Genomic DNA, 50678 nt, shown 5'->3' with positions numbered 1-50678 from the left:
ATCAGAGGCATCGGTTTTGTTACGTTGCATCATGGCTCTAGCAAAGTTCTTGGAAGCGCGAGGGTTAATAATCATTATCTCGATGTCTTGAGTGTCATCTAATTCCAAGGCTAGATCTAAATGATAGTAACCTGTGGCTTCTATGCCAACCCGGGTAACCTTATGTTTTTTTAGGTAAGTGATAACCGCCATATGACCCGCGTAATCATTGTCAAACTTTCGACAGTCTAACGACTTCCCTTTCTTTCGAACGACAACATCCAATGTTTTGTTACTGACATCAATACCACAACAATTCATAAAATTAGCCCTTTAAGCTCAGATAATTTAGACTAGTAATGGGTTTCCCGACCCTGTACCAACACCTACCGACCTTGTGATTCAGGCTCAAGGGTTTTACTCAAAGGCCTCGGATACTCTACGGAATGGATGAAGAGGGCGGGAGACCTGTCTTTTTACAAGCTCATCATTCAATGGCTTTAGGTGGGGACGGCCTTCCCGATTACTTCTCTTATAATAAAGAACTATTGATAGAATTATCTTATGAAAAAACTCTCAATTGATCTTAAGAGTGAACATACAAGGTGGGGGGTGTCATTTTCAGGATCACCTAGAGCCAAAAAGTCGATCGTAGATTCAAAATGAATCGTCGATGTACACTGCTTGAACTGGGAGTGATCTTAAACTGATTAACTTATTAAATCTTCAATTTATAGACATATTCGTATTATATATTTTATTTTTTTGGCCCATAAAAAAAACCCGCTCAACATGCGTTGAACGGGCTTTTTACCGTACTAGTTTGGTTAAAAACTAATATTTATACGTAGTCTTTGTATTTCTCAAGGTAACGTACTGGCTTGCTCAATGCATCTTTACGGAACGGGTCGCCTAATTCACGAGTTGTGAAGATCTCGATGATAGTCGTCTTGCCTTCGTTCATCTGCATGTCGATTGCTTTTTCTAGTGCCGGTCCAACTTCTTCAAGCTTAGTAACAGTGATTGCTTCTGCGCCCATTGCTTTAGCGATTGCTGAGAAGTCCTGATCTGTTAACTCAGCCGCTGTGAAACGACGACCGTAGAAATCAACCTGGTTCTTCTTTTCTGCACCCCAATGACGGTTATGGAATACAACCGCAGTAACAGGGATGTCATGACGTACACAGGTCATAGTTTCCATCATGCTCATTGCCCATGCGCCGTCACCTGCGTATGAGATAGCAGGACGATGTGGAGCAGCTTTCTTAGCGCCAATGATTGTTGGGAATGCATAACCACAGTTACCCCAGCTCATTGCTGCGAAGAAAGAACGTGGCTTTTCAAAACGTAGGTAGCTGTTAGCTACAGAGTTGATGTTACCGATGTCTGTAGAAACCATTACGTCTTCTGGCATTGCGTTTTCAAGTGCGCGTAATACCTGACGTGGAGATGGGTAACCAAACTCTTTGTTTTCTTCAACCATGTCCTGAGAGAAATCGTCTTTCTCATGAACCCACTCAGTTAACTCTTTTTCCCAAGCTGACTTTTCTGCGTTCATTGTAGCAACACGCTCATCTTTGTTCGCATCAGAAGCTAGGTCGCGACCTTCTAAACGGTCAACAAGTGCTGTTGCTGCTTCACCTGCGTCACCGCAAATACCAACAGAGATATCTTTAACTAAACCTAGCATTTTGTGATCAGCATCGATCTGGATGATCTTGGCTTCAGTTGGCCAGTAATCCATGCCATGTTGTGGTAATGTTCCGAATGGACCTAAACGTGAACCTAAAGCGATTACAACGTCAGCTTGAGCCATTAGCTTCATAGAAGCTTTAGAACCTTGATATCCTAGTGGACCACACCATAGTGGGTGACTTGCCGGGAATGAGTCATTGTGAAGGTAGCTGTTTACAACAGGTGCGTTTAAACGTTCTGCAAGTGCTTTACATTGCTCAATTGCATCACCCATTACAACGCCGCCACCAGAAATGATTACTGGGAATTTAGCTTCTGCAATTAAGTCTGCTGCTTCGTTTAGGCTATGTGTTCCACCTGGACCACGATCTAAACGCATAGGCTTAGGAATCGTAACGTCGATTTCACCGTAAAAGTAATCACGTGGAATGTTTAACTGTGTAGGACCCATTTCAGACATTGCACGATCAAAACAACGTGCTGTGAACTCAGCCATACGAGCTGGGTGACATACGTGACCCTGGTACTTAGTAAATTCTTCAAACATTGGTAGCTGATTAGCTTCCTGGAAACCACCAAGGCCTTGACCCATGGTTCCTGTCTCAGGAGTGATCATTACTAATGGAGTGTGTGCCCAGTATGCTGCTGCAACTGCTGTTACAGAGTTAGAAATACCAGGACCATTTTGTCCGATACTTACACCGTGCTTACCTGTAGCACGTGAATAACCATCAGCCATGTGCGTTGCACCTTGCTCATGTACAACCGGAATTAGACTAATTCCAGCAGGAGCGAAGATATCCATCGCATCCATAAAAGCAGAACCCATAATTCCAAATATGGTGTCTACGTCATTCGCAACCATAGTCTCTACGAATGCTTCACTTGGCGTCATTTTAGCCATTTCGATCTCCTCTGTTAAAGCTGTTACATATTATTGTGTAACAGTCATGTGTTACCGACTTAAGAAAATTGAGATTAATCGTCTCATTAATTTAAGTCAATCATTATTTTTACTAAATGAGATGAATAATCTCAATTATATGTACTTTGATGTTTTAAACGTGTATTTTAGGCCTAAATTATAGAACAAAAGGCCAATATGAGTACTGAGAACGCCACCCAGTCGACATTAATTCGCGGATTTATGTTGTTAGAAACCATAATGAAGGCAGATAAACCGCTGACCAGCGCCTACCTTGCTGAAGATCTGGATTTACCCAAAGCAACGGTGCATAGAATCGCACAACAACTAGAAGAAGAGGGCTTATTGCAACGGGAGCCTAACGGTAAGCGTTTTGTCGGTGGTTTGCGTTTAAGAAAACTCGCGACTGCAGTGCTATCTAATTCTGTCATGACTGCCAGCAGACATCTGATCTTGCAAAGCTTGTCTGAGAGTATTAATGAAACCGTCAACCTGACGGCATTGGACGGTAATGAAATTATTTATCTGGATCGTATCGAAAGTAACTGGCCATATCGCATCCATTTGCCCGTAGGTTCGCATTTACCGCTGCATTGTACAGCCGCAGGTAAGTTGTTTCTGGCAAATATGAATACGGCATGGCAGCAACGTTATTTAAAAGCGGCGAGTCTTTCAAAACACACCGATAAAACTATAACCAGTGTCAAAGAACTCCGCGGTCAATTAAGACAAATTGCTGAAGAAGAAGTCGGTTTTGATCAGGGTGAATATCTGGATGGCATGATTGCCTTAGCCGTTCCTGTCAAAAATGAGCAGGGTGATGTGTGTTACTCAATAGCGGTTCATGCGCCCAGCGCACGCATAAGTCTGGATGATCTTAAAGAATATATACCTAAACTTAATAAAGCCGCGACTAAGATCTCTGAACTTGAGTGTCAGGAACTTAATGAGAGTTAAATAAAAAATGACTATTAAAAACCCCCTAGCTCTGCATAAATTATTCGGCTACGCCTCACCCTAAAGGGTCAGCTAAAGCTTTTGTCTCGCAAGCTCGGCTCTATTTAGGTTTTTACAAAACAAAAACCTAATATCATTCAAAAGTAGGGGGGGGGACTTTCTTTATTTGATTAAGGCTAAATAAAAAAACAATAGTTGTTTTGGAAAAAACAGTCATACACTAAATTATTAAACAGTATAAAGAGGAATGCTATCTTCAACGAATTCCTTTAGGTAAATTTTTAAGTTAAATAATTGAAAGACTTATCTTTGAGAATTCTCTTAAACAGTGCAAAGGAGAATAGCATCCATTAATTGTGATTAAATAGAATATGTAAATTAATATACATAATTTCTTAAACACCAAAATCAGGGTTAATCTATTGTGTTAGAAACGTTAAATCAAATAGGTATTTCATACCTCGATCTAATTGCTCTTTTCTGGTTTGTCATACTCTGGATAAGTTATGTCCGGTTTACCCGTTATAAATTTTATACACATAAAGTAGGTTTGTTAGCGGAGATGAACTCTGTTCGCATGGAATGGGCTCTTGAACTTATCAGACGCGATAATCGTATTATGGACAGTCAGGTACTCAATGGCTTAATCCGTAAAGAAACCTTCTTCGCATCTACAACCATGTTGATATTAGCTAGTTCGCTGGCGCTAATCGGTGTGGGCGATGATGTACTCAAACTATTCCATAATATTCCTTTTGCTCAATCAACATCAAAAGTGTTGTGGGAGTTGAAAGTACTCGTGCTGATTATAATTTTCATGTTCGCCTTCTTCAAGTTCACCTGGTCCATTAGACAACATTCTTATTGTTCAACGTTTCTAGGGTCTATTCCTCCTGCCAAAGAGAGCGAATCCGAAGTATCGAAGGTAAAAGCAAAGCAGCTTGCAGACTTAAGCAGTCTGGCAGCGAATCATTTTAATGACGGTCTACGTGCGTATTATTTTGCACTGGCAGAATTGAGTTGGTTCTTTCATCCTTTGGTATTTATGTTAGCTACCACGTGGGTTGTGATAATTCTGTATCGTCGCGAATATCACTCAAAAGCTTTAGCTATTCTTAAAGGAAATAAATCATTGTAAGTTAAGGAGGGGGAAACTATCTTGCTAATTTAGTTCTAAATAGGATCTACCCAGATCTTAATCAGAGTCCAGCTTTCTATCGCAGTAACTCGATGATAACGCCATGGCGGCACGTCTCAGCGCAGGAATAAAAAGCTTCAGATCATCAAAACTTTGACGTGTTGTGGGGGCATGTATCGCAACGGTAAAACATATTTTATTTTCGCTGTTGAATACCGGTACGGCTATTGCAACCATACCTTTGAGCAACTCTTCATTATCATAAGCTATGCCTTCAGCTTTGATCTTTTTTAGTTCTGTTTCTAATAATTCTGGTGAGACTATGGTGCGATCAGTTTCTCGTGAGAGTGGTGCTGCATTTAATAAACGTCTTCTTTCTCTGGGTTTCATATGAGCAAGAAACAGTTTTCCACTAGAAGTGGCATGCAAAGGCAATCTTGAACCTGGTCGCAGATTGATCTTGATAGGCCAGTTACATTCAACACGATCAAAATAAACAATGTGATTGCCATCGAGCATAGTGCAATTGCAGGTTTCTTCTACTTCTTCTGAAAGTGCTTCTAAAATTGCGTGTCGCGGTGCGCCGATTGAGGCATTAGAGATAACTTGTAATGAGAAATTCTGTAATTCACTGCCAACGATAAAGCGTTTATCTACCGGATCTCTTTGTAGATAACCATTCGCTTCAAGTTGAGTAGCAATTCTATGGACCGTTGGTTTAGCGAGTTTCAATTCAGTCACTAAATCAGAGATTGAAAGCGGGCGGCTAGAAGCGGAAACAGCCTGAAGGATTGAAAGCCCACGAAGCAATGTTGAATTGGTTGGTGTGTTTTTTGAATCTGGTTCGGCCATATTGTCTTTTGTAATATCTAGCATAATCTATGGATAATACCCTAATTTAGTTGATTTTTGTACCAAGCCAAAATTTATAAAAATATTATTAAAGCTTTAATAAAACATAGAAAGGAAAAATTAATACCCTATAAATTTACGCATAAGTTATGCATTTAGATTCAGGTAAGCTATAGCTCAGCTTTTTGCATGCATTGGTTTTAAAAATGGTAAAACTAAAAATAAACCCCTTAAAGTAGGGGGGTGACCATATTTAATTTGTGTTAGCTTAAATGCTTGATTTTCTCTATAATTTTTTCAATACCCGTGGCAATTTTATCTTCTGGCAATGAAGAGAATCCTAAACGAAAATATTCACATTTATCTTTCTTAGGGTAGAAATATACATCGCCGGGTTCAATCAGAACGCCTTCGATTAAAAGCTCTTCAGCGAGCTTGCGAGAATCTAATCCTTTGGGACCCTTTATCCAGAGTGCGGAGCCACCGTGTTGTGACTCTAATGCCTCGCCAGGGAAATTCTCATCTATCTGAGCGCGCATAGCGTTTGAGCGTTTATATAGCGTTAGACTGAGTTTGCGAATCAAGGAGTCGTGATAGCCGCGTTGTAAGAAACGCGCGATGATAAATTGATTATTGCTCGGCGGATGTTTCAACATCAAGCGTCTTAATACGCGGGCTTCTTCGATAAATTCTTTGGGTGCCACCATAAAGCCTAAGCGTATACCAGGCGCCAGTGTTTTTGAAATACTGCCGATGTAAATTACACGACCGTCTGTATCTTGACTTTTAAGGGCGGCGAGTGGTTTTTTATTGTAGGTCAGTTCTGCTTCGTAATCGTCTTCAATGATTATGAAATTGTTTTCCTTGGCATTCTTTAGTAACTCGGTACGACGTTTTATCGGCATGGTTACCGTCGTTGGATATTGATGACTGGGAGTAACATATACGCAATCACAGTCATCTAGTTTTTCATCAATAACTAGACCATCTTCATCAACATCTAGACAAGTGATTTTATCGGTTTGAGTGAGAAAGGTGTTTCTGGCATCAACATAACCCGGGTTTTCAATACCAATGGTTTTATCTTTACTGAGTAGAAGTTGAGCGGTAAGAAAAATTGCATTTTGTGCACCCAGTGTTACCAGGATTTCATCCGGCTCAACAAAGATGCCGCGTCGAGGCAATAGTTTGTTATGAATCTGGTCGATTAGTTCTGAATTGTCCTGATCGATATGATCAGAAGCCCAGTCATAAATGGCAGATATACTTGCGGCATCACGGCAGCATTCGCGCCAGTCTGATATCGGAAAAATTTCTTTATCGTATTGACCGTATAAAAAAGCGTAGGGAAAGTTTTGCCAGTCTTGTTGTTTTCTTGCGGTAACAAATTTACTCGGTTGAATACTGAAAAGCTGTTTCCAGTCTAAGCTGGATTTTCCTTTGGTTTCTGTGTCTTGTGGTTTTGTATTCGCATAACCCGATAGCACATCTTCACAAACGTAATAGCCACTGCGTTGACGCGTTTCAATAAAACCCTCATCCACTAGGTTTTGATAGGCAAGTACTACCGTATTTCGAGAGACTTTTAATTGATCCGCTAATTTTCGTCCCGAAGGCAATGGCATGCCGGGCCTTACATGACGATTGACGATCGCTGACACCATCATTTCCTGGATACGGGATTGCAGCGTGCCGGTTGATGTTTCTGATAGTTGAAATAGATATTCAGTCAAACTCGATTGTCTCTTTTTATATAGATTATTCTGATCCCATATCGGACCCTGCTATAGATCCATCTCTTATATTTATTCTTCTATGAGAGTCAGTATAGTTTAGAAAAAGGAATTTAAAAAAATAAAAATCCACCACCACTAACTCCTTAAGGAGAGTGATGGCAGATTCTTACAACTTAGTTAATGTCTAATTTGTGAGGGAAATCTAAATTAGTTTAACGTTTTGTTGCATCTCTAAGTGTAGCCAAAAAAAATGCCTAAAAGTAGGGGGGTGACCCAAATTTAGGCATTTTCTTATAAATTAAGCGCTTAGCGTTAACTTAATCGAGTAATTGCAGCGTCAATCGCATCCATAATTTCATCGATATCATCTTTCGTCGCAATCAAAGCAGGTGCAAGACATAGCGTATTATTCAATGTTGCAAAGCTACGATTTGTTCTACCGATAATAACGCCATTTTTCATACAATCAGCTGCGATTGCTACTGAAACGCTCTCATCCATAGGCTCTTTGGTTTCGCGATCTTTTACGAGCTCGATACCTAAGAACAAGCCTTTACCACGTACATCGCCGATCATTGCATGCTTTTCTTTCAGCGCAAGCATTCTATCCATCGCGTACTCACCCATCTTGGTTACGTTCTCAAGTAGGTTTTCTTCTTCGATGATCTTCATGTTTTCGATAGCCGCTGCCGGACCAGCAGTACAACCACCAAAGGTAGAGATATCACGGAAGTAGCTCATGTTATCGCTTGGGTCTTCTTTAAACATATTGAAGACTTCTTCAGTCGTAACGGTACAAGAGATTGCTGCGTAACCAGAAGCAACGCCTTTTGCCATTGTCACGATGTCAGGCTTGATGCCGAAATGCTGGTATCCGAACCATGTTCCTGTGCGTCCAAGACCACAAACTACTTCATCAACAATCAACAGTAGGTTGTATTTTTTGCAAAGTTCCTGAATTTTCTCGTAGTATCCTACTGGCGGTGTGATTACGCCACCGCCTGCTGTAATTGGCTCTACAATAACTGCACCGACTGTATCTGGACCTTCAGCCAGGATTACTTTTTCCATTTCCAGTGCTGCTTTTACACCGTAGTCAGTCGTATCTTCAAACTGCGAACGGTATTCACAACAGTGTGGGAATTCAACAAAACCCGGTGTAAATGGACCGTACTGATCTTTACGTTGAAGTTGTCCCGTAGCGCTCAAAGCGGTAATGGTAGTGCCGTGATAATCACGCTCACGGAAAAGAATCTTGTGTTTCTTGCCGTCATATTTGTTATGTGAAATCTGACGAACCATTTTGAAAGCTTTTTCATTCGCTTCAGAACCTGAGTTCGAATAATAAACGCGGTTCATTCCAGGCATTTTATCAATCAGCATTTCTGCGAATTGTGCGCCTGGTGCGCTACCCATAGAACCTGCAAAGAAGTTCATGGTTTTAATTTGCTCGTAAACTGCTTTGGCAATACGCTCGCGGCCATAGCCAACGTTTACAGTCCAGACAGCGCCAGCAACAGCATCTAGATATTCTTTGCCTTTATCGTCGGTTATTCTTAAACCTTCTCCAGAAACCATCATCATGGGCGTGGTTGTTTCAAAACCTTTATGTTGCGTAAGATGATGCCAAACGTGCTTTTGATCTTTAGCTGCTAACTCTTCGATTTCGCTAGCTGGTGTGGTATTAACGTTGGTATTACCCATGATTTTCTCCCTCTGAGATAACTGAGATAGTAAATAGATACAGTTTATCAATACTCTTTATTGATTCTGTACGGTATCTCCTAACTGTAGTCTATACGGCTCATTTTTGTATAGTGCCAGTCTGGATAAAACTATCCCTCCAATTAACCCAAAATGAGCTGACTGGCACCATGATCAAACCGCGATAAAAGATATCTGGTACTAGAGACTGAAATCGCAAAATACTAGTATTCATAGTTTTTTAACTGTCTTCGAATTGACTTCGAAATATATTTCGATTGCTTTCATTATTATATTTTTAGGATGTCATAAATGAAAAATAATAGATCAATCGCCATACTAGGTGCTGGAATCAGTGGTGTATAGAGTGCTTACTATCTATCAAAGCTGGGCGTATTTGATGAGATCATCGTGATTGATAAACTTCAGCCGCTTTCGTTTACTACCAGTTGTTCGGGTGAAAATTTCAGGGAATACTGGCCTCAACCCATGATGAATACATTCATCGGTCACAGTATTGATTTAATGAAAGCCTTTAGTAAGGATTGTGATAACTGCTTCAATATGAAATACAGCGGTTATGACTTTGTCACACATAAAGACAATCATTCGATCTTTCCATTAACCGACAAGGACTCTGGTGAAATAGGAGATATCCAGCGATTGGAAGATCATGCGCTAATCCAGAAAACAAAACCCTATCTGGAAGATTCTGTAAAAGCAGTAGAACACATTAATAAAGCCGGCTCGATAGAAGTGTATGCACTGGGTTCGATGTTATTAAAACTCGCCAGACAGAATGGCGTGAAATTGCTCACAGAAGAGGTTGTTGAACTCGATAGAACGGCATCAAGTCAGTTCAAGCTTTCATTTGAAACGGGTGCTTCACTGGAAACAACAGATTTGTTACTGGCGTCTGGTCCCTTTATTCAACAACACGCCAAATCCCTGGGTTACGACCTTCCTATCTATAATATCAAGCAGCGAAAGTTTGTTTTTAAAGATACCAAACAAATAATACCGCGTGATATGCCGTTTACCATTTATGCGGATAGCCAGTATCTTCAATGGAATCCAGATGAAGAGAAGTTGATGAATGAGTACGAAGAATATCACTGGCTGCTGGAAGAATTCCCCGCTTGATTGCATATCAAACCAGAAGGACAAGACCAGATCAAAATGGGTTGGGCATACAATCAGCAACAAGAACAACCGCAATGGGATATTTTTGCGGATGATGAATTTGTCAGTGTGGTGCTAAAAGGCGCGAGTCGTTTCATTCCCGCTATCAGTGCTTACGCCGATGAGATACCAACATCAGTGACGCATTTCGCGGGTTACTACACCAGAACCGATGACAATTTACCGGTGATGGGTGAACTGGAACAGGGGCTTTATGTGTCAGGCGCATTTGCAGGTTATGGAACCATGGCAGGCTGTGCTTCGGGGGAATTAATGGCTGAGATAATCACCAAACAGCAACCGCCAGAATATCTGAAATATTTTTCACCTGATCGTTTTGAAAATGCAGCGCTACTGGATGAAATCTTGCAATACCCGAGTGGTCAATTATAGATGCGCTATCTTTGACACCCCCGTACTTTTAGGCACTTTTTTGACTTAATTATTGAAATTTAAAGGTTTGGGAAATTCACTATGAGCTAAATTTAAATAAAATTAATACGCAAAAATCCCTTCTGGAAATGAAATTAATTAAGCTAAATTATTTTAAAATGAAAAAATAATAAAATATTTCACGAAAATGTTTGATTTTTAGTGTCGTTTTATGAAAAGTGCACTACTATCTAAACACAATAGAATTAGTAACATTTGAGAAAAGAGGATTAACCGAAATGAAAGTATTAGTCGCTGTAAAACGCGTCGTCGATTATAACGTACGAATCCGCGTTAAATCAGATGGCAGCGGAGTAGACACAGATAACGTGGTAATGTCGATGAACCCATTTGATGAGAATGGACTTGAAGAAGCATTACGTATGAAGCAAGCGGGTATTGCGACTGAGATTGTTGCGGTAACCGTTGGTACAGAACAATCACAAGACACATTGCGCAGTGCATTAGCAATGGGTGCTGATCGTGCGATACTTATCAAAGCGGATGAAGCGCCTGAGCCTTTAGGGATTGCTAAGCTATTAAGCAAAGTGGTAGAGCAAGAAGAGCCAGGATTAGTAATTCTGGGTAAGCAGGCGATTGATGATGACTCTAACCAAACCGGTCAAATGCTTGCAGCATTATTGAACTGGCCTCAAGGTACATTCGCGTCCAAAGCTGAGTTTGAAGGCGATAGCGTAAACCTAACACGCGAAACCGATGCTGGTTTGGAAACAATCAAAATCAACCTTCCTGCGGTTATTACAACTGACTTACGTTTGAATGAGCCTCGTCTGCCAAAACTTCCTGACATTATGAAAGCGAAGAAGAAACCAATCGATATGGTTGAAGCAGCTAGCTTTGGTGTTGACCTTGCACCACGTTTAGAAGTCGTTAGTGTATCTGCTCCTGAAGCTCGTAAGCCAGGTGTTATCGTGGCGAATGCGGCAGAGTTAATCGATAAACTTAAGAACGAAGCGGGAGTACTATAATGTCTATTTTAGTAATTGCTGAGCACGACAACAGTGCTTTAAACGCTAATACCTTAAATACCTTAAACGCCGCAGCAAAAATTGGTGGTGATATTACGCTTTTGGTTGCAGGTAGTGATGCACAAAGTGTGGTTGATGAAGCGGCTGCAATCGCTTCGGTCAGCAAAGTATTATCTGCGAATGATGCGGCACTGGCTGATGGTTTGGCAGAAAACATCGCATGGTTAGTAAATGGCATAGCTGCTAATTACACTCATGTATTAGCACCAGCGTCTAACTTCGGTAAAAACTTTTTACCACGTGTTGCAGCGATGCAAGATGTGATGCAGGTTTCTGATATTGTTGATGTGGTTTCTGCAGATACATTTGTTCGTCCTATCTATGCAGGTAATGCATTAGTTACGGTGAAGAGTAGTGATTCAGTTAAGTTGATTACTGTTCGTAGTACAGCATTTGATGCAGTTGAAGCGACAGGTGGTTCTGCCGCTGTTGAAGAGCTCGCATTTGGCGAAGCATTCGAAGGCGTTTCATTTGTAAGTCGTGATGTAACCGTATCTGAAAGACCTGATCTTGCAACAGCGCCAATCGTTGTTTCTGGTGGTCGTGGTGTTGGTAGTAAAGAAGACTTTGCAATCATCGAAAAACTTGCTGAAAAAATGAATGCTGCAGTTGGTGCATCTCGTGCAGCAGTTGATGCGGGCTATGCACCAAATGATTTCCAGGTAGGTCAAACCGGTAAAGTGGTTGCTCCTGATATCTATTTTGCAATTGGTATTTCTGGTGCGATTCAGCATCAAGCTGGTATGCGTGAGAGTAAAGTTATCGTAGCCATCAATAAAGATGAAGAAGCACCAATCTTCCAGATTGCAACTTACGGTATCGTTGCTGATTTGTTTGATGTTGTTCCTGAACTTACTGAGCAATTAAGCTGATTTTTAAGAAATAAAGTTTAAAAATTAGTAACAATACTGACTAATAAGATTGGTCAGTATTGTTGGTCAGTAAAAAAGACACTATAACGTTATATCTAGCGTTATATCCCTAAATACCCAGAGTATGTGGTTAAGGTTATTAACACGCTCTGGATATTTATCGTACACTCTATTTACTTAGTAAATGTACAAGCTATTCATCAATCTCAAACTATAGGAATTCTTATGCCCGCGTTATTACCAAACGTAGACCCGGATGGTTTACTCGAATATTCCGTTGTTTATACGGATCGTGCTCTTAATCATATGTCACAGTCTTTCCAAGGCGTGATGAGAGATATCTCGTCAACCTTAAAAGAAGTTTACAATGCTAAAGCGGCTATTGTCGTCCCAGGCAGTGGTACTTTCGGCATGGAATCTGTAGCGCGTCAATTTGCGACTAACGAGAAATGTTTGGTGATTCGTAACGGTTGGTTCAGTTACCGTTGGACACAGATATTTGATATGGGAAGTATTCCTTCAGAACATATCGTGATGAAAGCGCAACAAACGGCAGATGAAGCTCAAGCTCCTTTTGCACCAGCAGCTGTTGAAGATGTAATCGCAACAATCAAAGCAGAAAAGCCTGCAGTGGTTTTCGCACCGCATGTTGAGACTTCTTCAGGAATGATTCTTCCTGATGAATACATCAAAGCTGTTGCCGATGCGACTCACGAAGTGGGTGGTTTATTCGTACTGGACTGTATTGCCTCAGGAACAATCTGGGTAGATATGGAAGCAACAAGTGTTGACGTATTAGTTAGCGCACCGCAAAAAGGCTGGAGCGGTCCACCGTGTGCTGGTCTGGTTATGTTAAGTGATGCAGCAATTGCAAAGATGGAAACAACGGAAAGCACAAGCTTTGCGATGAACCTCAAGCAGTGGCACACTATCATGCAAGCATACGAAGGTGGCGCACACGCTTATCACGCAACCATGCCAACTGATGCACTGCGTAGCTTTCGAGACATTATGGTTGAAACCCGCGAATACGGTTTCGACAAAGCTAAACAAAATCAATACGAGCTGGGCCAAAAGGTTAGAGGGCTATTAGCATCTAAAGGTATTAAGAGTGTAGCCGCAGAAGGTTTTGAAGCACCCGGTGTCGTAGTAAGTTACACCCAGGATGAAGGAATTCAAACCGGTAAGAAATTTGGAGCTGTAGGCATGCAGATTGCAGCAGGTGTGCCACTTATGTGTGACGAACGAGAAGATTACCAAACCTTCCGTTTAGGTTTATTTGGTTTGGATAAATTACAAAATATTGATCGTACGGTTGCAAGTCTTGATGATGCTTTAAAAGATGTTTTATAGGTTAAGTACTCGAGTCTAAACCGACTAGCTCTATTAAAAGTCACCTCCCCACTTATAAGCCTTTTTTTATCTATGTTAAAAAAAGTGGCTTGAAGTAGGGGGGTGACTTTTTGTTTATACGGGTATGTAAAAAGCAGTAAATCTGGAATAAAAAGTAAGTTCAAAGTCCTTATAACCGTCTGTCAGAAAAACATGCAAAAATATCACTATGTAATAATATTGTATGCAAGGTAAGCGTTTGCCCCAACCGAGATGCAATTCTGTATTTTGGTTAATACAATGTAAATTTGTTAAAATGTATTTACGTAAAGGAAGTCCGCTTCTAGTCATTTCTCTACTTGTGATGACTCAATTCGTTTCTGCAGGTGAAGATAAAACAAGTATTCAATTAAATGTAGTTAGTCCCGGGTATGTGAAATTCTCAGGGACAGTAGTTGATACATCTCACTATTTTTCAGAAGTCCAAGTTAAACCCTCTAGCTCACAAAAACCCGGTCCTACAATCTCTTTAGGTACATTGGGTTTAAACTCAAATGTGAGTGGTGATTGCACCTTAAACTTTTCAACAGATAATAATTTTGGTTTGCGTCATGTCAGCAGCAATACAAAATTATCTGATTATTTATTAAATTATCGGAATAAAAATATCTCTGGAAAGCAGAACAACAAGATGTCAGTCCCTTGTAATTACAAACCCGAAAAAATTAAATTTAATACAACTGGTCAGTATTTAGCTGAAGTTGAACCGGGTATGTATAGCGATACGGTTAGAGTTGAAGTTGTTACTCAATAGTAGAGTAATCTCACAATAAACAACGACTGTTTATATTCTCGTTTTAATGCTTATTAACTCGAGAATTAAACTCTTTTTCCGGGTTTATTCGCGAGTTATGCGCTTTATTGGGCATTTAACTGGAATCTTTGAATGGGCGTCTGTTAGTCAGCGCCTGTTAGTCAACGAGAATACGGTTTATCGCTGTTTAGGCGTGTTGGTACTCTTGCGTCTCAACAGACGTGAGATGGCGTCTACGCTCATATTAAGTAACGCAGTGATTAGTATCAGCAGTAATGCGCGATCGAAGCGTAGGTCTTGCATGGCGTTATCGATATAGAAGCCCAGCGTGGCAATGCCAAGTAAGCCCATGATCGCCGTTTCTCTCAGGATGATTTCCCAGCGATAAAAAAGGTAAGCCAGAAAGTTGCCATAAATTCGCGGAGTGAGTTCGTACGCATAAAGGTTTAGGCCTTTAGGCGCATCTATTCTTACGTCTAACGTATTCGATTGATTACCCACTAAGTGTCCGATAATCCCTGCGTTATGTAATGCTAAAGCAATCACGGCAGGTAGCATTGACGGCCCAAAAAACTGCAATAGAATAAATGCCAGAATGTATTCGGGTGTGGAGCGCATGATGACTAAGGCGACATGTCCAAAACCTTGACCGATCCTGTTTTGAAAGTGTTTCGATATCAGCGGATAAACCATTAAGGTCAGAATGCCAGTCACTACCAATGCAATTTGTGTCAGTAGTAAGGTATTGATAATTCCCGGTATGGCCTGATCCTGCATAATGTTGCTAAACCAGTGCCACAGATCGTTAAAGCTACCTTCTTTTGCGCCTCGAATAGGTGAAGGGATGATATCCTGAGTAAAAAATCGATACACATTCGACCATTTGAAATCATGTTGATCGGTCAATACGGTATAAGCTGCGATTGCAAAATACACGGGCATCAATAACGGTCGTAACCAATATCGGATGCTGGCAATCAAGAGATAAAACACCAGTAATAACACCACGACGTAGGAATAATCGCCCTGCATGAATGATGATTCAAGGTAGAATCCCAAAGTTGGTAGACCAATAAAACCCAGAATCACGCTGCTGCGCAAGCCGCATTCAAAACGATACGATGTATAGGTTTTTAGCGCCTGCCAAACATCAGGGAGCAAACCGTAGAAAAACTGATTTAAACGTCCAGTGTTGGAAGGTAGGGCTTTGATCACTGAGTGATCAGCTTCTTCAATAATTTCTGCATAGACTTTGGCAAAGGTTGCGGCATAAGGAATAGCAAGCGCCAAAATGCCGGTTAACGGATGTAGACCAAACACTTGTAAAAAGATGAGCGCCCAGAACAATTCGTGAATAGCGCGAAGAAATGCACACAAGCCACGAATCATAGAAAAACGGTATAAATAACTGAGCGGTATTGCACAAACTACCCCAAGAAAAACCCCAATCAATGCGAAGCTGAGCGTTTGTAATAAAGCATTCAACAAGATGCTGATATCACCAATATCGGGGTTGAGTATCGCTGCGCCAAAACGCCTTAATTCCTGCCACGGGTCTACGTTGTATATACTTAAATCTGCAAATGGAATGCACAATAGTGCAATCACAACAAACAGTATTGAAACGTTACGGTAAGACAAGTTAGCAGAAAAGATAGTCAATGGGTTTTGCATAACAGCAAAGATCTACTGATACAAACAGGCCAGATCAGCCATGGTTAATTGACTCGATGGCGAGTCGACCAGAACCTTGCCATCTTTTAAACCGATAATCCGATCGCAATGATTTAGCGCCAGATAACTATCATGTAAGCCTAAAATGATGGTTTGGCTATAGGATTGAAGGCACTTAATGATTTCTTCTGCCTGGTATTCATCCACAGCTGAAACGGGTTCATCTGCCAATAATACGGGTTTTTCCTGATACAGAGCGCGCGCCAGTCCAGTACGTTGTTGCTGTCCGCCCGATAAGGCATTTACTTTGTTGAAACATTCGTCTTTTAAGCGAAGCACGTCTAACAGTTGTTTAATTTCAGTGACATTATTTTCAAAAGGACGAATTAAATTCCACAGATTTCGCCAAGTGGGATACTCGTTTAAACGGCCCATATAGACATTATGGTAAACACTTAAGCTTTGGGACAAAGCCGGTGCTTGTGGCGCCCACGCACATTGATTGGAAGGCTTGTGTGTTTTTTGCGCTGAAGATAATTCGTAAAGATAGCGCAGTAAGGTGGACTTACCCGAACCGCTCTTACCAAGAAGAGCGATTCGTTCACCTGCATGGATGGTTAGGTTAAGATTCGCTAAAACGACTGTTTCGTCATAGCTAATACTTACGTCCTGCAGATCAAATAAAGACAAGCGCGTGTTACTGGTCGATTAGACCAATCTCTTTAGCGACATCCAATACCGGTTGGAAATCCGCATTACTTGCAGGAATAAAACCAGAACGAGGGAAGGCATCCAGAATGCTTTTGTCTTTAATGTCGATTAAAGCCTGAGTTACTTTAGCGGTAAAACCTTCGCCGTATACTTTGTCTGCATCTCCACGAATACTCCACTGGTAATCCGGGTAATCAGGTGTTTCCCAAATAACTGAAACCTTATCAGTATCAATTTTTCCTTCTGATAATTCTCTTTCCCATACCTTGTAGTTAACTGCTCCTACCTGATAAGCACCAGACTGAACCAACGCAATCGTGCGAGAATGATTGCCACTGAAACCTACTTTTTCGAAGATTTTTTCAGGTGCTTTATTAAATTGTTTACGTAGATGATATTCGGGCATCAAACGTCCAGAAGTAGAACCCTTAGAACCAAAGGTGAAGGTTTTATTGAGAATAGACTCAGGCATTTTTTCTGACTTACTGTCATTATCTTTGCTCACAACGCCAGTATGCGCGATGAAGTAACTTTTAAACGTAGGGTCTTCAGCGCCCTGTGCGATCGCCTGAGAACCTTCTGATAATAAACGTGCGCGAACACCAGACAATCCGCCAAACCATGCTAACTGCACGTCATCATTGCGGAAAGCGGTAACACTTGCAGCATACGACTTAACCGGAACAAATTTCACTTCATGATCAAGCGCTCTGCTCAAATAAACAGCGACATTATCAAAACGCTCTTTCAAAGCTGTTTCATCCTGATCAGGAATAGCGGTAAAAACAAAAGGTTTCGCAGTGGCAGCCGTGTTTATCGTAAAAAACAAAATTGCCGCGATGAGGGTTCGTTTGATCATAGTATAAGAATATCTAATAATTTAAAAAGCGGGTAGCGTAGTGTAAATATTCTTTGTGAGCAATCAAATAAAAGTAAAAGGCCGTGATATTTTTATTAAAAAGTCACCCCCGTACTTACAGGCGTTTAATTAATCGTTGCCATTGTCGTTGCCAATTTTGTGAGTCTTTAAAAATACAATCTACAAAAAAAGTGCCTCAAAGTAGGGGGGTGACTAAAATTCTATGGGCTGAGCCAGTTCCAGAACTTTCCTTCTGGTTGCATCATCCATCAATGTTTCTAAAGCATATTCACCAAGGATTTCATTCATCGCTTTTAAAGGCGGAATCAATAACTCTTTATCTTTTGCTTTTATGTTGTAGCTATTGATTGTTCTGAGTATTGATATCGACGCACTATTCAAACTCTGGTTTTTGCGAGGTGTAGGATTATCATGCGGCGTGGCTAAACCAAGTTTCTGAATAACTTCCTGAACTACATCTCCTTCATAGTTGAATACCGAGATTTTGTTTTCACCAAACAGGCTTTGGCAATCTGAGACAAAACCCTGATAGTCTAAATGCTGTGAAAACCACTTAAAGTCTAACATTTCGGATAGAGATAAGTCTTTGCCATAACAGGGGTTATTCTCTATTTGCGGGTTACGTATACATTGTTTGTAATAACTTTCGATAAACGCCAGTGGTTCGCGAAACCATATCCAGATTTCTATGTTGAAGCATTTATTCAATTCTCTTAAAAGGTCTTTGGATGCCTCGGGAAAATCCCACCAGTAATTATAAATTCCTTCAGATGACAGGATTATGGTGTGGGTGTTTTCGTTGACCTGTGACAGGATATTTTTGAAATTTTCCAGAAAGTTTTCGTGATGAGTAGTGATCAGGTTTTTCTCGAACCATTGGTGTTTGGGTGCATGGGTATTTTGCAATTTTTGCAGGTTATGCGGATATAGAATCCCTTTGCCCCTGAGTTTGCGTTGTTTCTTATCCAGATAAGTTTGTAAGCTGGTGGTTCCGGTTTTGGGTGTGCCAGCATGGATTATGAGTTTTAATGCTTTATCCCTGACTGACGTGATCGGTTCTAACAATGCGTTCAGTTGTTTGGAAAAGATGTCGTGTGGTTTTTCCATGGGATATAAAAAAAGCCTCTAAAGTAGGGGGGTGACTTTATGCTAACTAAGTTTTAATGACGAATCCAGATACTAAAATGCCACAACCTTGATGTTCAAAATTGTGGCATTTTAGTATCTGATTAGTTAATCAGCTATTACATATTGCTGTACATCGGTCCGCCACTCTCTGGTGTGGTCCAAACGATATTCTGCGTTGGGTCTTTGATGTCACAGGTTTTACAATGCACGCAGTTTTGAGAGTTGATGAGCAACGCTTTTGAACCATCCTCTTCTTCTACAATCTCGTATACAGCGGCAGGGCAATAACGTGATTCAGGTGAATCATAAAGATCAAGATTGGTATCAATCGCGATTTTTTGATCTTTCAGTTTTAGGTGAATCGGCTGGTTTTCATCGTGGAACGTATTGGATAAATACACCGACGACAAACGATCAAACGTGACTTTTCCGTCAGGCGCTGGGTATTCGATTTTTTCGACGTCTGTTTTCTTCTTCAGTTGCAGATGGTCCGCATGGTGGGTCATCGTCCATGGCTCTTTACCGCGAGTCACATAAGCAGTTAAGCCTGCGTTGGCTAAACCGAGCAATAAACCTTTGCTGAAGCCTGGGCGTATATTGCGTACTTTGTGCAGTTCTTCGTGCATCCATGAATTTTTGAAAGCCGCTTCATAAGAGACAGAGTCAAATGCGTCTTTTTCCAGCGCAGCAAATGTCGCTTCTGCAGCTAGCATGCCACTTTTCATTGCCGTATGAATGCCTTTGATTTTCGCTACATTGAGGAAGCCAGCAGCGTCCCCAATCAGTAATCCACCCGGAAAATCTAATTTTGGTAGAGACTGTAAACCGCCTTCTACGATAGCGCGCGCGCCATAGCTGAGGCGTTGGCCATCTTCAAAAAGTGGTCTAATTGATGGGTGATTTTTAAAGCGCTGAAATTCTTCGAAAGGACTAAGGTATGGGTTGGTATAATCCAGACCGACTACGAACCCTACTGCGACCAGATTCTTTTCCATGTGATAGAGGAAAGAACCGCCGTAGGTATCGCTCTTTAATGGCCAGCCAATGGTATGTAATGTTTTACCCATTGTGTGTTTTTCTGGTTTAACTTCCCAAACTTCTTTGATGCCGAGGCCGTATGTTTGCGGTGAAGAATCTTTCGCCAAGTCATAGTGATCGATTAATACGCGACTCAATGAACCACGGCAGCCTTCCGCAACGATGGTAAGTTTTGCGCGTAACTCCATTCCCGGGTCGTAAGAAGGGGTTTTATTGCCTTCTTTATCCATACCTGTTTCGCCTGTAGCGACACCCACAACCTTGTTGTTTTCATCATAAAGAACTTCTGCCGCAGCAAAACCTGCGTAGATTTCGATGCCCATTGCTTCTGCTTGTTCGCCCAACCATTTGGTTAAACGACTGATGCTGATGACGTAATTTCCTTCGTTATGCATGGAAGGTGGCGTCGGTAATTTCTTCGAGCCTTTTTCTGTCAGGTAGGTGAAATGATCTTCGGTGACTGCGGTGCTGATTGGTGCGCCTTTGTCTTTCCAGTCGGGGATGAGTTCGTCAAGAGCACGCGTTTCCAGGATTGCACCAGCCAGAGAATGAGCGCCAACTTCGGCCCCCTTTTCGAGAACGGTAATAGCCAGTTCTTGTCCTTTTTCTTTAGCCAGTTGAGAGAGTCGAATTGCAGTCGATAAACCGGCAGGTCCGGCACCAACAATGACTACATCAACATCTATAGAATCGCGTTCACTCATAGTTATTTCCACCCATAACAAATCAATATCTGGTCGATTATAGTAGAAAGAACTTGGTGGATATTCTTTTTTTTATCCAATGCTTAACATAAAACCAGTGTTGGTAAATTAGGGGCGCTTATGAGACATTGAGTGTTTCATAAGCTAATTTCTGATTATTATAAACCCAGTTCCATGCCGAGGCTTGCGGTTAAATTCATTAACATATGCATAGCGATTGGAATATAAAGTGATTTAGTCTTGAGTTTGGCAATGGCTAATAGAATACCGATAAGGAAAATGCTGATAATTTCAAACCAGCCATATTGCATGTGAATGATAGCCCAGGTGGCGGATGTCAGTAGTATCGCGCCTAAAGTACCAAAAACACTGTTACGTAGACCTTCAAAAAAGAAACCACGGAAAAGGATTTCCTCAAAAATAGGTGCTGATATACCAACTGCAATCCAGAGTAATGGTAAGTTATTGGTACTCGAATATAAGCGAGTCATGAATTCAGGCGTGGGTCGATCTAGCCAGATATTGATCGCTTCCATCAGCACCATGGCTAGAATCATCAACCCTAAAAACTGTAGTACATGCTTGAGTGTCGGCTTGTGAAAACCTAGGTATTCTTTAATGCCAAAAGTATTAACGCCTGTAGTTTTACGGATAGTGTTAAGACGAATAAATACAAACAAAATAACTAAAGCGATACCTATGATTGCCGAAGGTATTTGTGAAATACTTATGGCATCACCGTTTAAAGCGTAGTTTTTGAGTAAGTTATCTAAGCCTACGGTTGAATCAGATTGAAAAGCATCACCTATCGAAACGCCTTCAATCACTAACACATAGGCTACTAAGAACAATGATTGAAATATAGAAAAGACGATAAAAATGAGGATGGTTAAAGCTAAAGTTGCCCAAAATCCCCAGTAGTAATTTTCGCTTCTCGTATTTTCAGCTGGTAGCTCTGTTAAAGGGTCTTGTATCACTTTATTTATATATTAATCAGAGTCGTTTTGCTCATGATGTCCTGTACTGCCTGACGTGGTTTATTAAAAGGTATTAACAATAGCCCCAGACCAAAAAGTGCAGTGACATAACGAACTAAAGATTCAGACCATGAGATCAGTCCATTATGTTTATTGACGACTTTTATTTTCCAGACGCGCATTCCGGGCGTTTGTCCACGTTTGGTCCAGAAGTAACCAAAATAAAGAAAACTCACAATCAGCCATAAGCTTTTTAAGAACAAGTTAGTAAGACTACCTGTTGGGATGGTGGTAATAGTTTCAGTTTCACTAATTTGTAGTTGCTGCAAGGCCACTAATCCAGAGCTAATGATGACCTGCTGAATGATTAAAGTTGAAATAATGATGGCGAAAAATACGATCAAACTATCGTAAAAAATAGCTAATAGGCGGGATCGTATTTTTGTCGGTGATGATAGGGTAGTTTCAGACATTCTAATTATCTATCAATCACATATTAAGAAAGTTTTGCAACATATCGTGACCATTTTCCGTCAGAATAGATTCTGGATGGAACTGAACGCCTTCAATCGCGAGTTCTTTATGTCGCACACCCATGATTTCATCAAGTTCTCCGTTATCATCCTGGGTCCATGCAATCACTTCTAGCGAATCGGGTAATGTTTCTTTTTCGATAACCAGAGAGTGATAGCGCGTCGCCTTGAATGGATTCGGTAGGCCTTTAAAAATGCCCGTGCCTTTGTGATAAATATCAGAGGTTTTGCCGTGCATGATTTCTTTGGCGCGAATAATGTTGCCGCCAAATTGCTGACCGATTGATTGATGGCCTAGACACACGCCAAAAATTGGTAGCTTGCCTTTAAAATGTTCGATGACAGCCAGAGAAATACCGGCTTCTGTGGGAGTACAAGGACCGGGAGAAATCATTATTCTTTCTGGTGCGAGTGCTTCAATGTCTTCAATGGTGATTTGATCATTACGTTTTACAACGACTTCAGCGCCTAATTCACCCAGGTATTGCACCAGGTTGTAGGTAAAGGAGTCGTAATTATCTATCATTAGAATCATGTCGTTCTCCTTACTTGTGAAGTCTGTCTAAACCAGCAGCTGCCTGGCTGACTGCTTTGAAAATGGCGCGTGCTTTATTCATGGTTTCCATCCATTCCATTTCCGGAACAGAATCATAAACTATGCCGGCACCTGCCTGAATGTGTAAGGTCTCATCTTTAATCACACCAGTACGGATTGCAATCGCAGTATCCATATTACCATTCCATGCCAGGTAACCGATAGCACCCGAATAAATACCACGTTTTACGGGTTCTAATTCATCGATGATTTCCATTGCGCGAATTTTAGGTGCGCCGCTTACTGTACCCGCAGGGAATGTCGCACGAAGCACGTCAATCGCAGACATGTCAGGTAATAATTTACCGACGACATTTGAAACGATATGCATGACGTGAGAATAACGCTCAATTCCCATTTTATTGGTGAGGCGCACAGATCCAGTCTGACTTACTCGGCCCGCATCATTTCGCCCTAAATCAATCAGCATTAAATGTTCGGCGAGTTCTTTAGGATCATTGAGTAATTCTTTTTCCATAGCCAGATCTTTGACTTTATCGTGGCCGCGTTTACGCGTACCAGCAATCGGTCTAACAGTGATTTCACCATTATCAAGGCGTACTAAAATCTCGGGTGATGAACCCACAATCTGAAAAGAATCCAGATTCATAAAGTGCATATAAGGGGATGGATTGAACGATCGTAAGGAACGATATAAATCTATTGGTGGCGCTTCAAAGGGAATACTCAGACGTTGTGAAAGCACCACTTGCATGGCATCGCCGGCTTTGATGTATTCACGTGTTTTCTCAACGGCTTCTTCAAAACCTTCTTTGGTGAAACCAGAGACAAAATCATCTTCGGTAATGGTCTTGGGATTACTTACCGGATTGTATAAAGTCAGTGGTTCTTGCAGTTTATTGCTTAAGTAATCGAGTCGACTTTCTGCCTCTTCGTACTCTCCATCACTGGCATGTACGATTACCGAAAGAATGCCATTCAGGTTATCGAAGATGACTACTTCTTCTGAAAGCATCAGTAGTATATCGGGCGTATCAATCGGATCAGGTTTTGATTCTGCTTCCACACCTGATAGTTTTGGCTCTATATAACGAATCGTTTCATAGCCAAAGTAACCGACTAAGCCACCATTAAAACGCGGCATGCCTTCGATTTCAGGGACTTTGATGCTGTCTTTGTAGTTTTCAATCCATTCTAGAGGATCACTGACAGTTTCAGAGGAAACGGTTTCACCATCGGTGATAACGTCAACATCTCTATCCGTGACTTTAATAATCGTTTTGGCGGGTAGGCCAATAATTGAATAACGACCCCATTTCTCTCCACCTTGGACGGATTCAAATAAATAAGAATACGGGCCATTGGCGAGTTTGAGGTAGGTACTTAAAGGGGTGTCTAGATCAGCGAGTATTTCGCGAACTAGAGGTACGCGATTGTAACCTTCAGAAAGGTAAGCTTCGAATTGTGATTTGTTCATGGTTAAACCTGATATAAATGTATGTGCATTGGTATTAATTTATTACGAATAAATAAGCGTACAACTGTCTTTTTTTCAAAAGACGCTATATCCAAAGCCAGTGACGATTTATAGAGGTATTTAACATGGGGGGTATTTTAACTCGCTTTTTAATCAATCAGCAAGTAGTAAACAGCCAAAGGATTGGCTGAGTGAAAAGATAGTAAACGTAGTGATGAGTTTCAGACCAGAGTAGGCTGGATTACCGAGGTTTTATCATGTCGCGTAACTCCGTCATCGAGTCAATCACCGCATCAGGGTTCGAATCCCGAATATCATCGCCATGGTTATAACCATAAGACATGCAGATAATCTCAAAACCGGCAGCGCGAGCCGCTTTTACGTCTGATGTCGAATCACCTAACATCAAAGAGTTTTCTGGTTTAACCCCAAGCATTTTTGCACCATGTAATAGCGGGAGTGGATCAGGTTTTTTCTTTTCCAGAGTATCGCCACTGATAACAATTTCAAAATCATTCCACAATCCTAAGTCCTTTAAAATAGGGTGAGTGAATTGTTCATCCTTATTAGTGATACAACCGATTTTGATACCGGTAGATTTTAGGTAATCGACACCTTCACGTACTCCAGGATAGAGCTTGCTGCGTTTTGATGTGTTTTCTGCGTAAAGTTCTCTGAAAATGGGCATAGCATCTTTGAAGATAGCTTCATCGTGTGGCGCATCTAAATCATTAGCGATACCGCGTTCGACGATTCGGATAACACCATTACCCACCCATTTACGTGCCGCCGCTTCACCGCGTGGTGGAAGTCCTACTTTTTTTAACGTTTCATCGAGACACCATGAGAGGTCTGGCACTGAATCTACCAATGTACCATCAACATCAATCATGATTAATTCAGGTGAAAATGTTTTACTCATAGTGAAACTCGCTAGTGTTTACAAATATTGGCTAATGATTGCTAATGTTTAATGTAGCCACTTTTAATCTGTTTAGATAAAAAGTGGCTAAAAGTAGGGGGGTGACTTAAAAGACTATCATTGAGGCGTTTAAACCTTAGCTGCAGCTAATTGCTCGCGGAACTTGCCACAGATTGTTTCATAATCATTGGCATCATCCGGATTAGCTGCACCGAAGATCGCAGAACCCGCGACGAACATGTCCGCACCGGCTTCTTTGATTTCTTTGATGTTGTTGTCTTTAACACCACCATCCACTTCAAGACGGATATCGTAACCAGAATCGTCAATTAATTTTCTGCATTGCTTAAGCTTAGTCAGCGTTGAATGAATAAAGCTTTGACCACCAAAGCCCGGGTTTACTGACATCAATAAAATCAGATCGACTTTATCCATCACGTATTCCAGAACATCTAAAGACGTTGCAGGATTGAACACTAAACCTGCTTTACAACCTAATTCACGAATCATTTGCAGGGTACGATCGACGTGCTCTGATGCTTCTGGATGAAAAGAAATATAGCTGGCACCTGCTTCTGCAAAATCAGGAATGATTCTATCCACTGGCTTAACCATAAGATGTACATCAATTTCAGCAGTCACACCGTGTTTACGTAAGGCATCACAAACCAAAGGACCGATGGTGAGATTAGGCACGTAGTGATTATCCATTACATCAAAATGCACAACATCCGCACCTGACTTTATGACGTTATCGACTTCTTCACCCAAACGAGCAAAATCAGCAGAAAGGATTGAAGGTGCAATGAGGTCTGTTTGACGTGCCATAGAATAATTCCTTATGTTTGTGTTGTATACGTAGCGGTGCGAGTATTGTTTATTTGCATGACTCTACATCAAATATTTTAAGCTGTGTATTTGCCTTTAGGGATACAAATAGGAATACAAAAATATTATTCCGATCTAATGCAAAGCTTATCTAATGCTAAGTTTAATAAGCATTAAAAAAGGCAGCAAAAAATGCCGCCTTTCTGTTTTTAACTTGTTATTATCTATTCGTATTAAGAATGGTTATAGTTTTGGAGAAGCGTTTTTAACCATATAATCAACCGCTGCTTTTACATTTTCATCCGAAATATCAGCACGGCCGCCTTTAGCAGGCATCGCTCCTTTACCATTCAGCGATGTTGTATATAGTGCCTCCAAACCTGTAGCAATACGCGGTGCCCAGGCTTCAGCATCTCCAAATTTAGGTGATCCTGCGATACCTGCTTCATGGCAAACCTTACAGGCGTCGTCGTATGTTTTCTTTCCAGCTTCATCATCAGCTATAGTCGCCGCTGAAAATAAAACGCATGTGCTTAAAAGTGAAGCTTTTATTAACGTTGTTCTTTGCATAAAGCAGTCTCCTGTTCCTGAAATATTTCGTATATTGGTTTAAATTATTTTATAACTTACATCTTTGTAAATGTATTTTTTATTATTGTGTATCAAGGATTAAAATACCCTAATTAACCGTTCTGTCAAATTACATAATCTTTATAAGGACTTGGTCATGAAAAATACTTATGATCAATAGGTATATGCAACCACAAAATTTAAATATTGAAAGTGTTGAGATAGCAGCTGCGAAGAAGTCAGGCGTGAAGCTGTTTATGGCACGCGCTGACCGAATACATCCTTTGGCCAGTGGTAATAAATTTTACAAGTTAAAACCACATTTCGAATACGCTATAGCCAATGATATAAAACAGCTAGTTAGCTTCGGAGGTGCTTTTTCTAATCATATTCATGCGCTGGCATTAATGGCGAAAGATTATGGGCTTCAAAGTGTTGGAATTATTCGTGGTGAGCAAGAATATGCAAGCAATCCAACGTTAACTGCGGCGCGTAACGCCGGTATGGCGCTGGAGTTTGTCACCCGAAAAGAATACCAGCTAAGACATGGTGAAAACTATTTAGCCGAACTCCAGAAGCGTTATCCACTCGCTTTAATAATTCCTGAAGGTGGCAGTAGCCAGTTGGCGATAGCGGGCTGTGCAACATTAACCAAAGATATTAATGCACAGCATAGAAGTGATATTTTTACCATAGCCAGTGGAACAGGTGCGAGTTTTGCGGGTTTGGTTTGTGGGCTTGAAGAAACTCAGCAAGCCATTTCTTATGCCGTTTTAAAAGATCAGTCTCTTGAGCAGCGGATTTCATCTTTCATTAATAAGGAAGAGATACAAGCCAATGAGTATTCGATAGAACAGGCAGATTATGGCGGATACGCCAAGTTTGATGAAACACATCTCGAGTTTATTCTAGACTGGTTAGAACAAACAGGAATCTTGCTAGATCCCATTTACACTAGCAAAATGTGCAGGCGGCTAGTCGAACAGCTAACTGATGGTCAATTTGAAAAAGGCACATCCATTACAATGGTGCATAGTGGCGGATTACAAGGTTGGTTAGGGATGAGAGATAAAGTAATTAAGTTGGAAGGTGAATCTAGCTGGGATCTAATTCAGTCCTATTTATTAAGCGAATAAAAAGTGGCTAATGCTAAAAACATATCATCGAGTTTAATGTTAAAAACACCAAACGAAAAACCGGATAAAAGTAGGGGGGTGAACTCACTTTTACTTCTACGTCTGCTTCTTTTGAATTAGAACAGGTCCCTGATTCTGTGGTCGTTTACCTTTTATGCCTTCATAGAACTTAGCGATAATTTCCATATCAGCATCTATGTCGCCACTTGGATACAAAACCTGAGTAAATCCCATGGTGCGCTTACTGTAATCGATATAAGCCATACAAATCGGCACATTGGCTGATTGGGCAATATGATAAAAACCACTTTTCCAGTGATCCGTTCTTGAACGGGTTCCCTCAGGGGAAATAGTGAGCACCATTTCATCGGATTCTTCGAATCTTTTCGTTATCTGATCAATGAAACCCGTTGAGCTTTTTCTATCAACGGGTATGCCGCCTAGCGCAGTAAACAAATAATACAAAGGTCCCCAGAACATCTGTATTTTGGCGACCCAGTGGATTTTTAAATCGAGTGTCCAGAAGGTGAGAAGAGCGAGTGGAAAGTCCCAGTTACTGGTATGCGGAGCACCTATCAGAACGAATTTCTTTTCTTTAGGCAAAACAATATCAAGTTTCCAGCCAATGAGTTTCAACATTGTTTTGGCGAAAGATTTAAGCATTCGGATTCCTTGTTATCTATTTGTTGTTATTTAGTTGTTGAAAAAAAGTGCAGTCATTTTGTGGCGTAATACTTAAAACTCGGATTGATTATAAACACAGTACCCATACCAAGTCTCTTGCTGACTTTTCGATTGTATTTTTACTACTGCTATTCCTTTGTTTTATCGCAATCTAAAAATGATAGGTTCGGAAATGAAACTTGATTGTAAATGTCTTTGTTATGAAGTGACGACTAAACTCGCTAACCCTAATAAACAAACCACAGCAAAAAGAGAGGTGGAAGGAAATCGAAAGGGATTAATTTTTCCTTTAATCGCAACACTTGCACTTAGTATAGAAAATGCACCTGTAAGTAGAGTTAAAAAAACGACTAGTTCAGGTTTGTCAGGGTTTAATGCAACATAGCCGTATCCGCCACCCATCAATAAAGTGAAGATGGTTGTTATATGCCATGTGTAATAATTAAGCCATTTTGATGCTATCGGTAATTCTTTACTTTCAAGTAATGGTTTCGCCACACGAGGGCCACCAACAAAGGTATGAATGATAAAAGTAATGATACTTACCAAGACTGCTGACCATAATAAATAAATTTGCATTGTTATTTCTGTATAGTTTTCTCTATTCAGCAGAAGACGTTGATAACTTAGTTGACATGAATGGCACCCCCGGACTTTTAGGCACTTATTTTAAAGTTAAAGTATTCTAACAATTTTTAATAGTGGAAGTTTGATAGTAAAAACAGCTAGGGGTAGGACTATTTTTATACTATACCGAATCAGTATATTAATAAACCGTTGCCTCCTCTATTAAACAGTCTGAATTATTTAGTCTTTGTATTAATTGTCAGTATCAAAAAAGTGCCTGAAAGTAGGGGGGTGACAATATTTATTTAAAGCAGCAATGATTATAGTTATCTATAAGAGCATGATAAGCAGTTACTCAGATTTAAATTAATTTACTGGGATAGCTGCTTAACTTTATTGTTCAAAATAGGTATACCCGGTCAGACTTTCTTTGAATAATTTCAGCATTGTCTGTCTTTCCTGGATGCTAATTCGGTTTTCGCTAACGGCGAGTTCTGCGGTAGATCGAAAACTTTTATATAAGTCTTGTGGCTCGTATTCAACGTAGCTTAAAACATCAGAAATACTGTCGCCTTCAATCTCATTGACGTATTCAATTATTCCGTTTTCAACAATTCTTACACTGGCCACATTGGTATCACCAAATAGATTATGTAAGTCACCTAATGTTTCTTGATAAGCGCCTACCAGAAAAACGCCTAATATATATTCCTCAGACGGCTCTTTGTGATGCAGGGGTAGTGTCTTTTCATTGCTACCCATGCCACAAAAATTATCTAATTTGCCATCACAATCACAAGTTAAATCGGCAATGACGGCTTGTCTCGTAGGTTTTGTATCTAAGCGATGGATAGGGATGACCGGGAAAATTTGTCCGATAGCCCAGGCATCAGGTAAAGACTGAAATACACTGAAGTTCCCATAGTAAATATCTGCAAGTTTGTAATCTAACGTTTGCAAGTCATCTGATGGGTATTTTAATTGTGGAACTAGCGATAATACTTTTTGTAGGATGGAGAGGTATAGGTTTTCTCCAATAGCGCGTTCTCTCAGTGTGATTAATCCACGACGAAAAGCTTCTTGCGTTTGATCTCTATAGTAGAGCGCATCATTATAGCTTTCCTGTAAATTCTTTAAGTCAATACCTTCAATAGTTTCTAGTAATGATGTAATAGATTCATGGTGATCTTCTGATTCTATTTTGACTTCTTGGGGCTCAAACGTATTTACATCGATGATATTGAATAGCAACACAGACATAGGAGCTACTGTTGCTCTGCCTGATTCGGTAATAACAATAGGGTGAGGGATTTCAAACCGGTCTAGAGACTCTTTTAGTCCTTCAATGATGTCGATACAGTATTCTTCAACACTATAGTTTCTACTAAAATCACCGTTACCAGTACCGTCATAATCAACGGCTAGGCCACCACCAAGGTCTATATATTCAAGTTTTACACCTTCATCAACCATGTTGATGTAGTAACGAGTTGCTTCACGGATACCATCTCTTATGTTTCTAATATTGGGTATTTGAGAACCTAGGTGATAATGCAATAGCTTCAGACAATCTATTTTTCCAACAGCTTTTAAATCGTCAATGACATTAATGATCTGGTTGGTTGTTAAGCCAAATAAACTTCTATCACCACTGTCATTTGTCCATTGGCCATCCACTTTTGTGGATAGTTTAAGCCTCATGCCTAGTAATGGATTTACTCCCCAAAACTCGCTTCTTTCAAGAATTAACTGCAGTTCTTTGGGGGTCTCCATTACAAAAAAGCATTTAAAACCGAGTCTGATCGCTTGTAAGCCCAGATCAATAAATTCAGCGTCTTTATAACCATTGCAAATGATCAGGCTTTTACGATTTTTAAGGGTGGAAATAGCAATTAGTAATTCCGCTTTACTACCCGCTTCAAGCCCGTAATCGTACTTTTCACCATATTTAACAATTTCTTTGATGACCTGACTTTGTTGGTTTACTTTGATAGGGAAAACACCTTGGTATTTTCCCTGATAATCAAGTTCATCGATGGCTTTTTGAAAACCCAGATTCAATTCATCTATACGCTTATCGACTAGATTATCCAATCGAAGCATAATTGGCATATCCAAGCCTCTTTGTTGGAGTCCTTCGCTAATATGCTTTAAAGAGACTTGATGAGATTCGCCATTTTCAAGGTTTGCATTAACAACAACATCCCCATTATCTGCTATATCAAAATAATCTAGACCCCAGCGATTAATGCCATAAAGTTCTACAGAATCTTTACTTGTCCACTGTGTTTGGGATAATAATTGCTTCACATTTTATACCTGTTAACGATTTCTCTGGACGATGCCCATGAATTTATAAAGTAGTTGGGCTGCGGCAAAATCATAGGCATGGAACCCTTCGATTGGGGCAAATTCCATCAAGTCGAAACCAATAATTTCTCGTTGCTTCACTACAGATTCAAAAAGATTAAGAGTTTGATACCAGCTGAGTCCACCTGGGACAGGTGTGCCTGTGGAAGGAAAAATGGATGGGTCGATACCATCAATATCTACCGTGAAAAAGACCTTTTTTGGGAAGTCTTCTGGCAATGTAATTTCCTGGATATTATTTGCGACAATATCATCGGCATCACGATGATGAACATTGTAGTCAATTCGGGTCTGTATTTCTTCTTCGCAGAATGCGCGAATGCCTAATTGATAAAGCGGAATATCCAAGTCGACTATTCTTTTCATGGCGGATGCATGGCTCAAAGGGTCACCTTCGTAGGCATCACGTAGATCTGCGTGAGCATCAATTTGTACCACCCCAAAATCTGTAAATCCGGCATCAAGATAACCTTTAATAACACCGTAAGTGACAGAATGTTCGCCACCAATAACTACAGGCATAGCGTGGACATCTAAGCTTTGTTTCACCTGATTAGCAATATTTTTCATCACCTGATCAGCATCGACACTACAGTCAACAACTTTGGTGCTATGAATACCTAACTCAGTGGGTTTGCTTTTACCTTCCCAGACTTCTAACTGCCAGGAAGCATGCATGATACTGGAAGGCCCAAGCGCGGTATTTCCACCATAGGATACAGAGCGTTCGAACGGAACTGGAATAATATGAAAAAAGGATTCTTCAGGAAGTCCCTGGTCAATTTCTGAACCTAGAAATATCGGGTAATCAGGATCATTCGAAGTGGTGTTTAAGTCATTACTGTTCATTTTCAGGATAATCTGTTTTTAAAGTCGTCGTAAGTAAAGGATTTAACAATTTCCAATTCATCGGTACTGGAATCCCAAAGCGCTAATGAGGGCAAGCCTATGCCATTGAATGTGGATGTTTTGACCATTGTGTAATGTGCCATGTCTTCGAAGATCAGGCGTTGCCCAATTTCTAGAGGGGCGCCAAAACTGTAGTCCCCCATGATATCTCCCGCTAAACAGGTCATGCCACCTAATCGATAGGTGTGTGCTTTCTCATAAGGTTGACCGGCACCTCGTATATCCGCTCTGTAAGGCATCTCCAGTGTGTCAGGCATATGACAGGTAGCAGAAGTATCCAGTATGGCTATTTCGCCATTGTTTTGAATAATGTCCAATACTTCACAAACAAGTCCCCCTGTGTTGATAGCGACAGCTTCACCTGGCTCAATATAAACCTGTACTTGATATTTTTGACTAAAGTTTTTTATGCATTCAATCAAATCAGATATTTGGTAGTCAGGTCTTGTTATGTGGTGTCCACCCCCAAAATTGACCCATTCCATTTGTTTCAATGTATCTGAAAAATTATTTTCGATGCTTTCCAGGGTTCGTTTTAAAGGAAGAAAATCCTGCTCGCACAGCGTATGAAAGTGTAAACCAGTAATCTGTGCTCCAGAAGAACCGATTAACTGATCTGCATGAAATTCACTGATAGTAATTCCCAACCGGGATTGATTTGCGCAAGGGTCATATAAATCAACGCTACCCTCAGAATGTTCAGGGTTTATGCGCAATCCAAATTTTGGTAAATGATGTGCTTTTTTAGCTTCTGAAATTAATGGCTGTAAACGATGCCATTGAGAAAATGAATTAAAAACCACATGATCCGAAATTCTCAGTATTTCTGGAAATTCTTCGTCTTTGAATGCCGCTGAATAAGTGTGAACTTCTCCATCTAAACCCTTGCCCCTGTATTCTTCATAGGCTAGGCGCGCTTCGTGTAAACCACTTGAGCAAGTACCGGATAAATATTCAAGGGTTAAAGGCGCAAGTTTCCAAAAAGAAAATGCTTTAAGTGCCGCGAGCACTTTGGCGCCGCTTTCAGTCTGCACTCTTTTTAAAATGCGTAGGTTATCCTCAATGGCTTGCCGATCGACTACAAAACAGGGGGAGGTAACTCGTGTTGGATCAAAGTGTTGGAAATAATCTTTTATACTCTGATCCTCGCTTGGGCTCACAATATTTTATCTTGTGTTAGCTCAATCACCGTCCATGGCAAGCCGTACTGATTCATATCATCCATAAATGGATCAGGGTCCATTTGTTCAATATTCCATACCCCTGGCTTCATCCATTTATCTTCGAGCATCAATTTTGCGCCGATCATGGCTGGAACGCCGGTGGTGTAAGAAATCGCTTGAGACTGCACTTCGGCGTAGCAAGCCTGATGGTCACAGATATTATAAATGTATTGGGTTACCTCTTTGCCATCTTTAACGCCCTTAACGATACAGCCGATACAGGTTCGACCCACGGTACGTGGCCCAAGACTTGCCGGTTCTGGCAATATTGATTTAAGAAATTGAAGTGGAATAATCTCTTGTCCGTTATGCATTACTGGTTCGATGCTGGTCATGCCGATGCCTTCTAAAACACGTAAATGGTTTAGATAGTTCTCTGAAAAGCTCATCCAGAATTGCGCTTTCTTGATAGTAGGAAAATGCTTTGTCAGTGACTCCAATTCTTCATGGTACATGCGATAAATATTATAAGTGCCCACTGCCTCTGGGCATTCAAACGAGGCTTTCTTAGACATCGCTTCTGTTTCGACAAAATCTCCATTTTCCCAATGTCTGCATTCTGCAGTGACTTCTCTAATGTTTATCTCAGGATTAAAGTTTGTCGCAAACGGATGACCATGGTCACCGCCATTGACGTCGATAATGTCTAGCTGTTGAATTTCATCAAAGTAGTGTTTGGCTAGATAAGCTGTAAATACGTTAGTAGCACCCGGGTCAAAACCAGACCCCAAAAGTGCCATAAGACCTGCTTTTTCAAACTTTTCCTGATAGGCCCATTGCCATTTGTATTCAAACTTTGCAGTATCCTCAGGCTCATAATTTGCTGTATCCATATAATGAACACCAGCAGCCAGACAAGCATCCATAATGGTAAGGTCTTGATAAGGTAAGGCAACATTAATGACTAACTTGGGTCTTTCCTGGATTAGAAACTGAGTCAATTCAGGTACATTGTCAGCGTCAACTTGTGCAGTGCTAATCTTCACTTCGTAGTTTTTTAGCACTTGTTCTGCGATTGCGTCGCATTTACTAAGGGTTCGACTAGCTAATACGATATCTGTAAATACAGTGGGTAATTGAGCGCACTTATGGGTAACAACACCGCCAACACCACCAGCCCCGATAATTACTACTTTAGTCATAATTGATACCTTACAAATCTAAATATTTGTGACCTGAAAAAACGGAAAATATAGAGTTAGATTGCAATAATGGCAACAAAAATAATTCGCTTAATTTAAAATTATATTTGTCGGAATATAGGATAATAATTTACAACTATTTCTTTGTGAATATATATACTCCATGCCCATGAATCACATTGAAAAAGTAAACTTTACTAAGGTAAATAAAAACAGCACGCTTTCCGGGCGTATTCGCAGTACTGCGTCTGATTTTCAGGTAGATGAGATTCAGCAATTTTCACCGTCGGGCATTGGTGAACACGTGTGGTTGCACATCAAAAAAACTGGTGAGAATACTGACTGGGTGGGTGGCTTGTTAGCGAAAGCGGCTGGTGTTCCACGTCGGGATGTGAGTTATGCAGGTTTAAAAGATCGCAATGCGGTAACAACGCAATGGTTTAGCGTGCAAATGCCAGGACGAGAAGCGCCTGATTGGCAGGCGTTACTTCCAGAATCGGTAGAAGTTTTAGCAGAGAAACGTCATGATAAAAAGCTCAAGCGTGGGGCGCTGATTGGTAATAAATTTACTTTGAAGCTAAGCGATTTCAAAGGCGAAGAATCAGAGTTAGCAGCAACCATTGAGCGTATCAAACAACAGGGTGTGCCTAATTATTTTGGTGCACAACGTTTTGGTCATAATAATTACAATATCGAAAGAGCCGAAAAATGGTTTGCCGGTGAATTTAAGATTAAAGACCGCGCTAAACGTAGTATTTATTTATCTTCAGCGCGTTCGTGGATTTTCAATCATATTCTTTCGGCGCGTATTGAGGCTGATAACTGGAACAAAGCTGTTGAAGGCGATGTGTACATGTTGAATGGTTCTAAATCATGCTTTTATGAGGCATTGAGCGATGAGATTATTCAACGGGTAGAAAAGCATGATTTGCATCCAACGGCTGCTTTGTGGGGCAGAGGGCGTTTGGCATCTCAGGATGAAACGCTATTAATGGAAACAGCTATAGCTGATACCTTTAAAAGCTTGTGTGACGGGCTGGAAAGAAATGGTTTAAAACAGGAACGGCGCGCCATGCGACTTAGTGTTGAAAATCTGAGTTACACCTATATAGATAAAGATAACAGCGCTGATGAAACTGGAAGTGCGGTTGAATTATCGTTTACTTTGCCTGCAGGTTGCTATGCAACTTCTGTTTTAGCTGAAATAGGTCGATTTGACTAAAGGGCGAGTAATCGAACTTTTTATGGGGAAAGTACACTATAATATAAGTACTCCCTAATTTACGTTTTAGATTCTGCCTAACCAATAAAGCTACCTAGCCCCCAAATAATGTTTTTAAAATTTTACAAACAATTATCTATTTTCATGTTAGTTAGTTTTAGCATACTTCCGGCTGTGGGTGCTAGTCCTGCAAAACCACCAATTATTGATCAAAACATGAAATTGGCGATGTTGAATTTAACACGTAATAACACCGTTGTGCGTGGAACTGCTGCAGTCAAACCCCAACCCATGCAGAATACGGGTAAAAAAGTTACAGCAAAAGTCCCTCCCAAATTAAACTTTCCCGATAATTGTATAAGCTGGAATGCTCAGCAGGTACATGCCAAAGCTGATCGATACGATACTCACATCACTAAATATTCGAAAAAACATAATGTTGATAGTAATCTCGTCAAATCAGTGATCACTGCTGAATCGTGTTTTAAAAGAAAAGCGTTGTCCTCGGCCGGAGCTCAAGGTTTGATGCAATTGATTCCTGATACTGCTGATCGTTTCGGCGTGACTGATAGCTATGATCCACAGCAGAATATTCGTGCTGGTGTAAAGTATCTGAAATTTTTGCTCGATAGATATAAAGGAGATATCAAAAAGGCAGTTGCAGCCTATAACGCTGGCGAGGGCGCAGTAGACAGATATAAAGGTATTCCACCGTATAAAGAGACCAAGCAATATGTGAAGAATGTGCTTCAGATTTACAGTGTACTTAATCCTGATTACGGTAAAAAGCGCGTTAAAGCGGTTTATCAGCCACCTAAATTAGGCGAAAAACCAGGTAGATATGGTTGGCAATATAACCGTAAATTAGCTCCTCATCTTTTCAAGAAGATGAAATAACTATTAGTAACTAATAAAATAACTAGAGCTAGTTTTGATAACCACTTTTGGTCTTCTATTTCATTTCCTCTGAGTTACTCTTTAAAATTATAAAATGTTCTTCGCTTCGGCCAAAACTATTCCCCAATCATTTTAGTGATGAAATTTGAATCGCTTTTAACTGATTCTATTACTAAATAGTCTACTCTCGGGCTTTCTATCTTAATCTAGCTAGGTGATAATACTCAACCCTCGCATTTAGACGCGATTTATAACCGTTTTCAATCGTAATAAACCATTCGTAGAAAGTAGAAATTAACACATGTTTACAGGCATCATTCAATCAATCGGTACTATTTCAGATCTTCAGCCCAAAGGCGGCGATGTTTCTTTGATTGTGAATACCGGAAAGTTAGACATGAGTGACGTTGAGTTGGGCGATAGCATTGCAGTCAATGGCGTGTGTTTAACTGCGGTTGCGATGACAGAAAATAGCTTTACCGCGGATGTTTCCAGAGAGACGCTCTCTTTGACATCACTTGGTGGTTTATCAAAAGGTTCTCCGGTTAATCTCGAAAAGGCATTAACCCTCAATACTCGTTTGGGTGGCCATTTGGTCAGTGGTCATGTGGATGGTCTGGGTGAAGTTGAATCTCGACGTAATGATGGACGATCAGAGCATTTTCGTATCAAAGCGCCTGATGATCTGGCGCGTTATATTGCTGCCAAGGGTTCAATTACCATTGACGGTGTTAGCCTCACTGTTAATCGTGTTGATGGTGTTTATTTTGAAATCAATATCGTCCCTCATACCTTACAAGAAACCGTTATAAGTGCCTATCAAGCGGGCACAAAAATTAATTTAGAAGTTGATGTTATCGCCCGTTATTTAGAGCGTTTACTGCAAGGTGGTGCGCTAAATGAAGGAAGTGTAAAAGGGTCAACCATTACAGAAGAATATTTAGCCGAAAACGGTTTTGTAGCGCGAAGTTAATTATATGAATTTTAATAGCATAGAAGAAATAATAGAAGACCTTGCCGAAGGCAAAATGGTCATTATCGTTGACGATGAAGATCGTGAGAACGAGGGCGACTTCTTAATGGCTGCTTCTAAAGTTAGAACGGAAGATATCAACTTTTTTGCCACTTATGGGCGTGGTTTAGTCTGTATGCCTATTACCGCAGAGCGTTGTAAGCAATTGGCTCTTCCGTTGATGGTTGCTGAAAATAATGAAGAGTTTAGCACCAATTTTACGGTGTCTATTGAAGCCGCTGAAGGCGTTACTACCGGCATTTCAGCTTACGATCGTGCTTTAACAATTCGTGCGGCGGTGGCGCCTGATGCGACCAGTAAGAGCATTGTGCAACCTGGTCATATCTTTCCATTAATGGCACAACCCGGCGGCGTATTAACGCGTGCGGGTCATACTGAAGCGGGTGTTGATTTGGCGAGATTAGCCGGTCTGGAACCTGCTGCTGCCATTGTTGAGATTTTGAATGAAGATGGCAGCATGGCGCGTCGTGATGATCTATTCAAAATTTCAGAAAAACATAATATAAAAATTGGCACTATCGAAGAACTGATTCGTTACCGTGTTCAGAATGAAAAGACTATCGTACGTAAACACGAAGCTGAGTTAAAAACTGAATTTGGAAAATTCAAAGTTATTGGTTACAAAGACGATGCTAGTCAACGTACGCATCTAGCCTTGGTAAAAGGCGAAGTGAAAGAAAACGAACCGGTATTGGTACGTGTACATGTAGAAGATACCTTATGCGACATGTTATCGCTTCAGGAAGAAGGCTGTTCGTGGCCTTTACGTGATGTGATGCAAATTATGGAGCGTGAAGAGCAGGGCGTTATCGTGGTGCTGCGTGGTGCTAGTTCTGGAAGTTTCCTTGATCGTTTAAGAGAAATCGATGTGAATCACGAGAAGCAGGCTGAATACGACGAATCGTCTCCAACTGCATTAAAAACATTCGGTATCGGTGCGCAAATCTTAAGTGATGTTGGCGTTACCAAAATGCGCGTGATGAGTGCGCCTAAGCATTTCCATGGTTTAGCAGGATTTGGCCTCGAAATAGTTGAATATGTCTCTGAGTAAAGCTATCTGACTAATGCTCATTTACATTTACTGTTAAAATAGTTAACAAAACACACCCCCCTACTTATAGGCACTTTTTTTAAATTATGATTAGTTTGCAAAAAGTAGGGAATGAATAAGATAAAAGTATAGGATTAAAAGATATGAGTTCAATTAAAGAGTTTGCCGGTGACTTTAACCCTGGAAAAGCAAAGTTTGGTATTGCCGTTGCACGCTTTAACTCGTTTATCGTCGAAAGTCTGGTTGAAGGTGCAGTAGACACTTTACAACGCCACGGTGTTGCAGACAAAGATATTGAAATCGTACGTGTGCCTGGTGCTTTTGAATTGCCCGTGATGGTTCAGGCAATGGCGAATAGCGCAAAATACGAATCAGTAATTGCTTTAGGTGCGGTTATTCGTGGCAGCACGCCTCATTTCGATATTGTGGCTGACGCTTCTGCAAAAGGCTTGGCAACAATTGCACTCGATACAGGATTACCCATTATCAATGGTATTTTAACTACTGATTCTATCGAGCAAGCCATAGAGCGTGCGGGTACCAAAGCGGGTAATAAAGGTGCAGAAGCTGCTGTTACTGCAATCGAAATGACTTCATTATTGAAGAAGTTTAAATAAATCTGGCTAGATCCAGTTAAAGCTTATCCAGTAAAAGACTAGTCTCTCTCTAAAGTTTAGAAAGCTTAGTTAATCTAGAAAGCCAAGTTCTGTTGTAATATGTTCTGTTGTAATCAAAGTATTATTTAATTTTACTTTGATATGTTCTTTTAAAATTTAAATGAAGTCGTAATAATGCCTGTTGATAAGAAAAACCAATATATTTCCGAGCGTCGTGTAGCACGGAAATTAGCCCTAATCGCTGTTTATCAATGGCAGATGACTCAGAATTCGTATGAAGATATTTATCTGGGCTTACAGGAAGATAAAGACCTATCAAAAGACATGCGCAAAGCAGATATGGCATATTTTCAATCATTGGTTAAATTCACCATCGAAAACAATGAAAAACTAGATTCAGAGTTTCGTCCTTTTCTCGATAGAGAAGCAGATCACCTCGATCAAATCGAAAGAGCCGCATTACGTATAGCGACCTGTGAATTACTAAATCATCCAGAAGTGCCTTTCAAAGTAGTAGTTAACGAGTCAGTTAACTTAACCAAAAAATTTGGTGCAGATCAGGCACATAAATTTATCAATGGTGTTTTGGATAAGCTGGGAAACAAACTTCGCCAACAGGAAAGTTAATCCTTGGGTGAGTTTGATCTTATAGAAACCTATTTCCGTTGGGATAATGATTCAGATCCTACTGGCGATAAAAACGGTGTTGTAACAGGTATTGGCGATGATGCCGCTGTACTTCAATTAGAACCCAATCAGCAATTAGTAACCTCCATCGATACACTCATATCGGGTGTACATTTTCCTGAAAATACACCTGCTGAAGCGGTTGGGCATAAAGCACTAGCTGTTAATCTGAGCGATTTGGCAGCGATGGGTGCAAAAGCCAAATGGTTTACTCTGGCGCTAACGCTTCCTGGTACAGATCATGCATGGTTAAAAGCTTTCAGTTCTGGCCTTAAAAAACTGGCGAATGAAACCTCAGTGAGTTTGGTCGGTGGTGATACTACCCGTGGTCCACTTGCAATCAGTATTCAGGTCATGGGTACGGTAGAAAATAATCTATCATTACTACGTAGTGGTGCAAAACCAGATGATAAGATATTTGTCACAGGAACGCCTGGAGATGCAGCTGTTGGATTAGCTTCAATTCAAGGTGACTTAGCTAGTGAAGGCGTCGAATTTGCAAGTGAAGATAAAGCCATCTGTGAAGCAAGACTGAATTATCCAACTCCAAGACTTGAAGAAAGCGAAGTGATTAAACAATACGCCACCTCCTGCATTGACGTCTCTGATGGCTTGTTACAAGATTTGGGTCATATCTTAAAAAAATCACAAGTATCTGCTGTTATAAATCCTTCTGAATTTCCTTTATCTGATAGTTTAAAAAAGCTACCGAAAGATAAAGCGATTCAATACGCTTTAAATGGTGGCGATGATTATGAATTGCTTTTCACTGTGCCGAGTTACAAATGCGAAGCCTTTATGCAAGCAGTGTCTGAAAAATTAACTACTCATATAACCATGATTGGTGAAGTCATTTCTCAACCTAAAAGTGAAAAGCAGGAAATAGGTGTTATTCTAGATCCCAATGGTATGAATTTACGTGGAAATGGATACAACCATTTTAATGATGATATCCGTGACGAAAACAGCAGAGATTAAAGCGAAATAATGACTAGTAAGAATCCCAAAATACCTGACCTTAATCGCAAGGTGATGACCAACCCCGTACATTTCTTAGCATTTGGTTTTGGTAGTGGTTTAGCGCCTTTTGCCCCAGGGACTTTTGGTACGCTGATGGCGATACCGCTTTATTTAATAATCCAAACCCAATCACTACCCATCTATTTAGGGATTCTGGCAGTTGTTTGCATTGTCGGTATCTGGATCTGTGATAAGTCTTCAGAATTACTCGGTGTGCATGATCATTCAGGTATTGTGTGGGATGAGTTTGCAGGTTTTTTTGTAACGATGATCGCAGCACCCGCTGGATGGCTATGGGTAATTATCGGTTTTGCTTTATTCCGTCTGTTTGATATCTGGAAACCCTGGCCTATTTCGATCTTAGACAAAAAAGTTGAAGGCGGTTTGGGTATTATGGTCGATGATATTGTCGCTGGGGTTTATGCGTTGGTTTGTCTTCAATTAATACATTACCTGATGGTTATCTCTGGTTAAGCCAGTTAATTGCTTAATCTCCGTCAATTTATCGCTATTTAGATTGCCTTATTTTATTATCCCCCTTTTATAAAACTTATTTTGACTCTAATTCGTTATGTCATTTTTATGTGTCATAGCATCTAACGCCAAAGACGAGCAATTTCTCTATGAGTAAATATTACATTTCCGCCGATGAACTATTACTGGATTCCTATAAATTAGGTGCCAAAATCTACGATAGTGGTTTTAGACCAGACTTTATCGTAGGTGTTTGGCGCGGTGGAACGCCTGTGGGGATTTCTGTTCAGGAGATTCTTGAGTATTTAGGATCACCGTCTGATCATATTGCGATTCGTACTTCTTCTTACTATGGTATCGGCAAACAGCACAAAAAGGTCAAGGTGCACGGATTGGATTATATTATTCAGAACATAAACTATGAAGATCAGCTGCTACTCGTCGATGATGTATTTGATTCTGGTAGTAGTATTCAGGCAATTGTCGATACATTACTGATCAAGTCCAGACGTAATACTCCCAAAGATATTCGTATCGCTACACCTTGGTATAAGCCAAATAATAATAAAACGGAAAGAGTTCCGGATTATTATTTGTATGAGACAGATAAGTGGTTGGTGTTTCCGCACGAGTTACAAGGTTTAACAGAAGAAGAAATCTTTGAAAACAAACCCGGTGTTAAAGAGATTTTAACAAATAGAGCTTAGAAGAAGTTTTTAAAATAAGATGATTGATTTTTAAGCGCTTTCGATAATATACAGACTCTGTAAATGTAAACTTTCAATGTCATTTCTATAGATATTTAGATAAATAAAGTATGAAAAAAACCCTCTAAAAGTAGGGCGGTGTGTTAAATCAATTCTTCCATACCTAATATCATAATTATCACAGGCTTACTGGTAAATACGACCAAACATCCGTATCATTCACGAAAAATTTTATATCGCTATATAAATAGTTGTTTATGTAGCTTTTTGTATCAATAAAACCCATCAGTATAAACAGGAAAACACAGGCAAAATACAGTGTCAGATTCGTTAGTTAGTATCCGAGATGTACATTTTTCATGGAACCCAAGACGTGAAATATATACGGGTGTCAGTCTAGAAATTCCAGAAGGTAAAATTACCGCAATTATGGGACCTAGTGGTACAGGCAAAACAACATTGTTGCGCTTGATTGGTGGACAGTTACGACCTAGTAGCGGCAGCGTACAAGTAGCTGGCGAAGAAATTCCAAAATTGAATAGAGAAAAACTATACAAAGCGCGCAGACGCATGGGTATGTTGTTTCAGTCCGGTGCTTTACTTACGGATTTAAGCGTGTTCGAGAATATCGCGTTTCCGATTCGCGAGCATTATGATTTTACCGAATCAATGATACGCGACATCGTTCTGATGAAACTCGAGTTAGTAGGATTGCGTGGTGCCAGAGATTTAATGCCTTCAGAACTATCTGGTGGTATGAAACGTCGAGTTGCACTGGCTAGAGCTATCGTTTTAGATCCATTACTCATGATGTATGACGAACCTTTTACCGGGCTAGATCCTGTTACCCTCGGAACGATTGTTACTTTGATTAAAGAACTGAACGAGTCGCTGGGGCTTACCAGTGTCATTGTGTCGCATGATATTCGCGAAACTTTTTCAATTGCTGATCATGTGTGTATCTTGTCAGAAGGTATAATCGTTGCAGCGGGTTCTCCTGAAGAATTAATGAATTCAGATTCTGAATTTGTACAACAATTTGTGAATGGTAAACCTGATGGACCAATGCCATTTCATTATCCTGCGGGTGATTACACGCAAGATTTGCTGGATGGTGATATCTGATGCTGAATTTTTTGCAAACAACTGGCGCACATATTATCGATACGCTTTCTAATCTTGGGAAAGCTACGCTATTTTTATTCAATGTTTTGTTGGGTTTAAAAGACGTTCTACTCAGACCTAAAGTGTTTGTGCGTGAGCTCTATTCGGTTGGCGTACTATCGATGCTTATCATTATTTTTTCTGCGATATTCGTAGGAATGGTAATGAGTCTTTTAGGTTATATAACACTGGTAGACTTTGGCGCGGAAGAGTCACTCGGGCTACTAGTATCGTTATCTTTGATTCGAGAATTAGGGCCGGTGTTAAGTGCTTTATTATTCTCAGGTCGTGCCGGCTCAGCGTTAACTGCAGAAATTGGTTTAATGAAAGCCACTGAACAACTCGCCAGTATGGAAATGATGGCAGTTGACCCAGTTCGAAGAATTATTGCTCCACGTTTTTTTGCAGGCTTAATTACGCTACCTATTTTAACTATAATATTTATGGCTATCGGAATCTATTCGGGTTATCTGGTAGGTAGTGTTTGGTTAGGCGTAGATGATGGCTCTTTCTGGTCACAAATGCAGAGTAAGGTTGAATTTAGACACGATATCGTTAACGGAATCATCAAGAGTGTGGTGTTTGCGTTTGTTGTCACCTGGATTGCCGTATTCCAGGGATATAATGCGATGCCAACTTCTGAAGGAGTCAGCAGAGCGACGACTAATTCCGTCGTTTATTCGGCATTGGCAGTATTGGCGCTCGATTTTATTCTTACTGCGTTAATGTTTTCAAACTTTTAAAAAAATAATTATTGATAGGTTTTATTATGGGTTCTTCAAGAACAGCTGAAATTACAGTAGGTGCTTTATTCGTACTAGGTGTGCTGGCACTTTTTGCATTAGCAATGAATGTTAGTAACATATCCAGTTTTAGCGCTGATAAAGGTTTTAACGTTACTGCAAAGTTCGGTAATGTTGGAGGCCTAAAAACTAAAGCAAAGGTTACTTTGTCGGGCGTAACTGTCGGTCGAGTGACTGAGATTTTTTATGATAAAAAATCATTTAGAGCGACGGTAGTCATGGCGATTGATCCTCAATACGATTACTTGCCAGAAGATACACAGGCGAGTATTTACACTGCGGGGTTACTCGGTGAGCAATACGTTTCATTAGAACCTGGCGCTGAAGAAGTATCATTAAAAGAAGGCAGTGTGATCCAGTTGACTCAATCAGCCGTAGTATTGGAAGAAATAATAGGAAAAGTACTGGTTAGCCTTACAACCAAATAATTGTAAGTATATGTAACTTTTTGTAACCAAAAGAATAATTGATGAACTTTAGTCTCTATAAAGAAACTAATAAGTATCTAATTTAAATAGGAAAGATTTAATGATTAATTCAATCGCTAAGCAGCTTATGGCGCATACTAAAAAAATGGCCTTTTTGCTAATGCTTGTAACTTTTACAACGTCAGTTTGGGCGAGTGATGTTGATGTTGCTGAGAAGAAAGTGGTAGATGTTACAAGTAGTGTCGTTAATTTACTTGAGAAAAACGAAGCTCAATATAGCACTGATATCAATGCATTAAATGCCATGGTCAGAAGAGAAATATTGCCACTAATTGATTTTGATGCAATGTCTAAATTGACATTGGGTCAACACTGGAGAACAGCGACACCTCAACAACGTCAACGTTTTATCAATGCATTTCGTGAAATGTTAGTTAAAAGCTACGCAAAGTCGATGCTTAAATATAAGGGAGCGAATATTAAAGGTGTAAATTCTGTACCAAATAGTAAGCCTGGTTACGTACTTGTTCGGACAGTAGTGACTCCAAAAGGTGCGGCACCGATTAAAGCGGATTACAGTGTTCGTAATGTCGGCGGAGTCTGGAAAGCTTATAACGTAGAGATTGCAGGAATTAACCTAATCACCAACTTTCGTACTAACTTTACCCGTGAAGCGAGTACAAGTGGTTTGGAATCATTAATTACAAGAATTGAAAAAAGTGGCAGTTAATAGCTGATATTAGTAGTTAATTTATGACTAACCCTAAGTGAAAACGCTGTGAATAATCTAAATAATGAACCCACCAATAGTAAAGCTTCAGAAATAGTCGTTAGTAGCGATGGGTTTAAAATAACGGGAGCACTTGTTTACTCAAGTGCTTCTTCGTTGCTTGAAAAAAGTATGGCCTTGATGAAAACCCAGTTCAAAACGGCTGATGCAACATTCAATTTTGATTGTTCCGAAGTTACTCGAATCGATAGTGCGGGTATCGCTTTATTGGTCGAATGGAAAAGAGCCTGTGACCAGAATAACAAGCAATTCTCAATCACCAACCTCCCAGATCAGGCCAAGTCTTTGGTCGAAACCTACCGTCTAAAAAACGTACTTCCGTACAATATTTCTTAGCAAAAAGCCTTAACGTTTGTCCGCAATAGTTAAAATTCAAAATACCAACGTTTAATAAAGGTTTTTAACGCATTAATCGTGTATTAAAGGTGCATTTAATCATCATAATTCGTTATTATGCACCCTTTTGCTTTTAGGGCTGATACGTTCATGCAGGTTTTCCAGATTGAAGGTGGTACACCATTAGAAGGTGAAGTTGTAATTTCAGGTGCAAAGAATGCTGTTTTGCCTTTACAGGCAGCTGCATTATTAGCGGATGGGAAGATGACTATTCGTAATGTTCCACGTCTTAAAGATGTTGCTACATTGGCATCCTTGCTAGAAGGCATGGGCGTCACTGTAAATATCGACAAAGACAATAATATCACCACTGATACCTCAACCATCAAAAACCAGGTTGCTCCTTATGAACTCGTTAGAACCATGCGAGCTTCTATTTTGGTACTTGGTCCTCTTGTAGCTAAATACGGTTACGCTGAAGTATCTCTTCCTGGCGGTTGCGCCATCGGAAGTCGTCCGGTCAATATCCATTTAACCGGCTTAGAGGCTATGGGTGTTGAGATCACTGTCGATGAAGGTTTCATTCGTGCTAAAGCAGATAAGCTTATAGGTGCAACCATTGTGATGGAAGCTGTCACCGTTACCGGTACAGAAAACTTATTGATGGCTGCGGTATTCGCAGAAGGCACGACAGTTCTTGAAAACGCCGCGCGTGAACCAGAAGTCGTAGACCTTGCCAATTGCTTAATCGCCATGGGCGCTAAAATAACGGGTGCAGGTACTAATACCATTACTGTTACAGGCGTAAAAAAACTAAAAGGAATCGATTATTCGGTACTGCCAGACAGAATTGAAACAGGCACTTATCTAGCAGCCGCCGCTATTACCGGTGGTAAGGTTAGATGTGTAAATGCTGCACCAGAAACACTAGATGCTGTTTTACAAAAATTCAGGGAATGTGGCGCTAGTGTCGAAGTCGGTAAAGACTGGGTTGAATTAGACATGCGTGGCCGCAAATTAAAAGCTGTAGACATTCGAACTGAACCACATCCAGCATTTCCTACCGATATGCAAGCACAGTTTATGGCAATGAATTGTGTCTCAGAAGGTATTGGGGTGGTGGTCGAAACCATCTTTGAAAACCGAATGATGCATGTTGCGGAGCTTATGCGTATGGGTGCAAATATTCGTCTTGAAGGAAATACGGCAATAGTTGCAGGCATGCCTTCATTAAGAGGCGCTCCGGTAATGGCTACTGACCTTCGTGCCTCTGCCTGTTTAATTCTTGCGGGTTTGGCGGCTAAAGGTATAACCATCGTTGATCGTATTTATCATACTGATCGTGGTTATGAAAAGATTGAAGAAAAGTTGACCAAGATCGGCGCCAAGATCAAGCGAAGCTAGTAACCTTTATTTAAATTTAGATAGATATAATTCATCTTATGAAAGAAACCTTAACAATAGCACTATCCAAAGGCCGTATCTTTAAAGAGACTATGCCTCTTTTAGAAGCCGCTGGTATACAAGCACTGGATGATCCTGAAACTAGTCGGAAGCTAATTTTAGATACCAATCATGATGATGTGAAGTTAGTCATTATCAGAGCGACCGATGTACCTGTTTATGTACAGTACGGTGCCGCTGATTTAGGTGTAACAGGTAAAGACGTGTTAATGGAACACGGTGGTGAAGGATTATATGAAATGCTCGATTTAAAAATCGCGCGTTGTAAATTGATGACTGCGGGTTTCGCTGACAAACCGTTACCTGAAGGACAATTAAAAGTAGCGACTAAATTTGTGAATTGCACACGTAATTATTTTGCTGAACAAGGTCGTCAAATCGAATTGATCAAACTTTATGGTTCTATGGAGCTCGCTCCAATCGTTGGTCTTGCAGATATTATCGTGGATGTGGTTGATACCGGTAATACATTAAAAGCTAACGGTTTAGTGCCGTTGGAGCACATGGCTGATATTAGCTCTCGAATAGTCGTTAATACGGCGTCTATGAAAACCAAACACCAAAGATTAAGCACATTACTTGATCAGCTTAAACAAGCGGTTAATTAAAATTGTTACGAAAATAACCTTTGAATCTTAGACAAGCCAAGCGTTATTGAAAAAATACACAAAGAATACAGAACTACACACATACAAATTACTTAAGCGAAACTATCTCTATGAGTACAGAAACTAAATACCAAACAGACGATTTACGTATTATGGGCGAAACAGAAGTACATTCTCCAGCTACTTTATTAGAGGATTATCCTCTATCAGATAAAGCGGCAGAAACAGTCTTTACCGCGCGTAATATGATTCATGATATCTTGCATGATAAAGATGATCGTGTGCTGGTAGTGGTTGGCCCATGTTCTATTCATGACCCTAAAGCGGCCTTGGAATATGCTGCGCGTCTGGCAAAAATGCGCGAAGAATTAAGCGATGATTTACACATTGTGATGCGCGTTTATTTTGAGAAGCCTCGAACCAGTGTGGGTTGGAAAGGATTGATCAACGATCCTGATTTAACGGGTAAATTTAATATCAATAAAGGTTTACGTGTAGCGCGAAGCTTATTGAAAGACCTGGCAGAGCAGGGAATGCCAACAGCGACAGAATACCTGGATTTAATCTCGCCGCAATATGTCGCAGATTTGATCTCTTGGGGCGCTATTGGTGCACGTACCACGGAATCACAAGGTCATCGTGAATTAGCGTCTGGCATGTCCTGTCCAATCGGTTTTAAAAATGGCACCTACGGTAATTTAGATATTGCTATTAATGCGATTAAATCAGCTTCGCATTCTCATCACTTCATGTCTTTGACTAAAGCTGGTCATTCTGCGATTTTTACCACAAAAGGTAATAATGATTGTCATATCATTTTACGCGGCGGTCGTAGACCGAACTACGACGAAGTAAGTGTGTCTGAAGCATTAGAACAACTCGAGAAAGCAGGTCTGAGTAAAAAACTCATGGTTGATTTTAGTCATGCTAACAGCAATAAAGACTTCAAAAATCAGCCGAAGGTTGCGCATAATATCGCCGGACAAATTGCTCGTGGAGAGCATGGAATCTGCGGTGTCATGATCGAAAGTCATTTGGTTGAAGGAAATCAGAATGGCGAAGGCAAAAACCTCGATGATTTAACCTATGGACAAAGCATCACAGATGCGTGTATTAATTGGGAAACAACTGAGACAGTATTGCGTGAGTTAGCAGAAGCTGTTGCGAAACGTCGTACCTTGAATCAGTAAAAACACATACTGAAACGTATTAAACAGAAGAAATATTATGGATATCCAACGATTAAACACAAACGAAACTGATTTCTGGAAGAAGCTTGATAAGCGCCTAGCGTGGGATAGTGAGTCTGATCATAGTGTTATCGAAACGGTTAACGGAATCTTGGCTGATGTTAAATCCAATGGTGATAAAGCAGTCATTGAATACACCAATAAATTTGATCGCATGCAGGCAACCTCATTTGCAGAGTTAGAGATTCCACAATCTCGCTTACAGGAAGCACTTGAAAATATTACTGCAGAGCAAAGAACGGCTTTAGAAAAAGCAGCAGCGCGCATCAAAAGCTATGCTGAACACCAAACCATGGATTCATGGAGCTACACCGAAGAAGATGGCACGGTGCTAGGGCAGCAAGTTACTGCATTAGACAAAGTGGGTCTCTATGTACCCGGCGGTAAAGCCGCTTATCCTTCATCAGTATTGATGAATGCGATTCCAGCTAAAGTTGCGGGTGTACCTGAGTTAATCATGGTTGTACCAACGCCTGATGATGAGGTAAACGAACTAGTATTCGCTGCTGCTGCGATATCCAATGTCGATCGTGTATTCTCGATTGGTGGTGCTCAGGCAGTTGCTGCATTAGCGTATGGTACTGAAACCGTACCGCAGGTTGATAAGATCGTTGGTCCAGGTAATATTTATGTAGCTACGGCAAAGCGTATGGTATTTGGCACCGTAGGCATCGATATGATCGCAGGTCCATCTGAGATTTTAGTGGTTTGTGATGGTAAGACAGATCCAGACTGGATTGCGATGGATTTATTCTCGCAAGCGGAACACGACGAAGATGCACAATCTATTCTGGTTTCACCGGATGCGGATTTCATCGAAAGCGTTATGCAAAGCATCGACAAGTTGATTGAAGAGATGCCACGAGCCGAGATCATCAAAGCGTCATTACAAGGCCGTGGTGCGGTTATTCAGGCGAAAGATATGGATGATGCGATCGAAATCGCAAACTACATTGCTCCTGAGCATTTAGAGCTTTCTGTTGATGATGCAGAAGAAGTGGCTAAGCGTATCAAGCACGCTGGTGCGATCTTTATGGGTCGTTACACGGCTGAAGCCTTAGGTGATTACTGCGCTGGTCCGAATCACGTACTGCCAACATCAAGAACTGCTCGTTTCTCATCACCTTTAGGGGTGTATGATTTCCAGAAGCGCTCTTCACTGATTGGTTGTTCTGCCGATGGTGCATCCGAGTTGGGTAAGATCGCTTCGACACTGGCTCATGGTGAAGGCTTAACGGCTCATGCTCGTTCTGCTGAGTACCGAATCAAGTAATTAATCAGTTCATTTAGATTTTAGGTCACCCCCCTACTTATAGGCACTTTTTTTAAAAAGTGCCTATAAGTAGGGGGGTGACCCAGGGCAAACGCATTAAAAATTGTTAATTTCAAATAACTTATGAGATATTCCTGATTTTTATATCAGGAGTATGT

General features: G+C 40.5%; 48 protein-coding genes and 1 pseudogene. 26 read left to right on the top strand and 23 right to left on the bottom strand.

Annotated features, from left to right (window positions below):
• Together Q1A31_RS16860 and xsc are read right to left on the bottom strand one after the other, a co-directional pair.
• Positions 1 to 300: transposase (locus Q1A31_RS16860; protein WP_299879480.1), on the bottom strand; the 300-nt coding region annotated here is incomplete at its 3' end.
• Positions 301 to 820: 520 nt separating this feature from the next.
• Positions 821 to 2578, bottom strand: coding sequence for a sulfoacetaldehyde acetyltransferase (gene xsc, locus Q1A31_RS16855; protein WP_299879477.1), 1758 nt, complete (start codon positions 2576 to 2578; stop codon positions 821 to 823).
• Positions 2579 to 2776: 198 nt separating this feature from the next.
• On the opposite strand from xsc, the gene Q1A31_RS16850 reads away from it, so the two are divergent.
• Together Q1A31_RS16850 and Q1A31_RS16845 are read left to right on the top strand one after the other, a co-directional pair.
• Positions 2777 to 3556: an IclR family transcriptional regulator gene (locus Q1A31_RS16850; protein ID WP_299879474.1), complete on the top strand. Its 780-nt coding sequence runs from the start codon at positions 2777 to 2779 to the stop codon at positions 3554 to 3556.
• Between the two features lie 424 nt (positions 3557 to 3980).
• Positions 3981 to 4694: a DUF599 domain-containing protein gene (locus Q1A31_RS16845; RefSeq protein WP_299879471.1), complete on the top strand. Its 714-nt coding sequence runs from the start codon at positions 3981 to 3983 to the stop codon at positions 4692 to 4694.
• Between the two features lie 57 nt (positions 4695 to 4751).
• On the opposite strand, the gene Q1A31_RS16840 is transcribed toward Q1A31_RS16845, so the two are convergent.
• From Q1A31_RS16840 to Q1A31_RS16830, 3 genes are all read right to left on the bottom strand, one after another.
• Positions 4752 to 5570 (bottom strand): IclR family transcriptional regulator, encoded by an 819-nt coding sequence (locus tag Q1A31_RS16840; RefSeq protein WP_299879468.1) that lies wholly within the window; start codon positions 5568 to 5570, stop codon positions 4752 to 4754.
• 239 nt (positions 5571 to 5809) lie between these two features.
• Positions 5810 to 7279, bottom strand: a complete 1470-nt coding sequence (locus Q1A31_RS16835; protein WP_299879464.1) for a PLP-dependent aminotransferase family protein — start codon at positions 7277 to 7279, stop codon at positions 5810 to 5812.
• A 315-nt stretch (positions 7280 to 7594) separates the two neighbouring features.
• Positions 7595 to 8986, bottom strand: a complete 1392-nt coding sequence (locus Q1A31_RS16830; protein ID WP_299879461.1) for an aspartate aminotransferase family protein — start codon at positions 8984 to 8986, stop codon at positions 7595 to 7597.
• A gap of 381 nt (positions 8987 to 9367) precedes the next feature.
• Between Q1A31_RS16830 and Q1A31_RS16825 the strand changes: the two are divergent.
• The 5 genes and pseudogenes from Q1A31_RS16825 to Q1A31_RS16805 form a co-directional block, all read left to right on the top strand.
• A pseudogene (locus Q1A31_RS16825) lies at positions 9368 to 10561 on the top strand (NAD(P)/FAD-dependent oxidoreductase); the annotation flags it as partial.
• A 278-nt stretch (positions 10562 to 10839) separates the two neighbouring features.
• On the top strand, positions 10840 to 11589 hold the full coding sequence (locus Q1A31_RS16820) for an electron transfer flavoprotein subunit beta/FixA family protein (protein ID WP_299879459.1): 750 nt from the start codon (positions 10840 to 10842) through the stop codon (positions 11587 to 11589).
• Positions 11589 to 12521 carry an electron transfer flavoprotein subunit alpha/FixB family protein gene (locus Q1A31_RS16815; RefSeq protein WP_299879456.1) on the top strand — a complete coding sequence of 311 codons (933 nt, stop codon included), beginning with the start codon at positions 11589 to 11591 and terminating at the stop codon, positions 12519 to 12521. The genes Q1A31_RS16820 and Q1A31_RS16815 overlap by 1 nt, the downstream gene beginning before the upstream one ends.
• Positions 12522 to 12746: 225 nt before the next feature.
• The gene (locus Q1A31_RS16810; RefSeq protein WP_299879453.1) at positions 12747 to 13874 is read left to right on the top strand and encodes an aminotransferase class V-fold PLP-dependent enzyme; all 1128 of its coding nucleotides are present in this window, start codon (positions 12747 to 12749) and stop codon (positions 13872 to 13874) included.
• A 295-nt stretch (positions 13875 to 14169) separates the two neighbouring features.
• Positions 14170 to 14667, top strand: coding sequence for a hypothetical protein (locus tag Q1A31_RS16805; protein ID WP_299879450.1), 498 nt, complete (start codon positions 14170 to 14172; stop codon positions 14665 to 14667).
• Positions 14668 to 14844: 177 nt separating this feature from the next.
• Here the strand turns inward: Q1A31_RS16805 and Q1A31_RS16800 are convergent, their stop codons facing one another.
• From Q1A31_RS16800 to Q1A31_RS16745, 12 genes are all read right to left on the bottom strand, one after another.
• The gene (locus Q1A31_RS16800) at positions 14845 to 16329 is read right to left on the bottom strand and encodes an ABC transporter permease (RefSeq protein WP_299879447.1); all 1485 of its coding nucleotides are present in this window, start codon (positions 16327 to 16329) and stop codon (positions 14845 to 14847) included.
• A 24-nt stretch (positions 16330 to 16353) separates the two neighbouring features.
• Positions 16354 to 17031, bottom strand: coding sequence for an ATP-binding cassette domain-containing protein (locus Q1A31_RS16795; protein WP_299879444.1), 678 nt, complete (start codon positions 17029 to 17031; stop codon positions 16354 to 16356).
• A 7-nt stretch (positions 17032 to 17038) separates the two neighbouring features.
• Positions 17039 to 17911, bottom strand: a complete 873-nt coding sequence (locus tag Q1A31_RS16790; RefSeq protein WP_299879441.1) for a putative selenate ABC transporter substrate-binding protein — start codon at positions 17909 to 17911, stop codon at positions 17039 to 17041.
• A gap of 213 nt (positions 17912 to 18124) precedes the next feature.
• Entirely contained in the window at positions 18125 to 19039 is a 915-nt protein-coding gene (locus Q1A31_RS16785) for a hypothetical protein (protein ID WP_299879439.1), read from the bottom strand.
• 137 nt (positions 19040 to 19176) lie between these two features.
• Positions 19177 to 20802, bottom strand: coding sequence for an electron transfer flavoprotein-ubiquinone oxidoreductase (locus Q1A31_RS16780; protein WP_366943042.1), 1626 nt, complete (start codon positions 20800 to 20802; stop codon positions 19177 to 19179).
• A gap of 158 nt (positions 20803 to 20960) precedes the next feature.
• Positions 20961 to 21779, bottom strand: coding sequence for a CPBP family intramembrane glutamic endopeptidase (locus Q1A31_RS16775; protein ID WP_299879436.1), 819 nt, complete (start codon positions 21777 to 21779; stop codon positions 20961 to 20963).
• 5 nt (positions 21780 to 21784) lie between these two features.
• On the bottom strand, positions 21785 to 22252 hold the full coding sequence (locus tag Q1A31_RS16770; protein ID WP_299879433.1) for an RDD family protein: 468 nt from the start codon (positions 22250 to 22252) through the stop codon (positions 21785 to 21787).
• A gap of 16 nt (positions 22253 to 22268) precedes the next feature.
• Entirely contained in the window at positions 22269 to 22847 is a 579-nt protein-coding gene (locus Q1A31_RS16765) for an aminodeoxychorismate/anthranilate synthase component II (RefSeq protein WP_299879431.1), read from the bottom strand.
• Between the two features lie 10 nt (positions 22848 to 22857).
• Complete coding sequence (trpE, locus tag Q1A31_RS16760; protein ID WP_299879428.1) at positions 22858 to 24345, bottom strand: anthranilate synthase component I; 1488 nt, start codon at positions 24343 to 24345, stop codon at positions 22858 to 22860.
• 241 nt (positions 24346 to 24586) lie between these two features.
• Positions 24587 to 25267 carry a phosphoglycolate phosphatase gene (locus Q1A31_RS16755; protein ID WP_131905454.1) on the bottom strand — a complete coding sequence of 227 codons (681 nt, stop codon included), beginning with the start codon at positions 25265 to 25267 and terminating at the stop codon, positions 24587 to 24589.
• Positions 25268 to 25396: 129 nt separating this feature from the next.
• Positions 25397 to 26095: a ribulose-phosphate 3-epimerase gene (rpe, locus tag Q1A31_RS16750; protein WP_299879422.1), complete on the bottom strand. Its 699-nt coding sequence runs from the start codon at positions 26093 to 26095 to the stop codon at positions 25397 to 25399.
• 243 nt (positions 26096 to 26338) lie between these two features.
• Positions 26339 to 26665 carry a cytochrome c5 family protein gene (locus tag Q1A31_RS16745; protein ID WP_299879419.1) on the bottom strand — a complete coding sequence of 109 codons (327 nt, stop codon included), beginning with the start codon at positions 26663 to 26665 and terminating at the stop codon, positions 26339 to 26341.
• A gap of 185 nt (positions 26666 to 26850) precedes the next feature.
• Here Q1A31_RS16745 and Q1A31_RS16740 point away from each other — a divergent pair, with 185 nt between their 5' ends.
• A complete protein-coding gene (locus Q1A31_RS16740) occupies positions 26851 to 27801 on the top strand; it encodes a 1-aminocyclopropane-1-carboxylate deaminase/D-cysteine desulfhydrase (protein WP_299879416.1) in 951 nt (316 codons plus the stop codon).
• A 96-nt stretch (positions 27802 to 27897) separates the two neighbouring features.
• On the opposite strand, the gene Q1A31_RS16735 is transcribed toward Q1A31_RS16740, so the two are convergent.
• The 6 genes from Q1A31_RS16735 to Q1A31_RS16710 all read right to left on the bottom strand — a co-directional run bounded on the left by Q1A31_RS16735 (position 27898) and on the right by Q1A31_RS16710 (position 34696).
• A complete protein-coding gene (locus tag Q1A31_RS16735; RefSeq protein WP_299879413.1) occupies positions 27898 to 28464 on the bottom strand; it encodes a lysophospholipid acyltransferase family protein in 567 nt (188 codons plus the stop codon).
• 219 nt (positions 28465 to 28683) lie between these two features.
• Positions 28684 to 29064, bottom strand: coding sequence for a hypothetical protein (locus Q1A31_RS16730; protein WP_299879410.1), 381 nt, complete (start codon positions 29062 to 29064; stop codon positions 28684 to 28686).
• 381 nt (positions 29065 to 29445) lie between these two features.
• A complete protein-coding gene (speA, locus tag Q1A31_RS16725) occupies positions 29446 to 31362 on the bottom strand; it encodes a biosynthetic arginine decarboxylase (RefSeq protein WP_299879408.1) in 1917 nt (638 codons plus the stop codon).
• Between the two features lie 12 nt (positions 31363 to 31374).
• A complete protein-coding gene (gene speB, locus Q1A31_RS16720) occupies positions 31375 to 32271 on the bottom strand; it encodes an agmatinase (RefSeq protein ID WP_299879405.1) in 897 nt (298 codons plus the stop codon).
• A 2-nt stretch (positions 32272 to 32273) separates the two neighbouring features.
• Positions 32274 to 33491, bottom strand: coding sequence for a carboxynorspermidine decarboxylase (gene nspC / locus Q1A31_RS16715; RefSeq protein ID WP_299879402.1), 1218 nt, complete (start codon positions 33489 to 33491; stop codon positions 32274 to 32276).
• Positions 33488 to 34696 (bottom strand): saccharopine dehydrogenase family protein, encoded by a 1209-nt coding sequence (locus Q1A31_RS16710; RefSeq protein WP_299879399.1) that lies wholly within the window; start codon positions 34694 to 34696, stop codon positions 33488 to 33490. The genes nspC and Q1A31_RS16710 overlap by 4 nt, the downstream gene beginning before the upstream one ends.
• 163 nt (positions 34697 to 34859) lie before the next feature.
• Here Q1A31_RS16710 and truD point away from each other — a divergent pair, with 163 nt between their 5' ends.
• The 18 genes from truD to hisD all read left to right on the top strand — a co-directional run bounded on the left by truD (position 34860) and on the right by hisD (position 50520).
• On the top strand, positions 34860 to 35918 hold the full coding sequence (gene truD, locus Q1A31_RS16705) for a tRNA pseudouridine(13) synthase TruD (RefSeq protein WP_299879396.1): 1059 nt from the start codon (positions 34860 to 34862) through the stop codon (positions 35916 to 35918).
• A gap of 144 nt (positions 35919 to 36062) precedes the next feature.
• Positions 36063 to 36815 (top strand): lytic transglycosylase domain-containing protein, encoded by a 753-nt coding sequence (locus Q1A31_RS16700; RefSeq protein ID WP_299879393.1) that lies wholly within the window; start codon positions 36063 to 36065, stop codon positions 36813 to 36815.
• Positions 36816 to 37116: 301 nt separating this feature from the next.
• On the top strand, positions 37117 to 37788 hold the full coding sequence (locus Q1A31_RS16695; RefSeq protein ID WP_299879390.1) for a riboflavin synthase: 672 nt from the start codon (positions 37117 to 37119) through the stop codon (positions 37786 to 37788).
• Positions 37789 to 37792: 4 nt separating this feature from the next.
• Complete coding sequence (gene ribBA / locus Q1A31_RS16690) at positions 37793 to 38899, top strand: bifunctional 3,4-dihydroxy-2-butanone-4-phosphate synthase/GTP cyclohydrolase II (RefSeq protein ID WP_299879387.1); 1107 nt, start codon at positions 37793 to 37795, stop codon at positions 38897 to 38899.
• Positions 38900 to 39042: 143 nt separating this feature from the next.
• Complete coding sequence (gene ribE, locus Q1A31_RS16685) at positions 39043 to 39516, top strand: 6,7-dimethyl-8-ribityllumazine synthase (RefSeq protein WP_131905442.1); 474 nt, start codon at positions 39043 to 39045, stop codon at positions 39514 to 39516.
• Between the two features lie 174 nt (positions 39517 to 39690).
• Positions 39691 to 40143, top strand: a complete 453-nt coding sequence (gene nusB, locus Q1A31_RS16680; RefSeq protein ID WP_299879383.1) for a transcription antitermination factor NusB — start codon at positions 39691 to 39693, stop codon at positions 40141 to 40143.
• A gap of 3 nt (positions 40144 to 40146) precedes the next feature.
• On the top strand, positions 40147 to 41181 hold the full coding sequence (thiL, locus tag Q1A31_RS16675; protein WP_299879380.1) for a thiamine-phosphate kinase: 1035 nt from the start codon (positions 40147 to 40149) through the stop codon (positions 41179 to 41181).
• 9 nt (positions 41182 to 41190) lie between these two features.
• Entirely contained in the window at positions 41191 to 41697 is a 507-nt protein-coding gene (locus Q1A31_RS16670) for a phosphatidylglycerophosphatase A (RefSeq protein WP_299879377.1), read from the top strand.
• Between the two features lie 149 nt (positions 41698 to 41846).
• On the top strand, positions 41847 to 42404 hold the full coding sequence (locus Q1A31_RS16665; RefSeq protein ID WP_299879374.1) for a phosphoribosyltransferase: 558 nt from the start codon (positions 41847 to 41849) through the stop codon (positions 42402 to 42404).
• Between the two features lie 318 nt (positions 42405 to 42722).
• Positions 42723 to 43529, top strand: coding sequence for an ABC transporter ATP-binding protein (locus Q1A31_RS16660; protein ID WP_299879371.1), 807 nt, complete (start codon positions 42723 to 42725; stop codon positions 43527 to 43529).
• A complete protein-coding gene (gene mlaE / locus Q1A31_RS16655; protein ID WP_299879368.1) occupies positions 43529 to 44311 on the top strand; it encodes a lipid asymmetry maintenance ABC transporter permease subunit MlaE in 783 nt (260 codons plus the stop codon). The genes Q1A31_RS16660 and mlaE overlap by 1 nt, the downstream gene beginning before the upstream one ends.
• A gap of 26 nt (positions 44312 to 44337) precedes the next feature.
• Positions 44338 to 44799 carry an outer membrane lipid asymmetry maintenance protein MlaD gene (gene mlaD / locus Q1A31_RS16650; protein ID WP_299879365.1) on the top strand — a complete coding sequence of 154 codons (462 nt, stop codon included), beginning with the start codon at positions 44338 to 44340 and terminating at the stop codon, positions 44797 to 44799.
• A gap of 100 nt (positions 44800 to 44899) precedes the next feature.
• Entirely contained in the window at positions 44900 to 45529 is a 630-nt protein-coding gene (locus Q1A31_RS16645; RefSeq protein WP_299879362.1) for a phospholipid-binding protein MlaC, read from the top strand.
• Between the two features lie 48 nt (positions 45530 to 45577).
• Positions 45578 to 45925 (top strand): lipid asymmetry maintenance protein MlaB, encoded by a 348-nt coding sequence (locus tag Q1A31_RS16640; protein WP_299879359.1) that lies wholly within the window; start codon positions 45578 to 45580, stop codon positions 45923 to 45925.
• Between the two features lie 150 nt (positions 45926 to 46075).
• Entirely contained in the window at positions 46076 to 47329 is a 1254-nt protein-coding gene (gene murA / locus Q1A31_RS16635; protein ID WP_299879356.1) for a UDP-N-acetylglucosamine 1-carboxyvinyltransferase, read from the top strand.
• A gap of 38 nt (positions 47330 to 47367) precedes the next feature.
• A complete protein-coding gene (gene hisG, locus Q1A31_RS16630) occupies positions 47368 to 47997 on the top strand; it encodes an ATP phosphoribosyltransferase (protein ID WP_131905434.1) in 630 nt (209 codons plus the stop codon).
• Between the two features lie 110 nt (positions 47998 to 48107).
• A complete protein-coding gene (locus Q1A31_RS16625) occupies positions 48108 to 49187 on the top strand; it encodes a 3-deoxy-7-phosphoheptulonate synthase (RefSeq protein ID WP_299879349.1) in 1080 nt (359 codons plus the stop codon).
• Positions 49188 to 49221: 34 nt separating this feature from the next.
• Positions 49222 to 50520: a histidinol dehydrogenase gene (gene hisD / locus Q1A31_RS16620; RefSeq protein WP_299879483.1), complete on the top strand. Its 1299-nt coding sequence runs from the start codon at positions 49222 to 49224 to the stop codon at positions 50518 to 50520.
• Positions 50521 to 50678: the final 158 nt, after the last annotated feature.

Origin of the sequence: uncultured Cocleimonas sp. (genome assembly GCF_947495625.1) — a bacterium.
Taxonomy (GTDB): Bacteria; Pseudomonadota; Gammaproteobacteria; order Thiotrichales; family Thiotrichaceae; genus Cocleimonas.
This window is presented reverse-complemented; position numbering and strand designations above follow the sequence as displayed.

What these genes read in the sequence shown, in the direction of transcription:
- mlaE (WP_299879368.1), top strand. Translation starts at nt 43,529, where the DNA reads ATGCTGAATTTTTTGCAAACAACTGGCGCACATATTATCGATACGCTT.
- Q1A31_RS16740 (WP_299879416.1), top strand. Translation starts at nt 26,851, where the DNA reads ATGCAACCACAAAATTTAAATATTGAAAGTGTTGAGATAGCAGCTGCG.
- Q1A31_RS16820 (WP_299879459.1), top strand. Translation starts at nt 10,840, where the DNA reads ATGAAAGTATTAGTCGCTGTAAAACGCGTCGTCGATTATAACGTACGA.
- Q1A31_RS16665 (WP_299879374.1), top strand. Translation starts at nt 41,847, where the DNA reads ATGAGTAAATATTACATTTCCGCCGATGAACTATTACTGGATTCCTAT.
- speB (WP_299879405.1), bottom strand. Translation starts at nt 32,271, where the DNA reads ATGAACAGTAATGACTTAAACACCACTTCGAATGATCCTGATTACCCG.
- Q1A31_RS16780 (WP_366943042.1), bottom strand. Translation starts at nt 20,802, where the DNA reads ATGAGTGAACGCGATTCTATAGATGTTGATGTAGTCATTGTTGGTGCC.
- Q1A31_RS16735 (WP_299879413.1), bottom strand. Translation starts at nt 28,464, where the DNA reads ATGCTTAAATCTTTCGCCAAAACAATGTTGAAACTCATTGGCTGGAAA.
- truD (WP_299879396.1), top strand. Translation starts at nt 34,860, where the DNA reads ATGCCCATGAATCACATTGAAAAAGTAAACTTTACTAAGGTAAATAAA.
- Q1A31_RS16815 (WP_299879456.1), top strand. Translation starts at nt 11,589, where the DNA reads ATGTCTATTTTAGTAATTGCTGAGCACGACAACAGTGCTTTAAACGCT.
- Q1A31_RS16710 (WP_299879399.1), bottom strand. Translation starts at nt 34,696, where the DNA reads ATGACTAAAGTAGTAATTATCGGGGCTGGTGGTGTTGGCGGTGTTGTT.
- Q1A31_RS16840 (WP_299879468.1), bottom strand. Translation starts at nt 5,570, where the DNA reads ATGCTAGATATTACAAAAGACAATATGGCCGAACCAGATTCAAAAAAC.
- Q1A31_RS16785 (WP_299879439.1), bottom strand. Translation starts at nt 19,039, where the DNA reads ATGGAAAAACCACACGACATCTTTTCCAAACAACTGAACGCATTGTTA.
- Q1A31_RS16625 (WP_299879349.1), top strand. Translation starts at nt 48,108, where the DNA reads ATGAGTACAGAAACTAAATACCAAACAGACGATTTACGTATTATGGGC.
- Q1A31_RS16790 (WP_299879441.1), bottom strand. Translation starts at nt 17,911, where the DNA reads ATGATCAAACGAACCCTCATCGCGGCAATTTTGTTTTTTACGATAAAC.
- Q1A31_RS16850 (WP_299879474.1), top strand. Translation starts at nt 2,777, where the DNA reads ATGAGTACTGAGAACGCCACCCAGTCGACATTAATTCGCGGATTTATG.
- Q1A31_RS16755 (WP_131905454.1), bottom strand. Translation starts at nt 25,267, where the DNA reads ATGAGTAAAACATTTTCACCTGAATTAATCATGATTGATGTTGATGGT.
- xsc (WP_299879477.1), bottom strand. Translation starts at nt 2,578, where the DNA reads ATGGCTAAAATGACGCCAAGTGAAGCATTCGTAGAGACTATGGTTGCG.
- murA (WP_299879356.1), top strand. Translation starts at nt 46,076, where the DNA reads ATGCAGGTTTTCCAGATTGAAGGTGGTACACCATTAGAAGGTGAAGTT.
- hisG (WP_131905434.1), top strand. Translation starts at nt 47,368, where the DNA reads ATGAAAGAAACCTTAACAATAGCACTATCCAAAGGCCGTATCTTTAAA.
- Q1A31_RS16645 (WP_299879362.1), top strand. Translation starts at nt 44,900, where the DNA reads ATGATTAATTCAATCGCTAAGCAGCTTATGGCGCATACTAAAAAAATG.
- Q1A31_RS16700 (WP_299879393.1), top strand. Translation starts at nt 36,063, where the DNA reads ATGTTAGTTAGTTTTAGCATACTTCCGGCTGTGGGTGCTAGTCCTGCA.
- nusB (WP_299879383.1), top strand. Translation starts at nt 39,691, where the DNA reads ATGCCTGTTGATAAGAAAAACCAATATATTTCCGAGCGTCGTGTAGCA.
- rpe (WP_299879422.1), bottom strand. Translation starts at nt 26,095, where the DNA reads ATGGCACGTCAAACAGACCTCATTGCACCTTCAATCCTTTCTGCTGAT.
- Q1A31_RS16765 (WP_299879431.1), bottom strand. Translation starts at nt 22,847, where the DNA reads ATGATTCTAATGATAGATAATTACGACTCCTTTACCTACAACCTGGTG.
- trpE (WP_299879428.1), bottom strand. Translation starts at nt 24,345, where the DNA reads ATGAACAAATCACAATTCGAAGCTTACCTTTCTGAAGGTTACAATCGC.
- Q1A31_RS16730 (WP_299879410.1), bottom strand. Translation starts at nt 29,064, where the DNA reads ATGCAAATTTATTTATTATGGTCAGCAGTCTTGGTAAGTATCATTACT.
- Q1A31_RS16745 (WP_299879419.1), bottom strand. Translation starts at nt 26,665, where the DNA reads ATGCAAAGAACAACGTTAATAAAAGCTTCACTTTTAAGCACATGCGTT.
- mlaD (WP_299879365.1), top strand. Translation starts at nt 44,338, where the DNA reads ATGGGTTCTTCAAGAACAGCTGAAATTACAGTAGGTGCTTTATTCGTA.
- Q1A31_RS16770 (WP_299879433.1), bottom strand. Translation starts at nt 22,252, where the DNA reads ATGTCTGAAACTACCCTATCATCACCGACAAAAATACGATCCCGCCTA.
- ribE (WP_131905442.1), top strand. Translation starts at nt 39,043, where the DNA reads ATGAGTTCAATTAAAGAGTTTGCCGGTGACTTTAACCCTGGAAAAGCA.
- Q1A31_RS16805 (WP_299879450.1), top strand. Translation starts at nt 14,170, where the DNA reads ATGTATTTACGTAAAGGAAGTCCGCTTCTAGTCATTTCTCTACTTGTG.
- Q1A31_RS16695 (WP_299879390.1), top strand. Translation starts at nt 37,117, where the DNA reads ATGTTTACAGGCATCATTCAATCAATCGGTACTATTTCAGATCTTCAG.
- Q1A31_RS16830 (WP_299879461.1), bottom strand. Translation starts at nt 8,986, where the DNA reads ATGGGTAATACCAACGTTAATACCACACCAGCTAGCGAAATCGAAGAG.
- ribBA (WP_299879387.1), top strand. Translation starts at nt 37,793, where the DNA reads ATGAATTTTAATAGCATAGAAGAAATAATAGAAGACCTTGCCGAAGGC.
- Q1A31_RS16670 (WP_299879377.1), top strand. Translation starts at nt 41,191, where the DNA reads ATGACTAGTAAGAATCCCAAAATACCTGACCTTAATCGCAAGGTGATG.
- Q1A31_RS16810 (WP_299879453.1), top strand. Translation starts at nt 12,747, where the DNA reads ATGCCCGCGTTATTACCAAACGTAGACCCGGATGGTTTACTCGAATAT.